Source organism: Halomonas korlensis, from assembly GCF_900116705.1.
GTDB classification, from domain to species: Bacteria; Pseudomonadota; Gammaproteobacteria; order Pseudomonadales; family Halomonadaceae; genus Halomonas; species Halomonas korlensis.
This window is the reverse complement of sequence record NZ_FPBP01000008.1, coordinates 113864-170790: the sequence shown is the minus strand read 5'-3', so window position 1 is coordinate 170790 and position 56927 is coordinate 113864. Positions and strand designations below refer to the sequence as shown.

Here is a 56927-nt window from a genome sequence, read left to right as displayed (position 1 = left end):
CCCTGGCCCTCGGGGTGGGCGATGGACTCGGCCAGAAAGCGGATCAGCGCGTGTTCGCCGTCGAGTTCCTGGCTGGCGTGCTGCAGCAGTTCGCCGAGGTGCAGCAGGTCGGTGAGCCAGCGCTCGCCTTCACTGGCCGGCCCGCCCTCGAGTAGCCGCGTGGCGATGCCGAAGTCGTTAATCAGTCGCCGCACCAATGGCAACACGCCCTGGGTCTGCCACAGGCGATGGTAGTCGCGGAACTGCATGACCCGGCCTTCCCAGACGAGCTCATCTTCGTTCAAAGCCGAGAGCGTGGCGATATCCAGCCCCAGCGCGGGCATGGCCAGCGCGGTGTGCAGCTTGCGCGCCTCGTCGGGCTCGGCGCAGGCGTGCAGCCAGGCTTCCAGCTGCGAGGCCATGGGCGAGGCGAACACCTTGTCCTTGTCAGAGAGATAGACGCTCTTGACCCCGCGCCGCGCCAGCGCCTGGCGTATCGCCTTGGCTTCGCCCAGGCCGTTGACCAGCACCGCCATGTCGGAGGGCTTGAGCGCCTTGAAGGCGTCGTCGCTACTAAACCCCGCACGGCCGCGTTGACCCTGTTCGAGCAGCTCGACCATGTACGAGGCGCAGCGCTCGGCCATCTCCTGGTGGTAGGCGGTCTTGGAGAGCGGTTCATCGACATCGAGTTGCCACAGCGTCATGGCCGGCTGGGGCTGGCCGTCCACGGTCAGCGTATCCTTACGCCCCTTGGCCTCGACGCCGACGAAGGGCACCGGGTTCTTGCCCTCGGGCTCCTTGAACAGGAAGGCGCCGGGCGGGTGCGCCTCGGCATGCGCGAAGCAGCGATTGACCGCCTCGACCATCTCGCTGCAGGAGCGGAAGTTGGTACCCAGGGTGACGTGGCGGCCCTCGGTGTCGCGGCGCGCGCGCAGATAGGTGTAGATGTCGGCGCCGCGGAAGGCGTAGATCGCCTGCTTGGGATCGCCGATCAGGAACACCCCGCACTCGCGGCGGTTCTCGCGGATGCGGTAGACGCAGTCGAAGATGCGGTACTGCACCGGGTCGGTGTCCTGGAACTCGTCGACCAGCGCCACCGGGAACTGGCGGCGGATCTGCGCGCCCAGCGCCTCGCAGTTGGCGCCGGCCAGCGCGCGGTCGAGCTGGGTCAACAGCTCGTTGGGGCCCATCTCGGCGCGGCGCTCCTGCTCGTGGTCGAGCCGCTCGCGGCACCAGTGCACGGCGTGGGTGAGCAGGTCGGCATGCGGGTCGGGCAGGGCGTTGAGTTCGTCTTGCAGGCGTTCCAGCGCGGCCAGCGCGGGGTGAGTCGGTGGCTCGCCCTTGAGCCAGATCTCGGCCATGCCCTGCGGCGTCAGGCGCTTCCAGGCGGCGGGCGTCAGGCCGGGCCAGGTGGCGACGCTTTGGCACCACTCGCGCAGCGCGCCCAGCCAGTTGGCGCGGCTCCTGGCGTTGAAGCTCTGACCCTTGAAGGCTTTCAGTTTGGCGGCGTCCTCGAATAGCGCCTCGCACTCGTCGACCCATTTCGCCCAGGGCGCCTTGAGTTCGGTCAGGCGCTGGGCGGTTTCCTGCTGGGCCCAGGCCACGGTCTCGCCAGGGGGTGAGGCGCCCTTGTCGAGTGCCGCACATTCGGGCATCAGGTCGCGCACCGCCTGATGCAGCGCTTCGGGCGAATCCCAGTGGCGCACCACGCCGGCCAGCGCGTCGTCGCCGAGCGGGTAGTAGAAGCTGCGCCAGTAGTCGCGTACCACCTCGAGTTCCAGCTCGGTCTGGTCGTTCTCCAGATTCAGCGAGAACAGGCTGCCGCTGTCGAAGGCGTGCTCGCGCAGCATGCGGTAGCACCAGCTGTGAATGGTCGACACCGCGGCCTCGTCCATCCATTCGGCAGCGAGCTGCAGGCGCCGCGCGCAGGCCGGCCAACTGGCCTCGGGGTAGTCGTCGCGTAGTTGAACGAGTAAAGGGTCTCCGGCTGGGTTCGGCGCGGCTTCGGGCGACTGATTGAGCGCGGCTTCGGGCGCTTGTAGAAAGACCTCGGCGGCCTCGACCAGCCGCGTGCGGATACGCTCGCGCAGTTCCTGGGTGGCGGCGTTGGTAAAGGTCACCACCAGAATTTCCGGCGGGGTCAGCGGACGCTCGAAGGCGGCCGCGTCACTCTCCGAGCGTGCGCCCAGTACCAGACGCACGTAGAGCAGGGCGATGGTGAAGGTCTTGCCGGTGCCGGCGCTGGCCTCGATCAATCGGCTACCGTAAAGCGGAAACTCGAGGGGGGCTAGCTGCGTGATGTCGCTCATGTTTTGTTCCCTCTCGGTGTTTCCCGGCGCCCGGCCAATGGTGCCGTAAAACACAGGGGGGATAAACGTATTCCCTCAATCCTTTCTACTTGGGTTCGCCGGAAACAGCGCCAAGGGGCGCACTCTGGATTACCATGGAGGCAGGGCTGGCAAACATTGACGAGGGTGAGTCGATGAAAGCTTTGAGCACCTTGCTTCTGCTTCTGCCGCTGCTCACCGTGGTCATCGTGCTGATCGCGCTGGGCACGGCAGGTCGGTAACCGTTGCAGTGGATCGGGGCAGGCATGACCGCTTACGGTTTTCTCTATTTTGTCGCCCACGACGCCTTGGTGCATCAGCGCTGGCCGTTTCGCTATGTGCCGCGCCGTGGTTATCTCAAGCGACTCTACCAGGCGCACCTGATGCATCACGCCGTGCATGGCCGCGATGGCTGCGTGTCGTTCGGTTTCCTGTTTGCGCCGCCTGTCGCCAAGCTCAAGTGACAGCTACGCAAGCGGCACGGCGGGCCATTGGCTAAAGAGGGCGCCGCCACAGCGATGCCGGGCGCGGTGCGGGCGTCTCGCCGCGAGAACTAAGCGTCATCCACGCGCCGCGGGTCAGTAGGCGTAGCTTGTCCGCCTTGCTGGTCGAGATCCGTTCCTCCCAGGCGTGGGGGCCGCGTGCCTTCACTTTGATTCCGATTTCCCGATAGACGCCGTGCGCCGTGGCGATGGCCCAGGCCGAGCGCAGCGGCAGCGCTCCGAGCCCGCCGCGGGCGGAGTGGTAATAGGGCTCGGCGGTTTCGACCAGGCGTGCCGCGAGTCCCGCCAGGGCCGGACGATACTCGGGGGCGACTAGCTTGTCTGCAGGAATACCCGCTTCGTGCAGCCACTCCGTGGGCAGATAGCATCGGTTCATGCCGGCGTCCTCGACGATGTCGCGCGCAATATTGGTCAGCTGGAAGGCCAGGCCCAGGTCGCAGGCCCTATCCAGGGTGGTCTCCTCCTTCACTCCCATGATCCGGGCCATCATGATCCCCACGACGCCGGCCACGCCGTAGCAGTAGCGCAGGGTGTCGTGGAGAGTTTCATAGCGCTCTCCCTGAACGTCCATGGCGAAGCCATCCAGGTGCTGCTGAGGGTAGCGCTCGGCGATGGCGTGGCGTTGCACCACTTCCTGAAAGGCGGCGAAGGCCGGCAGCGTCATCGGCTCGCCGGCGTAGGCGCGGCGAGTCAGGTCGCGCAGCTCGGCCAGGCGCTGTCGGCCATCGGGACTCTGCCTCTCGGCGTCTGGCTGGTCCGCAAATCCCAGCGTCTGCCCATCCACCACGTCGTCGCAGTAGCGGCACCAGGCGTAGAGCATCACCGCGCTGCGGCGGGTGGCAGGGTCGAACAGCCGTGCGGCGGTAGCGAAGCTCTTGGAGCCGGCCTCGATGGTCTGGTTGGCGTGGGTCACCAGTGCTTCGCTCATGGCTGCTCCAGCATCAGGCCGGCCGTGGCCTTGGCCGAACCGATCACGCCCGGCACACCCGCGCCGGGGTGGGTACCGGCGCCTACCAGGTAGAGATTAGGGATTCGGGCATCGCGATTATGCGGGCGGAACCAGGCGCTCTGGGTGAGGATCGGTTCCAGCGAGAAGGCCGAGCCGAGGTGGGCGTTGAGCTCGTCGCGAAAGCCCTCGGGCGTGAAGTGGCGACAGGTCACCAGATGCTCACGCAGCCCGGGAATGTAGTGCGCTTCCAGATAGGCGAGGATACGGTCGCGATAGCGCGGCCCCTCGCGCTGCCAGTCGATGGGCGCGTTGCCCAAGTGCGGCACCGGCGCGAGCACATAGTGGGCGCTAGCGCCGGGCGGGGCGAGCGAGGGGTCGGTGACGCAGGGAGCATGCAGGTAGAGCGAGAAGTCGTCGGCCAGCGTTTCGGCCTTGAAAATCTCGTCGATCAGCTCCCGATAGCGCGGGCCGAAGCAGACGGTATGGTGCGCAAGCCCTGCTGGTGGCGGCACGTCGAGGCCGAAGTAGATCACGAACAGCGACATGCTGAAGCGCTTGCTGCCAAGCCGTTTGGCTTCGCGGGCGCCGCGTGGATGGTCGCGAAGCAGCTGACCATAGGTGTGCATCACATCGGCATTGGAAGCCACGGCGTCGGCGTCGAAGCGCCTACCGTCGTCAAGCTGCACGGCCGTGACACGATCCTGCTCGACGTCGATGCTCGCAACGGCTGCATTGAGTTCGAGCTTGCCGCCAAGCTCCTCGAACAGCCTCACCAGCCCCTGCACCAGTGCGCCTGTGCCGCCGCGGGGGAACCACACGCCCCACTCCCGCTCCAGGGCATGGATCAGGGTGTAGATCGACGAGGTGGCGAAGGGGTTGCCGCCCACCAGCAGCGAATGGAACGAGAGCACCTGGCGCAGGTGCTCGTCCTCGATGAAGCTCGCCACCTTGCTGTAGACGCTGCGCCATGCCTGCAGCCGGGCCAGCTGCGGTCCGGCGCGGGCCATGTCGCGAAAGTTCAGGAAGGGCACCGCCCCGAGCTTGAGATAGCCCTCCTCGAAGACTGCGCGGGAATAGACCAAGAAGCGGCGGTAGCCCTCCACATCGGCGGGATGGCGCTGGGCAATCTGCCGCTCGAGTTCGGCCTGGTCGTTGCCATAATCGAAGGCGGGGGCATTTTCCCAGCACAGACGATAGAAGGGCGCGACCGGCAGCAGCTCGACGTAGTCAGCCATGCGGCGGCCAGCCAGAGTGAACAGCTCCTCGAGTGCCGTGGGGTCGGTGATCACCGTGGGGCCGGCATCGAAGATGAAGCCCTTGTCCTCGTAGACGTAGGCGCGCCCGCCGGGCTTGTCGCGCTTTTCGAGCAGGGTGGTCTGCATGCCGCCCGCTTGCAGGCGGATGGCCAATGCCAGGCCACCGAAGCCGGCGCCGATTACCACGGCACGTTGGGGTTCTCTCATCGCGGTGTCCTGATCTGGTGGGGGGAGCCGAGTCGTGCGGCATGCAGCGCCTCGCCCATGGGCACCGGGGGTTTGCCGGTGACGATACGAAGCTTGTCCAGAGCGGTGAGCTGTCCTGCATAGAAGCGCTGGATAAGCGGCTCTGGCAGGCCGTAGAAGCGTTGCATGACTTGCCAGCGCTGCTCAGGGGGGCCGGCCAGGAACAGCATGCGGTTTAGCAGGCGAAAATAGCCCTGGCGACGCCACTCCTTTATTGCCACTCGTTGAATGACATCGAACAGGGCCGAAGCGCTCAGGTCATCGCGGCAAGCGATGAGCTCGGCCAGCCGCACGGCGTGGGGCAATGAGTAACCGGTGGTGGGGTGGAACAGCCCGGCGCGCAGGCCGCTGCGCGGCTGATGCTGCGCCTCGCGCCAGAAGGCCTCAATGTCGCCGGCCAGGGTGATCGGCAGCACGCCGTGCTCTTCGCGTATCACTGCCTCGACAGACCAATCGTTGGCACGGGCATAGGCGGCGATATTGTGTCTCAGGCAGCCCGCGTCGAGTTCGCCGTTGCCGACATGGTGTTTATCGATATAGTGCGTGTCTTCAATCAGCAGGGTGTCGGGAGAGAAGGGCAGCACATAGACGAAGCGGTAGCCGTCGCCTTGAGGGACCGTGGCGTCCATCAGGATAGGGCCGCCGAGTCCGTGAGGGCGTGTAAGCTTGAGCACCTGACCGAGAAAGGCCTGATAGCCCAGCGCCAGATGGGGGCTTGATGCCACGCCACGACCGTCGATGACCGCACCGGCGTACAGGATTTGACCGTCGCTCAGACATACCTGACGCGGGCCGAGCTTGGTCACGCGGGTCTTGACCCGAAGTGCATCGCCGAGCGTGGCACGCAGCAGCGTGGCGAAATCCTCCGAGAAAATACTGGCATAGCCGCTTGCCAAGGTGCGCCGCCGCTGAGGGAAATGCACCTCGTGATATGCCCAGCGACAGCCTACCAACGGCGCGACCCAGGCCCATTGAGCGGTCGTGAGGTCACTGTCGTGAAATGACCAGGTATGGTTGCCACCGGGCGAGTCCGCTTGTTCCAGCATGAGCACATCGAGTTCGGGGCGTGCCTTCTTGAGCAGCAGGGCGATCAAGCCGTTGGCAAGGCCGCCCCCGACCAGGATCAGATCATGGTCTGCATTCATTCCTTCATTCCTTGAAAGCCTCCAAACTGATATCTGCTGCCCGCGAGACGCCGCCGGCCGCTTTGATCTCTTCACCAAGGCGCGCCAAGGGGGCGGCGAAGGTGGTATCCGTGAGTAACCTTTCCAGTATTGCGCTCAACGTACGATGGCCGTCGAGGCGCGGCGAGGCGCGCAGCCCCACGCCTGCATGCTGGACTCGCACGGCCACACCGGGTTGGTCGAAAGCGATGGGCAGTACGAGCAAGGGGGTGCGGGCGACCAGGGCGTCCATCACCGTATTGAGCCCACCATGAGTTATCACGACATCGGCGCGCGATACCACGGCGGCCTGAGGGAAGGCGTCGGCCACCTGGCTTGCCCCCTCGTTCAGCAGGATCTCTTCCTGTCGGTGATCAAGCCCACCGCAATGTGCCAGCAGCAGCTGTGCGTCGAGACGTCGGCAGGCCCGGGCGATGCGACGGAACAGCCCGAAGCGGTGGCCTTGTAGCGTCCCCAGCGAGGCGAACACCACGGGCTTGTCGTATGCCAGCGAGGGCGTCGGCTGCCATGCTTCCTGCCGAGCCGGGCGCAGCGGACCGACGTGATAAAAATGCGCGGGCAGGTGCTGGCGGGGCAGTTCGAAGCCCGGCACCGTCTGGCTGATCTGTGCATGAGGGGAGAGACACCCGTGCAGGCCTTCACGCGGGGCGAGGCCGAACGCCCTGGCATGGTGGGCTACGGTCCGCCGATGCCTTGCCATCAAGAAGTCGTAGATTCCTTCACTGGCGGCATAGCGCTGCAAGAAATGTTGGCTTCGGCCATAAGCGAAGGGCATGACCGGCAGCGGCAGGCCGGGTTCGCGATTGACTGGCAGGGCGCACGCTACCGAAACGAAGGGCCGCCCGCTCGCTTCGGCCACCAGACCGCCGGCGGCTTCCATCTGGTCACACAGCAGGGCGTCGATGTGGAGCGCGTCAAGCGCGCGAGGCAGCTCTCGGCACAGCATGTCGGTGGTGAAGCTCATGTCGGCAATCAGACGGCGGAGCCCCAGTGGTCCACCGGGCTGAGCCGCCAATCGCAGCGTACGTGCCAGGGAGCCTGGCGGATGGCTATCGTGACCCACTGCATGGAAGCCAATGCTGTCGGTGTCGAGCCAGCGGGCAGCATCTCGTTGATGGATGAAGGTGGTCCGGTGGCCGCGGGCAACCAGTGCTTCCGCCAGTGTCTGCAGGGCACGGAAATGGCTGGGTAAGGGCGGCGCGATGATGCCAATATGGCGCGGCATGTCAGGTATGTCCTGGGAAAATTACGACCAGCTGCTATGTTTCAGGGGAGGCAAGATGCCGCGTAACCCTTGTACAAGAATCTAGCCCAATGGAATGGCGCGTCAACGTGTGATTTGTTAGTACGGCACCTATGCCGGGCATTGCCTGGCAGATGAATGAGTACAACATACATGGACTTTCCCCTGCCACGTATCGAAGGCGTCGTTCACGACCCAGGCGAATATATCGAGATTCGCGAGCTTATCGGCACACGGCTGGCGGCACTGCTTCCGCCAGCAGACAGCGAGCAGGATCGAGTCGGGCTGGCAATGCGGACAAGCCTGCTCTCGGGCGGCAAACGTATCAGGCCCACGCTGCTGGTGCTTGCCGGACGGGGGCTGGGGAATAACTCACCGGCACTGCTCGACCTGGGGTGCGCGGTGGAGATGGTGCACGGCGCCTCGCTGATCCTCGACGACCTACCCTGCATGGACGATGCTCTGTTGCGCCGAGGCCAGCCGACGATTCACCGCCAGTTCGGTGAAGATGTGGCGATGCTCGCCGCCGTGGCGCTATTGACTGACGCCTTTCGACTGGTGGCATCGATCCCGGGAGTACCGGCTGAGGCTCGCGTGCAGCTTATTGCCAGGCTGGCGGAGGCTTCAGGCATGCAAGGGTTGGTCAAGGGGCAATATCGCGACCTGCACGATAACGCCCACTTGTGTTCGGCGCATGCCGCGTTGACTACCAATGAGTTGAAGACGGGCGCGCTGTTCGAGGCAGCGATGGCCATGGCTGCCATTGCCAGTGAAGCGGGCGCTTTTGCCACCGCTTCGCTGAGCCGCTTCGCCCAGGCACTGGGTCAAGCCTTTCAGCTCCACGACGACCTTACTGACGATCACGGTGGGTATGGCAAGGATGCCGGACAGGATCGTGGCAGGACGACGCTTGTCGCTCTGCTCGGGACGGAGGCGGTGCGATGCCGCCTTGGCGTGCACCTTGAGGAGGCCGAAGGGCACCTGGCGCAGATATTCGGGCCCGACCAGTCGATTCGTCGCTATGTTCATGTGCTGTTTACCCAGCTTGCCCGAAACCTCTGAGCTGCCCCTTCACTCTTTCCCCTTAACTGCCAGATGCACCGGGGCAAGCAGCCGTTCGGCCAGCTCGGCGAAGCTGTCGGGCTGGTGGCGGTTGGCCTCGACCAGGTCGCGGAAGCTCGGCCAGCGGTGGGCCAGGTAGGGGTTGCGGCTGACCTCGCCGGGGGTGAAGTCGTCGCCCTCGTAGTGCTTGCGCGCGGCCTGCCAGGCGTCGTGGTCGGGGGTGATGTCGGCCGGGGTGTCGTTGGGCCCGCGCTTGCTCAGCCAGACAAAGGCGCTGCCGATGGCCAGCGGCAGCGGGGCGCCCATGCCGGCCTGCCAGGCGGCGGTGAGCGTGTGCAGGTGGGCGCGGGCCTGTTCGGGGTCAAGCGAAGGCAGCGTGACGTGGCCGGCCTTGGAAAGCAGCCGGGTGGTCATGCGCTCGCCCTCTAGATGCCCGGCCAGGTGCGTGACCCAAGGCCGCAGCAGGTGGTGCCAGTGATACTTGCCTTTCTTGATCAGACTGCTGGTCGAAAGCAACAGCCGGCAGCGGTTGCCGTCGGCGTCCCGGCGCAGCTCGTCCAGCCAGTCCTCGATGAGTAAATTCGGCGCCAGGTCCAGGCGGACCGGCTCCGGCTCGTCGATAGCCTGCGGCCAGTCCTGAAGCGCTGCTTCGTAGGCCTCGAAGAGCGCATCCATCGGCTCGATGAGCTGCTCGCGCATGCGGCTGCCGAACGCGCCCATCGCCAGCACGCCCTGTCCCTCCAGGCGGTCCAGCGTGGCGAGCATGGCCGGCTCGCGGGGCTCGCCGTCATCGATGGCGCGGCGCTGCGCCTGGATCAGCAGGTCCTGCAGCTGCCAGTTGCCCAGGCCGTCGAGGGCGAAGGGTTCCTGATCCAGGCTGGTGACGTCTTCCCGGTCGAGGAACACCTTGAGCCGGGTCGTGAAAAAGGCCTTGGCGGGGTCACGCAGAAAGTTACCGAGTTGGATCAGTGTGAGCGGGTTTTCTTGCGTGAACTCGCCGAGGTCGCCGGTCGCGGCCACAGGAGCCGATTCGCCATGCGCCTCGTGCCACTCGTGGGCATAGGTGAACAGCCGCTTGTCGGCGATGCGGCGCGCGGCCTGATGACGGACGTCGGGAAAGTAGGCGCGGCTGAACGGCTGCAGCGGATGCACGGTGGTCAAGGCGTCGAGCAGGGCGCTGTCGTCCTGCGCCTGCCAGCCGGCCGTGAGGTGGTCGCGCAGCTGGCCGACCAGCACCGAGGGCGGCTTTTCCGTGTTGTCGACGATGCTGCGGCCGACCCAACTGACGTAGAACTGGTCGCGGGCCGAGAGCAGCGCTTCGAGAAACAGGTAGCGGTCGTCCTCACGCCGCGAGCGGTCGCCGGGGCGGTAGCCGCCGTTCATCAGGTCGAAATCCATCGGTGGATGGCTGCGCGGGTAGTCGCCGTCGTTCATGCCCAGCAGGCAGACGCGCTTGAAGGGGATCGCGCGCATCGGCATCAGCGTGGCGAAGTTGACCGCGCCGGCCATGAAGCGCTGCGACAGGCTCGCCTCGTCGATCTGCGCAAGCCAGTGCTCGCGCACCACCGATAGCGGAAGCTCGCGGGTCAATTCGGCTTCCTCGGCGCTCTCCTGCCAGTCCTGCAGGGCCTGTTCGAGCTGCGCCAGCATCAGGCTGTCGTGGGCGTCATCGCCGCTGAAGCTCTCCTCGAGCAGTTGGCGCAGGCGCTGCACCCAGCCGTTGACGTCGGTGGGCTCGCGCAGCGCGTGCCACTGGCGCTCGAGGGTCTCGAGCAGGCTAGCGAGCGGCCCGGCGAGCTGCGCTTCCAGGCCACCGATGTCGTCGAACGGCTCGATGGTCTGCCAGGGGCCGGCGGCGGCCTCGCCCACGGTATAGCCGAGCAGCAGCCGGCGCAGGCCGAAGGCCCAGGTGTTCTGCTCCATGTCCTCGGGTAGGTCGAGGCTCGCGCGTTGGCGGGCATGCAGGCCCCAGCGGATGCCGGCGCCCTCGATCCAGCGACGCAGGGTCGGCAGGTCGTCCGCGTCGATGCCGAAGCGCTCACGCAGCGCCGGCACATCGATCAAGTCGAGCAGCTCGCTCACCGACAGGCGCAGTTCCGGCAGGCGCAGCAGTTTCTCGAGTGCGATCAGCAGCGGCAGGCGGTGTCGGCGGCCCTGGTCGGAGAGGGTGTAGGGAATGAAGCGTGGGTCGTCGCGCGCGTGCTGGTTCCTCGCATACTGGCCGAAAACGGCGAGGATATGCGGCGCGTACTGGTCGATGTCCGGCACCATCACGATAATGTCGCGCGGGCGCAGTCCGGGATCGGCGCTGAAGGCGGCGAGCAGCTGGTCGTGGAGGATCTCGACCTCGCGCTGCGGGCCGTGGGCGATATGGAAGACGATCGAGTCGTCGTGGCGGGTATCCACCGCCGGCCAGGTCTCGCGGGTCTCATGGGGCGGGCGCAGCTCGCGGATGTCATCCTGCAACTGGTTGAGCAGACGCTGCTCGCCGTGGCTATCGACGCATGGCTCGAACAGGTCGATGCGCAGCGAGTCGGCGGCGAACAGCCCCTCGTATTGCTGGGCATCGTCGTGCTCGTCGAGCAGGCGCAGGTAGTCGCGGCCCTGCTTGCCCCAGGCAGCGAGCAGCGGCTGGGCGTGCAGATGCAGGCCGGCCTCGCCGTCGCCATCGCCGAGCACGTCGAGGCGTGCCGGCATGCCCGCCTTGCGGTATTGCCGGTAGCGCTCGGCGCGCAGCAGGTCCTTGTGCTCGATGATGTCCGCCCAGTAGTGCTGGCAGGGGTTGTGCACGCACAGCACCACCTGGCTGCAACGGGCGATAGCGGCCAGCGCCTCGAGGGTTTGCTGGGGCAGCGACGAGATGCCGAACACCATCACCCGGCGCGGCAGGCCGGGCGGACATTCGTCGGGCGTCAGGGCGTTGGCGGCGGCGAGAAAGCGCCGGTGGACCATGGCGCGGCTGGAATCGACGCCGTCGTCGCCGACGTCCTCAATCAGGGCACGCCAAAGGGCCGGCTGCCAGCGCTGGGCGTCGTCGATCGGGCGGGACTCGCCGCGAGCGCCGATCAGTACGTCCTCGCCACGGCCCCAGGCGTCGAGCCAGTCGGCGCGGTAGACCTGGTACTGGTCGAACAGGTCGGCCAGGCGCTCGGCGAGCTGGTGGTGCTTGCGCAGGTCGCCGTCGCCGTCGAGAAACTGGCGCAGCGGGGCGAATTCATCATGCCCTATCAGCTCCGGCAGCAGGCGCAGCAGGCGCCACAGCAGCCGCGACTTGTCGAACGGCGAGGTGGCCGGCACAGCATTGGGGTCGTTCTCGACGTGGGTCAGCACCGCGCGGTAGGCCTGCCACAGGAAGCGCGCCGGCAGGGTGATGTTGAGTGCCGCGGCGATGCCCGAACCGCCGGTGCCATCGTCGCGCTCATCGGCCGCCAGCGCCAGCTTCATCCACTGGCTGATGCCGTTGCTCTGCACCAGGATGACCTCGTTCTCCAGCGGCGAGAGCGGATGGCGCTTCATCCACTCGACGGCCAGGCCGCGCAGGTCTTCCAGGCGATTGCCGTGGACCACCATGAAGCCGGGGGGAAGGGCAGACGACGACGCGAGGGGCATGGCGATCCTGCATGACTGGATAAATGAGCAGAGGTTATGGTGCCCCAGCGAGCGGCGTGAGCATAGGATAGAAATGTATTGCCGTGTATTGAGCGGAGGTATCGACGCTGAATCGATCCGAGACGCTATGGATCGCCTCGACCTTCAGGGTAGGAAAGAAGCTCTCGGTGCACGCGTTGTCGTAACAACTGCGCTTGGCACTCATGCTGCACACCAGGTCGCGACGAATCACCGGTGGCTGGTACAGGGTCGAGCGCACTCGGTTTCAGCGGCCAAGGATGCTTATCGTTATAACGAATAAAGCGAAAACATACCGGCGACAGTTCTCATGGATGAGTTTTGCCACCGGATGTATGTGATGCAGTCTTTTCAGCTTGCAGTTAAGCCGATCAAGAGTCGTAGCGGTTCCATTGGTTGCTTCCCTTGGGAACTGCTCTTTTGACCTCCTCGCTGCGTTGTTGACTGACTTCCATGCTCTTTTTGTCAGCTTCTTCAACACTCATGATCGCGTCGTTAGGTTTCTGCTCGCGAAGTCCATCGGTAGATGTAACGTGTGCCTGGGGGTCGTCTATATATTGCCAGGGTTCACCTAGGATGGGGCTGCTCCCTTCATTCCATGGACCTCTGGCTTCCTGGCCCTTGGACAAGTTGAAATAAAGGTTGCTGTAGCGAGGATCGCCTTGAGTAACCCCGGGCGGGAAATTCGGCTTCAAGGTTGATAGTGCCGCCTCGAACATTTGATGGTGGGCGACTTCGCGTGTCATTAGAAACTTCAAGGTTTCTTTTACTTCAGGGTCACCGGTAAACTGCATCAAGTATTCGTAAGTGATCTTGGCACGCGTTTCTGCAGCGATATCCGAACGAAGATCGACGGTCAAATCGCCATTGGCATCCACATAATAGCCTGACCAAGGAACGCCTTGACTATTGGTTACGGTTGGCCCTCCTCCGCTTACGACCATAAACATCGGGTTAACCATTGCCTCATGAATGATGTTTTCCTTTTCCGACTTTCCTACGACCATTTGCATGATTTCGGATTGCTCGGAAATATCTTTTAGTTCACCATTGACTCCATTCATCAGCATTTGAATTGTTGCGCCAACTATTTCAAGATGGCTGAACTCCTCGGTCGCGATGTCCATCAACATGTCATATATTTCTGGATATGGCTGGCGAGCGGCAAAAGCTTGAGTGAAATACTGCATTGCCGCTTTAAGCTCGCCATTCATTCCCCCGAATTGTTCCAAGAGCAGGCTCGCGAATTTGGGGTCGGGTTTCGAAACACGAGCGTTAAACTGCAACTCCTTCGCATGATAAAACATGGTCTCTCCTTGACGGTTATTTACACACCATAAATGGAGTGTATTTAACAAAGTTAGGCAAGCCGAGGAAGGGTGGCAAGTTGAGCCTCTTAATTCTTTTTTGTTAAAATTCAATAATAATATGGAAAAAAGCTAATTGTATATCTTTTATATTAAATCTCCCTTTGTTAGTAGCGAGCCAGGATTTTGCTAAATCAGCGGTACGTGATCCGACATCAGAGGGTTTCGATCAGGTCAGCTCCGGCGAGAAGGCCGACAAGTGGTTGAGATGAACGCGATGAATCAGCCACTCCCGCTGCTTTCGCGCAAAGGGACGGAAGCCATGGTTGCTGGCGTTATCCAGAATGATAACTGAGCCTTGTGAACCGAAGACCCACCGCTTCACCGGTCAGACGTTACGCCGACATGGGGGGTAGAGCAGACCGCCTGGCGTTTGGCCACGTTAACGGGCGCACTGATACACACCAGGCAAGCCAGTATCAGCCCGATCCCAACCCAGCCCATTGCCGGCAGGCGTTCGCCAACAATAACGACCGCCAGGCCGGCAGCGACCACGGGTTCGAAGAGAGTGATCGTCGTCGCAGTGCTGGCAGGTATCCGCGCCAGGCCGTACCCAAAGCAGAGATATCCGAGCAGCATCGGCACCAATGCCATGTACAGGCCCACGGTGGCGTTCCCCCACGATGCCAGCAGCGGTGCCCCGGTGATGAAAAGTACCGGCATCAGCATCAGGCCACCAATACCGAAGGTGGCGCCCATGGCCGCCCGAGAGGCGATGCCACACTGCATCAGACGACGTGCCGTCCACGAATACAGGGCATAGCTCAGGCCGGCCAGTAACCCCAGCAGTACCCCAGGGATGACACCTGAATCGGTCCCCGTTGGCACATGGCCGCTTCCCTCGGCCAGGCAGAGCAGCAACATGCCGGTTAGCCCGAGCCCCGCACCGCTCATCCAGCGCTTGGTGAGCCGTAGCCCGTCCAGGCGATACTCGATCAGTGCCGAGAGCAGCGGTGCCGAACCGATGGAGACCGCTGTGCCAATGGTCACGCCGGCCAGGCGCATGGAGGCATAGAATGCCAGCGGATAGATCGCCACGGCGATAGCTCCCAGCAAAAGGCAGCGCCATTGCGCTCGCAGCAGGCTGGCATGGCGACGGATCCGCCGCGCGGCGAGCAGGGCCTGCAACAGGCCACCACCGCCCATGGCCACGGCGCCGATCGCCACGGCGCTGACCTCGGGAGCGAAGGTCGCTGCGGTGCCGGTGGTTCCCCAGAGAATGGCGGCAATGAGGACGGTCGCGATGCCCAGCAGACGTTCGTTGCCCGCCCGGTTCATGATGCATCCAGCGGGGCTGCCCGCTTCACGATGGTTGCGATGCCCGTTGACGTGTTGCCGTGGCTGTCGAGCAGCATGGAAGCCGCATGGATGAGGCGGTCATGGGGGCTCTTGGGCGCCTGGGTGGGTGAAGAGAGCATGCTGGCGCCTCAGTTAATCGCAAGGGTAGGTAGCCCAATCTACCTACCCTTGCCGCAGCGTCAAGCATCACTCTTGGCCTTGCCGATGCCATGCAGTAACTTACCTGGCGACCGGTGGCGGCACTATCGCCGCCCCATCGCCCAACTAACGGGTAATGACGATCTCCAGGTACTCCGAGGGCACCACCATGGTGCCGTCCGTGGCGCGGTTGTGCGCGTCGATCAGGGCGAGGATGTCCGCGCGCAGCGCCTGTCCGGCCTCGGCATCCAGCGCTTCAAGGGCCTTCAGTGTCGGCCCGTAATAGGTGCTGAACACGTCCAGCCAATGTTGCGGTGACAGGTAGCGGAAGATGAATTGCCGCGGCTGGGCCTCGATTGCCTGCACGTGCGGACCGAACTGCGCGACGAGAAAGTCTTGCGTGCCCCAGGCGGCCGGGGAGTTCACGCCCGCCGGCGGCGCTATATAGCGACCAACGGTCTTGAACAACTGGCCGATGAAGCCCGTTGGGGTCCAGTTGGCCAGCCCGATCTTGCCGCCGGGCTTGCAGACGCGGCGCAGTTCCGCGGCGGCCTGATCCTGGTTGGGTGTGAACATCACCCCGTAGGTAGATATGACGTTGTCGAAGGTGGCGTCTGCGAACGACAGGTTCTCGGCATCCGCCGTCTGGTAGTCGATCGCCAGGCCTTCCGCTTCAGCACGCCTGGCAGACTTGGCCAGCAGCGCCTCGACGTAGTCGGTGGAGACGACCTTGCAGAAGCGCCGGGCCGCGGCCAGCGAGGCGTTGCCGTTGCCGCCGGCAACGTCGAGCACGGACTGGCCGGCACGCAGGTCCATGGCTTCGCAGAGCTGCTCACCGACGATCTGCAGGGTGACGCCGATGCGCGCATAGTCACCGGCGCCCCAGACCGCTTGTTGCTTGGCCTTGATCGCCGTGTAATCGGGCGTAGCGGACTGCGGCTTGAGTGAGGATGTCAGGGTCATGGCAGGACTCCTTGAGGTGGGTTGTAAAGGTGCCGTCGGAAGACTGCCTTGGTGGATGCCACCCGAACGGTAAGCTCAGCTTAAGCAGCACCACTGCGGCCGGCTTGCGGGCCGCGTGGGAATTTGCGGGGGATTTGCGGGGGGATCGGATGGCAAGCGTGTGGCGATTACGTGGCAGCGGCGACGACGACTACAGCTACTACAGCGCCATCAGCCGAGCGCCATGCTTCTGCCCGACCAGTGCGACCACCTGCTCATGCGACAGGTCGGGCTTGATGCGGTAGGCATCGCCCATCGCCTGGCGCGCGAGGTCATGCTTGCCGTCGAGCCGATGGATGGCAGCCAGCACGATGCGCGGCATGTAGCAGCGATCGCCGCGCTGGCAGGCCAGTTCGGCCTGTTCGCGGGCGGCGACGCGGTCGCCGAGGAGCAGATGAGCCGTGGCGAGCACTGCGCCCCAGATAGCGAGGCGACTATCGAGCGGACTGATGCGAATGCCGTGGCGTAGATGAACGATCGCTTCGTCCGGGCGGTTGCCGGCCAGATACGCTGAGCCCAATGCCGCCCAGGCTTGGGCATTGGCCGGGTTGAGTTCCACGGCATTGCGCAGAATCGGCAGGCCACGGTCGGGATAGCCGGTATCGGCAAGTGCGCAGCCGGCAAAGCCGAGCACGGTCGAGTCCATGCTGTCGAGCTGTAACGCGCGCTCCGCGGCATCGAGCGCCTCCGTCCGGGCCGACTCGCGGTCGCCCATGAGCTCGAAGCGATGTCCCAGGCCGCGCACCAGTGAGAGATACGCCGCCGCCAGTGCGAACCCCGGCTCCCGTTGCCAACTGCGCCGCAGGAGATCCGCCGCTATTGCAAAGGACTCGTGATGCCAGCCCTGGAGCACCAGAATACCGCTGGCCTCGAGATAGAGCTGACGTGCGCTATGTTCGCCATCGATGCTGCGCACCGTGTGATAGATAGCGCGGTGCAGTTGCGGTTCCAGCTTGGCGATGATGGCGAGCACACCGGCGTCAAGAGCTTCGCGCAACGGCCCGACCAGCGTGAAGGTTTCAGCCCAGAGGCGAAAACCGGACTTGGCATCGGCCAGATGCACGGTAACGCGCACCCGCTCCGCGCCCGCGTCGGGCCAGGCCTGCACGACGCTACCTTCCAGTACGTAGTCGACCCCCAGCGTTTCGTGAATCTCGCGTGGAGTCGGCGTCACCGGGCGGTCGAGGTAATATCCGCTCCGGGCGCTCAGGCGCAGCAACGGTATCCGCGTGAGGATGGAACTCAACTCGCCGGTCAGCGCGTCGACGAACCGGACGAGCTCGGGCGTGTCGGCAAGCGCACGCAGCGGGAGGATGAGCAGGGAAGGGTCGTCACTGCCGGCGGTCCAGGAAGCGTCGGTCGCGGAGCGTACCGGCGAGGCACGGTCGGACTCGGTGACGTTCGCGGTAAAGCGGAAGCCACGGCCACGCACCGTCTTGATGTAGGTCTGAGCATCGCCGCTGTCGTCCAGCGCGCGGCGTGCCTGCTTGATGCAGGAAGCCACTGTGGCATCGGAGACGACTCGCCCTGCCCACACGGCGTCGATCAGTTCGTCGCGACGGAAGACACGATCTGGATGGAGGGCAAAATGCACGAGCAGATCGAACACCATCGGCTCCACGCGACGCAACTCGCCGTGTCGACGCAGTTCGTAGCGCGCCGTATCGAGTTCGAAGTCGTCAAACCGCAGGGTCATGGCGTGGGCCTTCGGCGTGCAGGCGCCGCCAGCGCTGCGGGGCCATGCCCAGGGCTCGGTGGAAATGCCGGGTGAAGTGCGACTGGTCGCAGAACCCGCAGTCCTGAGCGATCCGCGACAGTGGCTCGTCGCCGTTGAGCATCCGCTCGCATGCCCGTGCCAGTCGGCGGCGGGTAACATGAGCCAATGGAGGGATGCCGTAGGTCTGCTTGAAGGCGTGGGCGAAATGGCCAAGACTGAGCCGAGTCACGGCCGCCAGGTCGCGGACGTGAATCGTCTCGTCCAGATGCGCGTCGATATGGGCTTCGATCCGCCGAATCTGCCAGTCGGCGAGTCCGCCATGGGGCACGGAAGCCTCCCCTCGGGCAGGAGACGCAGCGTCGGCACTGCCTGACAGCGCCATCACCGCGGCGTGCAGGGCCTGCTGCACATGACAATTGTCCCGGCCGGGCGACAGGATAATGACGATGGGGGTGTCGGCCAGATCGCTGAGCAATTTCTCGAACTCGTCAGGCTGGAAGTCCTGGCGGTCCAGCAGGAGGACATCGGGGTGCCGAATGCGGACGCGTGCAGCGGCACGTCGAGCGCTGCTTGTCGCCTCGACGCCTGGCAAGCTCGGCTGATCTTCGACGATCATGGTGCCTCGCTGCATGACCTGCTCTCCGCATGACTTATCGGCTTCCCGAAACAGGATTAACACCAGACACGGGTATTGATTATAGTGCTACCGGCACGAGGCGTCGTCAGCTCCCGTTGCGCTCGTATCAGGACAGAGGCAGGCGTCAGAACCCCCGCCTCTGTGTGTGCTGCCGATGGCTCAGATCGAACGAGCCCGAAACTCATGGGGTGTCAGGTAGCCGTCATGGTTCCTGTCCATCACCCGGAAGGGTTCCGGCAGGACCCGTTGAGTGACCTCGTCGGCTGAGATCCTGCCATTGCCGTCCGTATCCAGGTATTCGAATTGGCCGCGACCCTGGGATGCCACGGATTCAGCGCGAGCCTGCTCCATGCGATGCTGCTTGAAGGGTTCCCCATCGGCCCAGACGAACCCCGGTACCAGCAGCGATCCCAGCAATGCCACGATGGCGAGTCTGTGAATGACCATGTTCATCATCCTCCTGAATGGACCTGATGGTGCATCGGGTCACAGGAAAAGCATGGTCCTGAGCCGCGAAAAATGCTTGAGCGTCTCTGTGAGACTGGAATATTCCTGCGGTAAGATCATCATCCCAGCTTGAAGCGTCACGGTTATTGCTTCTTGAACTATTGCCCCATGAACCATTGCCCCATGAACTATGCTGGGAGGCAGGCTGTGCTATGGCCTCGGGCGTACACTAAAAACATACAGGAGGTAAGTTATGACGCGCGTTATCACCCTCGGCAAGGAAGCTTCATGCCAGTTGGCCGTCGTGCTGCTGCTCGCGGCGTCGCCTGCCTTGGCCAGTAATGGCCATGATCTCACCTTTACCGGTGACGGCACCTTCAATTTGCCGCATGGAGACCAGGCCATCCAAGTGGCGCTCTATGACGTGGCGGCCGGGGAAGTGGTGGCTACAGAATCCGGCCACGTGGCGCCAGACGAAGATCCGGCCTTTTCCTTCACCTTCCCCGGTGCGCTTGAGGAGGGCAAGCTCTACGACGTTCATTACTGGATCGACTCCAACTTCGGCGGGGGCGATGAAGGTAGCTGCGACCCGGTGAACATCGACCACCAGTGGCGCGTTGCCCTCACGGACATCACCGAGCCGGTGAGTCTCGAGGTAAACCACGAACCCGCCGATCAGGCACCGGTCTGCACCAGCTTCGAATAAGCGCGTTGGTTCATCTGACTCCTTTGGCTCTGCGCGGCTCCCTTGAACAATCGAGCCCAGCGGGGGGACACTCTCGGTCCCGATCCATCAAGCGAGCCCACATTTATGAGCGACTACCTGCTGGAGGAACACGGGCTGAGCCCCGGCAAGATCTACCGTCTGTTCTCGGGGTCGATCTGCCCCCGTCCGATCGCCTGGGTCTCGACCCGGGCCGCCAACGGCAACGCCAATCTGGCGCCATTCTCGTTCTTCAACGTGGTTAGCGTGGCGCCGCCGGTGCTGGGCTTCTCGCCGCTGCTGGACGGCGAGAGCCAGCCCAAGGACACGATCCGCAACCTTGAGGTAGTGCCGGAGTGTGTGGTGCATATCGGTGGCGAGGCGCTGGTCGAGGCGCTTAATACTACCAGCACGAGCCTGCCCCACGGCGAGGATGAGTTCACGCTGGCGGGGCTGGAAAAGGCAGCGATGCCGGGTATCTCGGTGCCGCGGGTGGCGGCGGCGCCGGTGGCCTTCGGCTGCCGGCTGCGCGAGATCATCCGCTTCGGCGACCAGCCGCTGGCCGGTAATCTGGTGCTTGCCGAGGTGGTGTCGATTCATGTCGATGAGGCGGTCTGGAACGGGCGCCATGTCGACCTGGAGGCCTTGCGTCCCATCGGCCGCATGGCCGGCAGCGACTATGCGCGAACGAGCGACCTCTTTGCGCTGGAGCGCCCGGCCTGATCCTGGCGATAAAAGCCTACCACCGCGTCACGTTACCTCACGCCACCTCCCGACAAGGACTTGCCATGCCACGCCCGCTGACGCTGCACAACCGTCCGCAGAAGGTCCTTGACGCCATCGCCACGGCCAACGCGGCCCTCAGCGATGACGACCGCCAGGCCAAATATGCCAAGCTCGCGGAGTCGCCCTACCGGTTCTTTCGTGGCACCAACCACCTCTACTGGGATGATGTCTGGCACGACTGGCGGTTCGCGCTGTTCGGCGGCCTGCCAGAGACCCAGACCTGGCTGCAGGGCGATGCCCATGCCTACAATTTCGGGGCCTACGGGCATCATGACGACGCCGTGCGCTACGGCATGGACGACTTCGACGATGCCCTGATCAGTGACTACCAGTACGATCTTTGGCGCCTGGCCATCAGCCTCGTGCTCGATGCCCGCGAGAACGTCGAGCTCTCGCGCAAGGGGACGCGCAAGGCGCTGAAGGCGCTGGTCGAGAGCTATCACGACGAACTGGCCGGCCATGCACGCGGCGAGGTGCCGGAGGCGGTTACCCTGGAGACCGCCAAGGGAACGCTGGCACCTTTCCTCGAGAAGGTGAGCCGCAAGCAGAGCCGCGCCAAGATGCTCGAGAAGTGGACGCAGCTGACCGACGAGGGACGCAATTTCGCCGAGCGACCGGGCAAGCTCGCCCGGCTGCCCGCCCCTCTGGCCAGCCAGCTGCGCAAGGCCATCGAGGAAGAGTATCGCCACACGCTGGTGAAGGCGCATACCCCGACCGATGAGGCTCATTTTCGCGTAAAGGACATGGCGCGCCGGCTGGATGCCGGGACCGGCTCGCTGGGCCTCGAGCGTTTCTATGTGCTGATCGAGGGCGGGCGCGACCATGAGCACGACGACGTGATCCTCGACGTCAAGCAGCAGACCCCGCCGGAGGGCTGGCGGCTGATGAACGCCGCCGAGAAACGCGCCTGGCGCGCTGCCTTCCCTCACGAGGGGGCCCGGCATGCCGCGGCGTTGTGCGCCATCGCCGAACATCCCGATCCCTACCTGGGCTGGCTACACCTGGATAAAGCGGTCTTCTCGGTGCGCGAGCGCTCGCCTTTCAAGGAAGATTTTCCGACCTACAAGCTGGACGGCGCCAAGCCCTATCGCAAGCTGGTCAAGCAGTGGGGGCGGATACTGGCGCGTGAGCATCTGCGTGGGGCTCGTGCCTTGCACCCGGACGACCCGGCGCGCTTCGCCAGGTGTGTCTGCGAGCGGGTCGATGGCCGGCTCGATCACTTCGTCGAGGTGATATCCCTGCTGGCGGTCAGTTATGCCGATTGCGTGAGCCAGGACTATCGCACCTTCGTCGAGTCCCTGGATGACCTTGCTAAGCCCCCCGCATCGTAATCGGACTCACCCGGCAAGGTTGGTGATCGGCTTTCCCGTGTCGAACGCCAAGAGGTTGTCGAAGGCGTCGCCGAAGTAGAGCTCGTAGCTGTCCTTCTCGACATATCCCAGGTGCGGGGTGGCCAGCAGGTTGGGCAGCTCGAGCAGGGGGTGGGTGATCACCGGTTCCTGCTCGAAGACGTCCACCGCCGCCTGGCCGGGCCGGCCATGGCGCAGCGCCGCCTCCAGGGCGCCGGCGGCGATCAAGGGCGCGCGGCTGGTATTGACCAGCAAGGCCGTGGGCTTCATGGCGGCAAGATCCCGGGCGGTGACGATGCCCTGCGTCTCGTCGTTGAGGCGAAGATGCAGGCTCAGCACGTCGGCGCGCTCGAACAGCGCCTGCTGGCTCTCGGCGACCTCCAGGCCGGCCTCGGCGGCGCGCTGACGAGTGCTGTCGCGACCCCATACCAGCACCTCCATGCCGAAGGCCTGGCCGTAGCCGGCCACCAGCTTGCCGATCTTGCCATAACCGAAGATGCCCAGCGTGCGCCCCTTCAGGCCGGTGCCCAGGGTGCGCTGCCAGCGGCCGGCCTTGAGATTGGCGACCTCTTCGGGGATGTGGCGCATGGCGGCCAGCACCAGTCCCCAGGTGAGCTCGGCCGCCGCATGGGGCGAGCCGGTGCCGGCCAGCACGGTGACGCCGTGACGCTGGCAGGCCGCCTGGTCGATATGGGCGATGCCCCCGCCGGTCTGGCTGATGACCTTCAGCTCGGGCAGGCGGGCGAGCAGCGCTTCGGTAATCGAGGTGCGTTCGCGGATCAGCACCAGGGCCTCGGCAGCGGCGAAACGCTCGGCCAGGGTGTCGAGGTCGCTGACGGTGTCATGGAAGACCCTGACCTCATGACCCTCGAGCTTGGCGAAGGCCGCGAGTGTTGGGACAGCGTTCTGATAATCGTCGGGGATCACGATCTGCATTCAGCACTCCAGTTGGTCGGCCAGGTGGTGGAAGTCGCTGGCGACCAGGTCGAAACACGGATCGGCGCTCAGGTCCGGTTCGGCGTCCGGGCCGTGTTCGAGCGGGCGCATCACGAAGGCGGTACGAAAGCCCTCGCGATGGGCCGCCTGAAGATCGTCCTGATGGGCGGCAACCATCATGATCTGCCCCGGTTCGAGGTCGAGCAGGCCCGCGGCCATGCGATAGACCTCGGGGTCGCGCTTGTAGTGGCCGGCAAGCTCCGCCGAAAGTACGCAGTCCCAGGGCAGGTCGGCATGCTTGGCCATGTTGACCAGCAGCGACATGTTGCCGTTGGAGAGCGAGGCCAGGATGAAGCGCTGGCGCAGGCGCTGCATACCGGCCACCGAGTCCGGCCAGGGCGTCAGCCGATGCCAGACGCGATTGAAGTGTTCCTTATCGGCCTCATCGAGTCGCTCGGCGATGCCGACGTCATCGAGCAGCCGGTCGAGGGTCATTCGATGCAGCTGATCCAGGCGCGTCCAGGGCAGCTCACCCCGGCGCACCCGGTCCATGGCCGGGGCGTAGCCTCCTCGCCAGGCATCGGCGAAGGCGGCCCAGTCTACCGCCAACTGATAGCGACGGCCGAGCGCCTCGCCCTCGTGGATCACGCTGCTGCGCCAATCAACTACGGTGCCGAAGACATCGAAGGTCAAGGCCCTGACATCAGCCAGGCCGGAGGGAAGTGGGGACATCACGGGCTCTCCATGAAAGGTACAGGCCTTGATTGTGGCCGCAAACCGGCCAACCCAACAACGCCGGCGACGTAGTGGCGTCAGAGTTCGCCAGCCAGGCTCTTCTCCAGCAGGTCGAGGCGGTCCTGGCCCCAGAAGGGTTCGCCGTCCAGGTCGTACCACGGCGAGCCGAAGCAGCCTAGCGCGAGGGCCTGGTCGCAGGCCGCCTCGAGGCGCTGCTGGCCCTGATCTGTTTCCGAGGCAGCGAGCAGGGCCGCGCCGTCGAGGCTATTGGCATCGGCGATCGCGCTCAGGGTGTCGAGGTCGGCAATGTCGCGCTCCTCGGCCCAGGTGGCGTGCAGCATGGCCAGAGTGAGCGCGGCGATGTCATGCCCCTGCGCCTTGGCGGTCAGCGCCAGACGGGCCGCCGGGCGGTCGTCGGTGGGGAAGTGCTTGGGTTCCACGTTGAGGGGGATGCCGAGCAGACGCGGCCAGCGCTTGAGCTCGGCCATTCGGTAGGCCTGGCGCTCGGGGGCGCGCTTGGGCAATGGCAGGCCGCCGGTCCTGGGGAAGATGGCGCTCAAGGTGATCGGCACATAGTCGATCGTGGCGCCATGGCGGGCGGCGATTTCGCCGAGCCGGGCGTGGCCGAGGTAGGTCCAGGGCGAGACGGGAGTGAAGCAATAGGTGATGCGCTTGGCCATGGGGTGGCTCCGGCAGGGAGGCCATCTCTCCTGCATCGGGAGAGATGGCGAGGGAAGCTTGTCGCTCAGCGATAGATGTCCTTGAACTGTTCGCGCAGCTGGTTCTTCTGGACCTTGCCCATGGTGTTGCGCGGCAGGGTGTCGGTGAAGAGGACCCGCTTGGGCTGCTTGTACCGGGCCAGCTTGCCGTCGAGAAAGCCCAGCACCTTGGCCTCGTCGAGATCCGCGCCTTCCTTGGGGACCACCACGGCGGTGACGCCCTCGCCGAAGTCGGGATGCGTCACGCCGATCACTGCGGACTCGAAGACACCATCGAGTTCGTCGATGACCTGCTCGATCTCCTTGGGGTAGACGTTGTAGCCGCCGGAAATCACCAGGTCCTTGTCGCGCCCGACGATGTGCACATAGCCACGCTCGTCGACCATCGCCAGGTCGCCGGTGACGAAGAAGCCGTCTTCCAGCAGTTCCTCGCGGGTCTTTTCCGGCATGCGCCAGTATCCGATGAAGACGTTGGGGCCGCGCACCTCGAGCATGCCGATCTCGCCCTGGGGGACGGGCTCGTGGGTCTCGCGGTCGGTGATGCGAAACTCGACGCCGGGTAGCGGCACGCCCACGGTGCCCGCGCGGCGCTCGCCGTCGTAGGGGTTGGAGGTGTTCATGTTGGTTTCGGTCATGCCGTAACGCTCGAGAATCGCATGGCCGGTCTTGTGCTCGAAGGCCTGGTGGGTCTCGGCAGTGAGCGGCGCCGAGCCGGAGACGAACAGCCGCATGTTGGCGGTCACCTCGGGCGTCAGGCGATCGTCTTGGAGCAGACGCGTATAGAAGGTCGGCACGCCCATCATCACGGTGCCACGGGGCAGCTCTTCGAAGATCACGTCGGCGTCGAACCTGGGCAGGAAGAGCATGCTCGAGCCGGCCATCAGGGTGACGTTGCAGGCGACGAAGAGGCCGTGCGTATGGAAGATCGGCAGCGCGTGGATCAGCCGGTCGTCCTCGCTGAAGTGCCAGAATGCCACCAGCGCCTCGGCATTGGAGCCCAGGTTGCGGTGCGTGAGCATCGCGCCCTTGGAGCGCCCGGTGGTGCCTGAGGTGTAGAGGATGGCCGCCAGGTCGTCGGGCTCGCGCGGGGCAATGTCGTCGTGGGGCGCGGCCTGCTCGGTGACCTCCATCAGGCTGCCGTCGGCGGCCTTGCCGAGCGTTTCCACTGCCGGGCAGCCGCTCTCGGTGGCAATCTTGCGCGCTTCCTCGACATTGCCGGGCCGACAGACGAACAGCGCCGGTTCGGCGTCGCCGAGGAAGTAGCGAATCTCGTCCCCGGTGTAGCCGGTATTGAGCGGCAGGTAGACGCCCCCCACGCGCAGCGTGGCGAGGTAGAGCAGGATCGCCTCGGGGCTCTTGTCGGTCTGGACCGCGACCCGGTCGCCCGGCGTCACACCCAGCTCGGTCAAGGCGCCGGCCAGGCGCGCCGTGGCGGCCAGGGCCTCGGCGTGGGAGTAAGCGTGGCCCTCGCGCGTGGTGATGAAATCGGCATCGCCGCGCGCTTGCATGCGCCGGGCGAAGGTGGCGAAGAGGTTGTGATTCATTTTGTGTTCTCTCCCTTGGCCAGCTTCCTGGCCTTGCGGGCGAGGTCCTTGACCTCGCTTGAACGGGCCACGGTGGCGTTGGCGGTATAATTCTCATGATTGCGCTCGATGTCGTCGAGCACGTAGAGGTAGTTGACCATCAGGCCGGCGGCCTGCTTCAGGCCCTTCTTCGACACATCGCCCAGCCAGTTGATGCGGTGCAGCTCGGCACCGTTGCCGAGGTGGAAACGGGCGACCGGGTTGAGCGGCTGGCCACGGGCGTTCTTCTCGTCGACCAGGTAGCGCGCGGCCAGCGGCTTGATCACCGACTTGAGCTTGTCGGCGCGTTCGGGGTCGCGGTGCCAGTCGGGATCTTCCAGCTCGGCGAGGCTCTTGCGCACCGAGTCGGGCAGGCTGTCGTCGTCGCGTCGCTCGGCAAGCCAAGGGCCGAAGCCCGGGACCGGTGAAAGCGTGACGAAGTACTTGAGCAGAGGCAGTTCCTGCTTGAGCTCCTGCACCACTTGCTTGATCAGGAAATTACCGAAGGAGATGCCACGCAGGCCGGTCTGGCAGTTGCTGATGCCGAAGAAGGCCGCGGTGTCCGCGGATTCGGGGTCCTCGATCTCGTGGCGCTCACCGGAGAGGATCGGCTGGATCTTGTTGGGCAGCCCCTTGTGCAGGGCCACCTCGACGAAGATCAGCGGCTCGTCGCCAATCGCCGGGTGGAAGAAGCCGAAGCAGCGGCGATCACGGGCGTCCAGGCGCCGGCGCAGGTCGTTCCAGTCCTGGATCTCGTGAACCGCCTCGTAGCGGATGATCTTCTCGAGGATCGAGGCCGGGGTGTTCCAGTCGATGCGCTTGAGCATCAAAAAGCCGCGATTGAACCAGGAGCCGAACAGGTGGGCGAAGTCGGCATCGATGCCGGCAAGCTCGCTCTTGTCAGGGCCTGGCTTCTCCCGCATCAGCCTGAGCAGGTCCTCGCGCATGCGCACCAGCTCATAGGTGCCGTCGGGGGCCAGGTTGAGCCGCCGGAACAGCTCCTGGCGGCGCGGCTCGCAGGCCTCGAACAGCGCCTGCAGGCTGGCATTGTCACGGTGGTGCTGATAGGCCTTGTAGGCCGCGTCGATCGCGGCCGGGTCGGCGGCGAAATCCGTCGCCAGCCGCTCGAAGAAGCGCACCTCCTGGGTCTCGTCGAGGCGGTTGAACATGGCCAACACCCGGCTGGCCAGGGCAATGCTGGAGGCCTCGCCGTCGCTTTCCAGCAGCGCCCGGCAGGCCTTCAACAGCTGGGTGTGGTCCGTCGTCTCCGCGTCACCCTGGCGGCGACGCCGCAGGGCGTCGCGCTGGGTGATGGAGTTGAACATCTCTTGCAGGAAGGTCATGTTCATGGTGTCAGTGACTCCTTCAGCCCATGATGAGGTTGGGAAGCCAGGTCACAATCCCCGGGAAGAAACACAGCAGCAAGATACCCAGCACCATGCACAGGGCATAGGGCAGGCTGCCCATCAGCACGTCACGCAGCGAGATGTCGGGTGCGATGCTGTTGATGATGAAGAGATTCAGTCCCACCGGTGGTGTGATCAGGCCGATCTCCAGGTTGATGGTCAGGATGACGGCGAACCAGTACGGGTCAAAGTTCGCGGCCAGGATGATCGGCAGCAGGATCGGCGCGGTCATCACGATCACCGCCACCGGGGGCAGGAAGAAGCCCGCCACCAGCAGGAAGACATTGATGATGCCCATCAGCACCCAGCGGTTGACCTCCAGGTCGGCGATGCCGCCGGCCACGGTCTGGGTGATGTACAGCGACGACAGCGCATAGGCGAAGACCTCGGCCGCGGCGATAATCAGCATGATCATCACGCTCTCGCGCAAGGCGTCGCGCATGATCAGCTTGAGCGGCTTCAACTGCCACATGCGGTAGACGAGGATGGCCAGCGCCACACAGAAGAAGGCGCCGACACCGGCGGCCTCGGACGGCGTGGCGACCCCGCCGTAGAGCGCGAAAAGAATGCCTGCGACCACGGCGAGGAAGGGCAGCACACGGACCAGGGCGCGCAGGTTGCCCTCCACGTTGGCCTTCATTTTCGCGGCGGCCTCGGCGACCGGATTGGGGCTGTTGTAGCCGCCAGCCATCTTGCAGGCGATCAGCGTCCAGATCATGAACAGCCCGGCGAGCATGAAACCCGGGACCACGCCGGCGATGAACAGGCGCCCGATCGAGGTTTCGGTGGCGATGCCGTAGATGATCATGGTCACCGAGGGCGGAATCAGGATGCCCAGGGTGCCGCCCGCAGCGATACAGCCTGCGGCCACGCCATCGGGATAGCCACGACTGCGCATCTCGGGGATACCCATCTTGCCGATGGCCGCACAGGTCGCCGGCGAGGAGCCGGAGAGCGCCGAGAATACGGTGCAGGCGCCGATGTTGGAGATCGCCAGGCCGCCGGGCAGCTTGCCCAGCCACAGGTCCAGCGAGCGGTAGAGGTCACGCCCGGTAGGCGATGAGGCCACCGCGGCGCCCATCAGGATGAACATGGGGATGGCGACGAAGCCAAATTCCGCGATGCGATCGAAGAAGGTTTCGCCGAAATAGGTCAGTTCGGATACGCCGCGGTCGGAGACCAGGGCAATCAGCGAGATGCCGCCGAGTGCGAAGGCGATCGGCGTGCCGATGGCCATCAGCACGACCAGCCCGACGGCGACGAAAATGCCGGCTGTAACAGGATCCATGATCAGTTCCCCCCGCGCAGGATTTCGGCGACGTATTGCAGTGTCAGAAGAGTGGCCCCCACGGCCATGGGAAGCAGCGCCGGCCACAGGACCGGATTCCAGACGGTGCCGGTGGTCCAGCCGCCATGCCAGGCCTCGAGAACGTAGATCCACGAGGCATAGGCCAGGGCGAGACAGAAGCCCAGCCCGAACAGAGCCGCGACGAGCCGCATCACGGTTCCGATCACGCCGCCGATGGCGTCCGGCAGCAGGGTGATGGAGACGTGCCCGCCGGTCATCAGCACATAGGGGCTACCGAGCAGCATGGCGCCGGTCACGGAAAAGATCGTGAATTCGGTCTGCCAGCTCGAACTCATGCCGAGCACGTAACGCACGAAGACCATCTGGCACACGACGATCACCCCGGCGATGAACAGTGCCGCGGCGAGATAGGCGGTGAGGCGGGAGAGTTTATCCATCAGGCGAATGTAGCCACCAACGAGCCCACCGGGCGTCGTGGCATCAGTGCGGGAGTGTTCCATGAGGCCCTCCGATAAGACGGGATGGCCGCCCCGGTGAAGGGGCGGCCAGTGTCGGTTACTGCCTTATTGACACGTGATCATTCCACCGCGAGGGCGGCGTCGATCAGGGCCTGGCCGTTCTCGACGTTCTCGGCGAAGGTCTTGTAGGAGCTTTCCTTGGCCACTTCGAGCCAGGCGTCGTAGTCCTCCTGGGACATGCTGACCACCTCGACGCCGTTCTCCTTGAACACCTCGACCATGGTGTCATCGAGACCCGCGGCTTCGGCGGCGAAGTACTCTTCCGCGGCCTGGCCGGCTTCGGTCAGCGCCTGCTGCTGCTCCTCGGTGAGGTCCTGCCAGACCTGCTCGGAGATCAGGATCGGTTCGTACATGAACCACAGGGCGTTCTCGCCGGGCTCGGTCAGGCAGGTGACCTGCTCGTAGATGCGGTAGGAGACGAAGGAGCCCGAGGAAGTGTTGGCACCGTCGAGCACGCCGGTCTGCATGGCGGTGTAGATCTCGGAGGAGGGCATGGAGGCGATCGAAGCCCCGGCGGTCTCAAGCATCTCGTCGAAGGCCGGGCCGGCGGCACGCATGCTTTGCCCTTCAACGGTATCCGGCGAGGTGATGCAGCGCTCGCTGGAGGCGAAGCCGCCGGCAAGCCAAGCGTCGGCCAGCACGCGGGCGCCGCCTTCGTTGATGACCTCCTTGATCATGTCCATGAACTCGGAGTCGTTCAGGCGCTGGGCGTGCTCGTGGTTGCGCACCAGACCGGGCATCAGGGTCGCGGAGAATTCCGGGTGACGTCCGCTGGCGTAATCGAGCGGCAGGGCGGTGATGTCGAGACGGCCACGTACCAGCGCGCCCCACTGCTCGTCGGCCTTGAACAGCGACTGGCCGGGGTAGACCTCGATTTTCAGATCGGCGCCGGAATCCTCGACGTGCTTGGCCATCATCTGCACCATCTCGTCGCGGACGTCACCCTGGCCGCCGGGAAACTGGTGGGACGCGCGCAGGACGGTCTCGGCCGAGGCGGCACTGCTGAACGCAATGGCAGCGAGGGTCAAGGTAGCGATGGCGGGCGTAAGTGTGCGTTTCGGCGTGAGTGTACGATTCATAGTATCTCCAAATACGTTGTTCTTGTGACGCGAAATCTGTTCTTGTGGGGACAAATGTCTATCAGCGATGCTGATGTATACATCATTAGACCCCTGGCTATACTAGTGTCAATGTTGCGGGGCTAGACATAAGTCGCAACTTCGTCGCCGACAATAAAGAAAAATTCAGGGAAAAAAGAGGGTTATGGCATGAAACGATCCAATGCCCAGCGACTCCGCGATGCCTTGGAAGACGACATCATCAATGGTCGTCGGGTCCCCGGCGAACGTCTCGAGCCACTCGCCCTGTGCCGCGACTTCGAGGTGTCGCGGACCCCGGTGCGCGAGGCGATCCAGCAGCTGGTGGCCAGCGGCCTGGTCACGGTGATGCCGAAGCGGGGTACCTTCGTGGCCCGCGTCGGGCTCGACCAGTTGATCGAGATGTTCGAGGTGATGGCCGAGCTCGAGGGCATGTGCGCCCGGCTGGCGGCCAGGCGCGCCACCAGGGAAGAGCTCGGCGAGCTGAGGCAGGCGATGGCGCGCTGCGAGGCGGCGGCCGAGGCCGGCGATACCGACGAGTACTACTACGAGAACGAGAGCTTCCATCTGGCCATCTATGCCGCGAGCCACAATGGTTTCCTGGCCAGCGAAGCCAACCAGCTCAAGCAGCGGCTCAAGCCCTACCGTCGCCTGCAGCTGCAGGTCCGCCACCGGATGCGCAACTCGCTGGCCGAGCATCGCGAGATCCTGGCGGCCATCGAGGCCGGCGATGACGAGGCGGCGGAGCGGCGGATACGCGAGCACGTGCTGATCCAGGGCGAGCGCTTCAGCGACTTCGTGTCCAGCGTTCGAAAGCTCGATGGTGCCCTGACCCTGTCCGGTTGAAGGCTGCCATCAACGCGTCGCCTGCGGTACTCTCTTGTCCCGGATAACGACAACGGCCGCAGACCGGCCCGCCAATGCTGGATCGACAAGGGGCACCCATGAACCGCATCAAGACGCTCACCCTCGCCGTGGCGACTGCCGCCCTGGCCGCTTCGACGCTCTCTGCCCAGGCACGCGACTTTCGCCTGGGGCTGATCACCCCGCCGCAGCATCTCTGGTCCACTGAGGCCGAGGCCTTCGCCGCGACCCTGGCCGAGCGCTCGGATGGCGAGCACAACGTCAGCGTGTTCCCGGCCCAGCAACTGGGCAACGAGGCGCAGATGGTCCAGCAGCTGCAGACCGGCGCGCTGGATATGGCCTTCCTGACCATCGCTGAAATCTCCAACCGCATTCCCGACTTCGGTGCCCTCTACGCGCCCTATCTGGTGGACGACGTCGACCACGCCGCGCGGCTGTTGCGCTCCGAGACGGCGGCTGAGTTGCTCGAACTGATGCCGGCGGGCGTAGGCATGGTGGGGCTGGGTTACGGGATGGTCGGCATGCGTCAGGTGCTCAGCCGCGAGCCCATCGAAACCGCTGAGGATCTCGAGGGGCTGCGCCTGCGTATCACCCCGTTCGAGCCGATCCGTGACTTCTACACCGCCACCGGGGCGGCGCCGGCGCCGATGCCGCTGCTCGAGGTCTACGACTCGCTGGCCAACGGCCAGGTCGACGCCATCGACATGGACTTCGATTCGATCCTGATCCTCAAATTCTACGAGCAAGCCGACCACCTGCTGATCTCCAACCACATGATGTTCCCGATGGTCGGGGTAGTATCCGGTCGGGTGTGGAGTGAGCTCTCCGAGCAGGACCGCGAGATGATCGAGACCGCGATGTCGGAGCATCTGGAGAACGTGCTCACCGGTTTCCAGCAGAAGGACGCCGACCAGGAAGCCGAGATCCGCGAGCTCGACCTTACGATCGTCGAAGCCGACGCCGAGTTCTTCTCCGAGGCCATCGCAGAATGGGAAAGCGTATGGGCCGACAAGGCGCCGATGCTCGAGGACCTGCGCGAACAGGCCGACCAGTTGCGCGAGTAGGGGTGCGGTGAGCCGATGCTGTCCCGTCTATCCGACCGGCTCGCCCGGCTCGAGGAGTTAAGCGCCGCCACACTGGCGGCGCTGATTACCCTGCTGATCCTGACCAATATCGCCTTTCGGGCCGCCGGCAGCCCGCTCTACTGGATCAGCGAGTTGTCGATCTACGCGATGGTCTGGATGACCTTCCTGATCGCCTCGGTGGTGCTCAAGCGCCGCCAGGGAGTCGCCGTGACGCTGCTCAGCGATGTACTGCCGCGGCCGGCGCGTCGCGTCTTGACGGCAGGAGTCGACGCCGCGGTGCTGGCCTTCGCGCTGCTGCTGCTTTGGTTCTGCTGGCGCTGGTACCAGCCGCTGGCGCTGGCGCGCGCCGGCTTCGACGTGCAGGCCTTCCAGGCCGAGACGTTCAACTTCATCTACGCCGAGACCACCTCGACGCTGGGTATCGCCAAGTTCTGGGTGTGGCTGGTGGTGCCGTGGTTCGCGCTCTCGCTGAGCGTCCACGGCCTGGTCAACCTGGTGGGCGCACTGCGCGGGTTGCCCGGTTCGCGTGACGGTGCGACCCCGCCGGATGCCTCGTCATGACGGCGGTGGTGTTTGCGGTGCTACTGCTCGGCGCGGTGCCGATCGCGCTGGTGCTGGCGCTGACCGCCATGTTCTATATCCAGAGCTCGGGCAATAGCGTGCTCTTCGCCTCCTACCCCCAGCAGCTGTTCGGGGCGATCGAGAGCTACGGGCTGCTGGCGATCCCGTTGTTCATGCTCGCCGGCGAGCTGATGAACGAGGGTGGAGTGACCCGTCGATTGATCGACCTGGCGCGGCTGCTGGTCGGTGGGTTCCGCGGCGGGCTCGCCTACATCAATCTCGTGGCCAACATGATGATGGCGGCGATTATCGGCTCGGCCGCCTCGCAGATCGCCATCATGTCGCGGGCCATGGTGCCGGCCATGGAGGCCGAAGGTTACGACCGGCCGTTCAGCGCCGCGGTTACCGCCGCTGGTGGGCTGCTTTCGCCGATCCTGCCGCCCTCGATGCTGTTCGTGCTGTTCGGCGTGATGGCCCAGGTGCCCATCGCCGAGATGTTCCTCGCCGGCATCCTGCCCGGGCTGTTGTTGGGCGTCGCGTTCTTCCTGACTATCGCCGTGGTCGGGCTGGTGCAGCAGTATCCCAAGGGGCGCTGGCCGACCCGCGAAGAAGGGCGGCGAGCGTTGCGGATGGGCCTGCCGGCGATGGCGATTCCGCTGATCATCATCGGCGGTATCCTGCTGGGGCTGGCCACGCCGACCGAGTCGGCGGCGCTGGCCTCGCTGGCGGCGCTGCTGCTGGGGCGCTTTCTCTACGGCGACCTGAAATGGACGATGCTGCCCACCGTGCTCAGGCGCACCGCGGTCAATGCGGGGCTGGTGATCATGCTGATCGCCGCCGCCGGCGTCTTCGGCTGGGTGGTGACCTACGAGCGGCTGCCGCAACTGGCCGCGGCCTGGATCGCCGCGCTGACCACCGACCCCTTCGCCTTTCTGCTGTTGCTGATCGGGGTGCTGCTGCTGGTGGGGATGATCATCGATGGCATCGCCGCGCTGATCCTGGTGGTACCGATCCTGCTGCCGATCGCCCAGGGCCAGTTCGGCATCAGCCCCTACCAGTTCGGGGTGGTCGTCTGCTTGACGCTGGTGCTGGGCCTGCTCACGCCACCGGTGGGGGCGGGGTTGTTCATCGCCTCGTCGATGACCGGCACGCCGCCGCTGCGTATCTTTCGCGCGCTCCTGCCGTTCTTGGTGGCGAGTCTTGCCACCCTGGTGCTGCTGGCCTGGCAGCCCTGGTTGACCACAGCCTTCATCGGTCGATAAACCTAAAGTTGAGTCATATACTTGGTTTTTGACGAGTACTTGGTTTTTGACGAGTGCATGCTGCGCCCGCGCAGCCTCGACTGGAGGAGCCATGTTTCCTGATTTCATCTTGCGCTACGCTCGCCTGCCGGAGCACCTCTTCAAGCGCTTCGACCCCGTGCCGGTCGCGGCCCCAAGGCTGGTCGCCTTCAACCGGCCCCTCGCGGAGGAACTGGGTTTCGATCTCGATGCCTACGACGAGGCCGAGGCGACCCAGTGGTTTTCCGGCAACCAGGTACCGCCCGGGGCCGAGCCGCTGGCTCAGGCCTATGCGGGGCATCAATTCGGCAATTTCGTGCCGCAGCTGGGCGATGGGCGTGCGGTGCTGCTTGGCGAGGTCATCGACCGCAACGGGCAACTGCGCGATATCCAGCTCAAGGGGGCCGGGCGTACGCCATTTTCCCGGGGTGGCGATGGCCGCTCCCCGCTGGGGCCGGTGCTGCGCGAATATCTGGTCAGCGAGGCGATGCATGTCATGGGCGTACCGGCGACCCGCGCGCTTGCCGCCGTGACCACCGGCGAACGGGTCTTCCGGCGGATGGCCGAACCGGGTGGAGTGCTGACCCGCGTAGCGAAGAGTCATCTGCGCGTGGGGACCTTCCAGTACTTCGCCGCCCGTGGCGATACCGAGGCGGTGCGGATTCTCGCCGATGAGGCCATCGAACGGCATTACCCTGAGCTCTCGCCCCTCGTCGGTGGCGAGCGCTATCTGGCGCTCATTGAGGCCGTGCTGGCGCGCCAGGCGGCACTGGTGGCCAAGTGGATGGGCCTGGGTTTCATTCACGGTGTGATGAATACCGACAATACGTCGATCTCCGGCGAGACGCTCGACTTCGGCCCCTGCGCCTTCATGGAGGCCTACGATCCGCGCACCGTGTTGAGCTCCGTCGACGAAGGCGGGCGCTACGCCTACGCCAACCAGCCGTGGATAATCCAGTGGAATCTTGCGCGTCTCGCCGAGACCCTGCTGCCGTTGATCGAGGAAGACCCCGAGCGCGCCATCGCGCCCGCTACGGCGCTGCTCGAGGCCTATCCCGATGTCTACGAGGCCGAATGGCTGGCGATCATGCGCGCCAAGCTGGGGCTCGAGCGTGAGGAGGCCGGCGATCGTGCCCTGGTCGATGATCTGCTCGAGGCCATGCATCACGGCCATGCCGATTTCACCCTGACGTTCCGCCAGCTCGCCGATGTGGCGGAAGCCGATAACGATGCGTCGCTCGTCGCGCTGTTCGACAACCCCGGCGAGATTCACGACTGGCTGTCGCGCTGGCGCGAGCGCTCGACGCTGGAGCTGTCGGGCGGGGCGGTGATCGCCTCGCGCATGCGCACGGTGAGCCCACTCTATATACCGCGCAACCACAAGGTCGAGGAGGCGCTCGTCGCAGCGTCGGAGGCGGATGACTTCGCGCCCTTCGAGACGCTACGCGAGGTGCTCGCCGATCCCTTCGAACCGCAAACCGGACGCGAGGCCTATGCCCGGCCGGCGGCGCCTGACGAGCGGGTGTTTCGGACCTTTTGCGGGACTTGAAGCCGTCTCGAATGTCGTGTCAGCCAAAAGGAGCAAGCCCGCTCCTTTTGGCCTTGACTGCCATGCTCAATCAGTTCGTTTCAGTTTCCGTTTCGTCTTCCTCTTCAAGGTCCTCCTGTGGGGTGATGTTCGCCTCGTCCTCTTCGATATCGTCGGTATCCTGATTCTCTCTCAGTAACCCCGCCGGATCTTGCGTGCCGGGCCTTTGGTTCTGGCTTGTGCCACCCTGCTGGTTGCGATCTTGTCGGCTTTCCTGGCCATTGTTCTGGTCACGCTCTGCCTCCCGAAGACCTTCAGCAAAGCCTTGGCGATAGCCTCTTATGGCACCTTCCTGCAAGCCTTCCTCTCTGCCTTCCATGTAGCCTTGAAGGAAAACGCTTTGCGGTGTCAGGTCGCGTTGTTGGCCACGCTCGTCCGAACCGCGCTGTTGCGAGCCACCTCGCGACTGGTCATGCCAGCGATCGTCCTGCTGGCCCTGGTTGTACTGGTCGCGATCTTGCTGCCAGCGGTCGTCTTGCCGGCCCTGGTTGTACCGGCCACGATCCTGGTTCTGCCTGCGATCGTCCTGCCGGCCCTGGTTGTACTGGCCGCGATCCTGGTCCTGCCAGCGGTCGTCCTGCCGGCCCTGGTTGTACCGGCTACGATCCTGGTCCTGCCAGTGGTCGTCTTGGCGGCCCTGACCGGACTGGCCGCGGTCCTGGTCGCGCCAATGCTGATCCTGGTGCTGCTGTTGGTACCGCTGATTGTCATCCCACTGCTGACCTTGTTGCGCCAAGGCTGAGCCAGTCGATGCAGTAGCGAGAGCAGCTGATATTGCCGATGTGATTAGCAGCTTTTTAAACATTTCTAACTCCTTTAGAAGTTGTTTAATCAAGCGCATTGATCGATGAAGGGGCATACCCAGTTTGGTGTAAACCAAAACAAGGCATGTTCCCGTTAAGTTAGTCGCTATCTTTGTAAGAGGAAAAGTGTTAATGGCGTTTTTTGTATTTTTTGTTTGGTTATTTAAAGGTGAAATACCGATATTCGTAAGAAATAGTAAATATCCCATATTCCTGTCTTGGGTACTTAGGGCAAGACTATCTCAGCTACCGCCCAGGTAGGTCATACTCGTGACGATTCTCGCCTGGGTGTCTTGCTGGTGCTGCATCTGCTGATCGCCGGTCGTGAGCCTGACCATCTTCGCTGCCAACCCTCGAGTGCTGATCGTCTGGCTATCCTACGCTTAGATAAACTCGATACCATCTGACCTTCTGCCGGCGGTCATTTACAATCGAATACCGCTGGACGATGTCCAATGGCATCAAGACAGGCGAGAAAGCCCTAGATGTGCTTCCGCCAGTACCTGACAAGATCACGAGAGAGGAGCACGCCACTATGTCCGTTCGCGAAATCCCTATGGTTATCGACGGCCAGTCCGTCCCGTCGCAGAGCCAGGACTGGCGCGACGTGATCAACCCGGCCACCCAGGAAGTCGTCGCCCGGGTGCCGTTCTGCACCGCCGAGGAGGTCGACCGCGCCGTGGCCAGTGCCAAGGAGGCATTCAAGACCTGGCGCAAGGTGCCGCTCGGCAAGCGCATGCGCATCATGCTCAAGCTGCAGGCGCTGATCCGCGACAACACCGCCGAGCTTGCCGCGCTGATCACCGAGGAACACGGCAAGACTCTGCCCGACGCCGAAGGCGAAGTAGGTCGTGGCCTGGAGGTGGTAGAGCATGCCTGCTCGATCACCTCGCTGCAGCTGGGCGAGCTGGCCGAGAATGCCGGCACCGAGATCGATGTCTATACCCTCAACCAGCCGCTGGGCGTGGGGGCGGGGATTACCGCCTTCAACTTCCCGATCATGCTGCCCTGCTTCATGTTCCCGCTGGCCATCGCCACCGGCAATACCTTCCTGCTCAAGCCTTCCGAGCAGGACCCGAGCTCGACCATGCGCCTGGTCGAACTGGCCCATGAGGCCGGCATTCCGCCGGGCGTGCTCAACGTGGTGCACGGCGGGCCGGAGGTGGCCAACCAGATCGCCGATCACCCGGACATCAAGGCGCTGTCATTCATCGGCTCGACCCATGTCGGCACGCTGCTCTACAACCGCGCCGCCGCCGCGGGCAAGCGCATGCAGTCGATGATGGGCGCCAAGAATCATTGCGTGGTGATGCCGGATGCCAACCGCAGCCAGGCGATCAACAATCTGCTGGGGTCGGCTTTCGGCGCCGCCGGCCAGCGTTGCATGGCCAACTCGGTGGTGGTGCTGGTCGGCGAGGCCCGCCAGTGGCTTGACGAGCTCGTCGAGGGCGCGCGCCAGATGACGGTCGGCCCCGGCACCCAGCGCGATGCCGACCTCGGCCCACTGGTCTCGCCGCAGGCCAGGGAGCGCGTCGAGCACCTGATCGATGTCGGCGAGAAGGAGGGGGCCCGCCTGATGCTCGATGGCCGCGGCTGTCAGGTCGACGGCTACCCGGACGGCAACTTCGTCGGACCCACCGTGTTCGCCGACGTGACGGCCGAGATGACGATCTACCGCGAGGAGATCTTCGGTCCGGTGCTCTGCGTGGCCGGCGTCGATACCCTCAGTGATGCGATCGCCTTCGTGAACGCCAACCCCAACGGCAATGGCACCTCGATCTTCACCAATTCCGGCTGGGTGGCGAAGCGCTTCGAGCGCGATATCGATGTCGGCCAGGTGGGCATCAACGTGCCGATCCCGGTGCCGGTGGCCTACTTCAGCTTCACCGGTTCGCGCGGCTCCAAGCTTGGCGACCTGGGGCCCAATGGCAAGCAGGCCATTGCCTTCTGGACCCAGACCAAGACCGTCACCGCCCGCTGGTTCGAGCCCGAGAACGTCTCCAGCGGCATCAACAGCACCATCTCGATGCACTGACGTCGAGGCACTGGCGTTGAGCCAATCGCAGGAAACGCGGCCCCGCCTCGGAAGAGGCGGGGCCGTTGCGCGTGAGCATCGCGTTACTGGTCGATGGCTGGCATCAGGGCTTTCAGGGCTCTGATCACTCGGTGTCGATCGTCCTGCTCAAGTCGACCAGCCTGGCGGATGATCAGACGTGCATCTAGGGTAAAGAGCTTCATGCGCACGATGGAAGAAGCGGGTAGGCCTGCGGCATCGAGATCCTGGATCTCGGTATCCAGTGGCCAGGTGGAGTTCCTGGCGCTGGTGATCATCGCCAGCACGACGTGATCGGTTGGCCGATTGAAGTTGTCGAGCGAGGAGAGGACCAGCGCCGGTCGGCGTTTGGTAGTCGATCGGTCGGTGAAGGGAAAAGGGACGACGACGACATCGAAAGCCTCAAAGCTCACGGAAGGCTTCCTCGTCGACGTCTGACTCCCACTCGCTCAGGGTTCCCTCGACGGCGTTTGTAAAGGCCAGGTCGATGGGGCGGGCCTTGCGCAGGCGAATCTCACCATCCTCGATTTCGAAGCTGATCGCATCGCCGGCGTGCAGACCCAGTGCCTTGCGCACGATGCCGGGAATGGTGGCCTGGTATTTGCTGGTAAGCCGACTGGTTGCCGTGGGCATGGTGATAGCCCTCCTTATCAAGGAGTAATACGGTAATACTAGCTGGCGCTGCGGCGCAGCACAATGAGACGCTCTTCCTCGGTGCGAATCCTCCAACTGCACCAGCTTGCTGCGTGTTTCGCTTCAGGGAGCTACGACGCCCCTTGTCTCTGCCGAGGCGGGGGGCGTTCTATGTCAATGAACGATGGCCTCTTTCGCCGCCGAGTCAGGCCGGCACTATTTGCTAGTGCAGGTGAAAGAGGTTCTGCGGGTCGAACCGTGCCTTGATCCTGGCGAGCCGTTCGTAGCCCTCCCACCCGGAAAACAGTGGCGAGGGCTGCGCCACAGGTGCTATGGACAGTGGCATGACGTTAACGTTAACTGGAAGTCGAGTCGCTATTTGTCCATGACGCCCAGGAGCCACCATGACTACCCCGATCAGCCGTTTTCCCCTTCCCGAATCGATCCAGGACCTGCCCGAGGATCTTCGCGACGCCATGCTGGCGGTGCAGGAGAAGGCCGGCTTCGTGCCCAACGTCTTCCTGATGCTGGCCCACCGACCGGATGAGTTTCGCGCTTTCTTCGCCTACCACGACGCCTTGATGGAGCGCGAGTCCGACACCCTGACCAAGGCGGAGAAGGAGATGATCGTGGTAGCCACCAGCGCCCGGAATCACTGCCTGTATTGTGTGGTTGCCCACGGCGCGCTGGTGCGCATCTACAGCAAGGACCCTTTGTTGGCGGATCAGGTGGCGGTCAACCACCGCGTGGCGGGTCTCAGTGAGCGCCACCGAGTGATGCTCGACTTCGCCTTCTACAGCGGCCTGGAAGTTGGAGAGCTCACCAATGAGTGGCAGACCCGCCTGCTCGAGGTCGGCTTCACCCAGGAGGATATCTGGGACATCGGCGCCATCGCCGCCTTCTTCGGCATGTCCAACCGCCTGGTTACTCTGGCCGGCACACCGCCGAATGAAGAGTTCTATCTGATGGGGCGAGTGCCGCGAGACAGTTAGCGACCCTGTCTTGCCGCCGGTTAAGACCATCACCTCCTGCTGGCTCGAGCCCCACAACGTCTCCAGTGGCATTACAGCCTTATCGCGATGGACTGACGACAGAACAAGTCGTAAAAAAGCGGTCCCGCCTCGCAAGAGGCGAGGCCGCTTGCGTATGTCGTTGTACCTGCTTAGTGGGCGTTATTGAGGTGCGTTGTAGGCTGACTGACCCGACATTAGAAAAAGCTGCTAAAGTCCGGTAATCGTAGGGTTGCGGCCGTGGAGGGTGCTTGACCTGTTACTTGTCATTCTTCCGTCAGCGGCTGGATAGCCTGCTGCGCGACGGCTGTCTCGCGATGCTTTGTCTTGTCGCCTTGCCGGCGTCGGCCGCCATCGATGTCATAGAGGTGCCCGGCGAGTTCAATCTCGGGCCGTGAGTTGCGTTGCTGGAGGACCCCGCTCGGGAGCTCGACATCGACACGCTGCTGGCGAGAGGCGACGCCTTGCCCTGGCAGCCATCCGAGCAGCAGGCCATCAACTTCAGCTTTTCCTCATCCGCCTGGTGGCTGCAGTTCGAGCTGACAAATACTACGTCGGAACCGGTGAGGCGGCTGCTGGAGCTGGCCATGCCGCTGCATGACTATCTGGATGCCTGGTTGGTCGACGCCAATGGTGAGTTCGTCCGCGAGTGGCAGACCGGCGATCGGCGCGCCTTCGATTCCCGTCCGATCGTCCACCGCACCTTTGTGATGTCGATACCGTTGCCGCCGGGCGAGACTCGCCGCGTCGTTTTACGGCTGGACACGCACGACGGACTTTTCGACGCTACGCCGCTCTACCTGATGGACGATGCCAGCTTTCTCGCCAAGTCCCAGCGCGAGCTGATGGCCTTCAGCCTCTACTTCGGGGCGCTGCTGGCGCTGTTGGTCTTCAACCTGCTGCTCTATGTTGTCACCCGGGAGCGTCCGCTGCTGCTATACGTGCTCTACCTCAGCGTCTTCTTCGTGCTGATGTTTTCCTCTCGCGGCTTCGCTTTCCAGTATTGGTGGCCGCGCTGGCCGACCTTCAACAATCAACTGATACCACTCAACATTGGGTTGTTCGCCGTCACCCTCGCCATCTTCAGTAACAGTTATCTGGACCTGGGGCGTCATGCTCCCCGGTTGGCTCGGGTGCTGGTGGGTCTGGCGGGATTATGCCTCGTGAGCGCCTTGCCGGCCTTGCAGGGGCACTACGCCCCGGTATTCCGGTTGATGATTCCCGCCGCCATCATGCTGAGCGGCATGCTGCTGGGTGTGGCGGTATGGCGAAGCTGGCACCGCGACATCCTGGCCAGGGTATATCTGGTGGCCTGGAGCGTGCTGCTGGTCGGCATTACGCTGTATTTCTTGCGGGTGGCAGGCGTACTGCCTTACAACCTTGTCACCGAGTACGCCGTCCAGGCGGGGTCGGGCATCGAGTTTCTGTTGTTGGCCCTGGGCCTGGCCTGGAAGATCAATCAGCTCAAGAACGACAAGCTGGCGGCCGAACGGGTCACCCACGAGATGCAGCGCTCCCACAATCAGCAACTCGAGGCCCAGGTACACGCGCGCACCCGAGAATTGGAGCAAGCCAATCGGCAGTTGGAGATCGTGTCGCACACCGACCCGCTCACCGGGTTGCTCAATCGCCGACAGTTCGAGGCACTTGTCGATGAGGAACTCAACCGGCGGCGTCGCCACGGTCGGGCACTACTGTTCGCGGTCATGGATATCGATACTTTCAAGGCCTACAACGACACCTATGGCCATCGGGCCGGCGATGTCGTGCTCGAGAAGGTCGCTGCGCTACTCAACATCCACTTCCGCCGCGCCGGCGACCGGCTCTTTCGCCTCGGCGGTGAGGAATTCGCGTTGATGCTGGAAAGCGATGCTCGCGTGGAAGGCCAGGCCGCTCTGGAGCGCTTCCGTCGTGCCCTGGAAGGGCTGGGCATCGAACATCGCGGCTCGCAGCATGGCGTCGTGACGGCCTCCTTCGGCCTTGTCGCCTGCGAGAACTTTACCCAAGTCACCGATGCCCAGACGCTCTACCAGCAAGCCGACCAGGCCATGTACGAAGCCAAGGAGCGCCACCGCAATCGGGTGGTGACGCGCTCAATTATTTCCGAGTCGTGAGGTGACTCACGATACATGGCATTAAATGCTTGGTGTTGTTAAGGGTTGGCCGAGTAGACCAAACGAGTGGTACGTTGCTCTAAGAAAGTATTATCTTCCAGATGACCAGGAAAGCATTGAATGGATCAGCTACCTGCAGGTGTTTATGAGCGGTTGCTTGATGAAGAGCTCAATCGACAATTGCAGGCCTACCCCGAGCTTAAGCCTGTGCTGCGTGCGATCGACGATGAGGCAGTGCCGCATGCCTACTCACAGTTCATTGGTCAGCTTCTGCATCGTGCGCTGAGAATCGTAGACCCTCAGCAGCGGCTTCCCCTTTTGAATCGCATCATTGATCTGCTCTCGGCCACCGACGGGCTCGATTATCTAATCCGCAATAGACTGCTCAGCACAGACAAGCCAGTTCTGACTGAACTCAGCGGTACCGGCGAGCCATTACCGCGACCCGATACTCCGCTCACTACTAGCGCGTTATTGACGGGGTTAGGGCATGACCCGCCGCTAGAACATGAGTTGCGTGCGGAGATGGCAACGGCGGATAGCGTCGATATTCTGATTTCATTCATCAAATGGTCAGGCCTGCGCCTGTTAATGCCGGCCTTTGAGCGGCTGGCCGAGCGGAACATACCCGTACGCCTTATCTCTACCAGCTACATGGGCGCCAGCGACCCGACGGCGCTGGAATGGCTGTCCCAGCAGCCCAACGTCACCGTGCGTGTCTCCTATGACACCGGTGGCACCCGCCTACATGCCAAGGCCTATCATTTTAAGCGTAACAGTGGTTATTCCACCGCCTATATTGGCTCAGCGAACATGTCCCACTCGGCGATGACCCAGGGGCTAGAGTGGACAGTCAAGGTCACTGCACAGGATATGGGACATATTCTAGACTGCTTTACGGCTGAGTTTTCTGCTTACTGGGAGAACGACGAGTTCGAACCCTATGCCCAGGAGGATTTCACGCGGTTTCGAAAGGCGATCGCCGCGCACAAGGAGCGCGACCAGCGAGGGGCAACGTTCTTTGCCGAGATTACGCCGCGGCCTTTTCAGTTGCGAATTTTGGAAGCTTTGGAAGCAGCACGTCAGCGCGGCTCATTTCGAAACCTGGTCGTGGCGGCCACCGGCACCGGCAAAACCGTGATATCGGCGCTGGACTATCGAGATGTCTGCGAGCGTGAAGGGCGTCGGGTGTCGCTTTTATTTGTGGCCCACCGCAAGGAGATTCTGGAACAGGCTCAGGCCTGTTTCCGCACCGTGTTGCGCGACCAGAATTTCGGTGAACTCTGGGTGGGTGATCAAACACCCACCGAGCACTGCCACCTGTTCGCCTCGGTGCAGACGCTGAATCGGCAGTGTCCCTGGGAATGGCTAGGAGCAGAGCACTTTCACTATGTGGTAATTGATGAGGCTCACCATGAGGCCGCCAGTAGCTATCGGGTGCTGCTCGAGGACTTAAAACCGATGGTGTTGCTGGGGCTGACGGCGACGCCTGAACGGATGGACGGCAGCAGCATTCTTCCGGACTTCGATGGTGACTTTGCCGCCGAGATTCGCTTGCCTGAGGCGCTGGAAGAGAAGCTGCTATGTCCCTTCCACTACTTCGGGGTGAGCGATAGCATCGATCTCAGCGACGACAGCCTGTGGCGTAATGGGCGCTATGACGCTCGTCAGTTGGAGAACCTGCTGACCGGAGACGACTTTCGTGCCCGCCAGCGGGTCGACACCGTCTTGCAAGCGCTTCAGCGTTATCAGCCGGACTTGACCGGCGTACGTGCGATCGGCTTCTGTGTTGGTGTTCGGCACGCCGAGTATATGGCGCGGTGTTTCAATAGTATTGGCGGAGTTTACTCTGCGGCGGTGTTGCTGGGTAGCACGCCAATTGATGTCCGAAATGAGCGGTTGCGCGACTTTCGCGAAGGCCGGTTGCCCTTTCTGTTTGCCGTCGATGTGCTTAGTGAGGGAGTGGATGTTCCTGATATTAATTTGGTGATGTTTTTAAGGCCCACCGAGAGCCTCACGGTATTCTTGCAGCAACTTGGGCGTGGTCTTCGCCACGCGCCGGGTAAAGACTGTCTAACCGTGCTCGATTTTGTGGGGCAGACCCATCGCCGTTACCGCCTTGATACCAAGTTCACCGCACTGTTGTCGAGACAGCGCCAGCGGCTGGATCGGGAAGTCGAAGCCGACTTCCCGAGTCTGCCACCGGGTTGCAACATTCAGCTTGAGCGTGTGGCACGAGAGCGTGTGCTGGCTAAAATTCGGTCGGTGCTTGCCGATCTCAATCACTTTATTCCCGAAGCGATCCGGACATGGCAGCAAGAAGTTGGTCAGCCTCTGACCTTCGGGCGCTTTATCGAAGTCACTGGGCTGCCTCCCTTGCAACTCCTGGCCAGGCGTAGTTGGTCAGAATGGAAGGCAATGGCCTACCGAGAAGCTTCCCCCAACGACCCGGACCTCACGCAAGCCAGAAAGGCGCTACCGCGTATCGCTTTGCGGAGCGATCCTGAGCTGCTCTCGGCCGTCGAAACTCTCGGCCGCCTGGATAGCAGCGTTCAGGAAACCATGGAGCGCTACGACGTCGCGCAGCAGACGGCGCTGCACTATCTCTTGTGGGGCCGGAAGGGCGGTCTGGTTGGCGTCGATAGCCTCCAGCAATCTCTGCAGAAGTGGCGTGCCAACCCCAGTGTGGCGGCCGATGCTGCAGAGATTGCCGTCTGGCGGCGAGCCCATCAGCGGGTGCCGCTACATTCTCTCGACGATCTACCGTTCGACTGCGGGCTTCAGCTACATGCTGACTACGGCACCGCCGAGATCAAGGCGGCTTTAGGCCTGGCCAGCCTGGAGAAGCCAGGGTCGACCGGGCTGGGTGTGATTCACGCTAGCGAACTTCGCACCTACATTCACTTGGTAACCTTCCAGAAGGACGAGCGTGATTTTTCTCCCACCACGCGCTATCGCGACTACCCCATTAGCCGAACGCTGCTGCACTGGGAGAGCCAGTCGAATACCACTCAGTTCAGCGGTACCGGCCAAAACTATCTCCATTTCGAAGAGCGCGGCTATACCATCTTGTTCTTCGCTCGGCTCACCAAGCGTATCGATGGAGAGACGGCGCCTTTTATTTTCTTGGGACCGGCCAAGGCGCTGAAGAGCTATCAGGGAGACCGCCCCATCGCCATGACCTGGGAGCTCGAGTATCCAATACCTGCAGAGCTTTTCGAGGAGGCGAGGCCGGCATAGTTCAGGTGCGGTCCAAATGATCACAACGGCATGAACCATGCTCACCAGCCCTCTTTTTAACGAGAATTCCTTTCTGACGGACTGGTTGCCCAAGGCATATTCCTTGGCTTAGGTATAGGGCGGCGAGAGTTTTCCGGCGCCGGTGGTCGTTCATGGGCGGGCGTTGGTATATCATCCTCATGGATTGAACGTTATGTCGGCCCCGCTGGCCGCAACGTGAGCTTCAATCCCACAATCCATTCATTGTCGCCAGGGGAGTCCCGCCTCGTCGCATGACGAGGGGGGCTGAGAGGGTGCCGCAAGGCGCCGACCCTGGAACCTGATCCGGTTCATACCGGCGGAGGAAGTGCGACATGCCTTACCTGACGTCTGCCGTGCTCGGCGCGGCGCTGCTGTGCTTTGCTTTCCTGGGCCTCAAGGCCCGCCGGGCCGATGGCCCCCTCGACGATTACATCACCGCCCGCAACTCCCAGAGCGCCTCGACCCTGGGGCTATCGTTCCTGGCCTCCGGCATGGGGGCCTGGATCCTCTTCGCGCCGCCCGAGATCGGTGCCTTCGTCGGCCCGCTGGCGCTGGCCGGCTACGCCATCGGCTCGGCGTTGCCACTGCTGGTGCTGGCCCGCTACGGTCCCGCCATCCGCCGTCATCTGCCCGAAGGACGCAGCATCGGTGAGTTTTCCGAGGCGTGCTACGGCGCCGGGGTGCGCCGCTGGGTGTCGCTGGTCTCGGTCCTCTACATGGCGTGCTTTTTAACCGCGGAGCTCACCGCCATCGGCTCGATTACCGCGCTGCTCTCTGATGTACCGCCGTCGCTGGTGGTCATTGGGGTCGCCTTGACCACGCTGGTCTATACGGCAATCGGCGGTCTGCGCGCGAGTCTGGCGACCGACCGTTGGCAGGCCTGGCTGTTGCTGGCCCTGCTGGCGCTGGTCGGCGGCGTGGCGCTGACCCGGCTGCCGGCGATGCCGGCGGACGTCACCATGCCGTCGATCCCCGTGGGCAGCGCGCTAAGTGTGGCGTTGACGCTGGTGATCGCCGTCACCGCGGCCAACCTCTTTCACCAGGGCTACTGGCAGCGCGTCTGGGCGGCGCGCGACGACCGTGCGCTGGCGCACGGGGCCTGGCTGGGCAGCGGCATTACCGTGGTGGTGGTGGCAGTGGTCGGGGGCCTCGGCATGCTCGCCGCGATGAGCGGCCTGGCCTTGGGCGAGCCACCGATTCCCTTCTTCGCCCTGCTGGCCGCGGCGCCCGAGTGGCTGGCCTTGCCGGCGCTGGTGCTGGCGGTCTCGCTGGTGGTCTCGAGCGTCGACAGCTTGCAGAGCGGCATCGCCTCGCTGGTGGTGGCGAGCTCCGGCAAGCGGGGTCTGTCGATCACCGCAGCCCGCCTGGCCACGGTGGTGCTGATGATCCCGGTGGTGATCGTGGCGCTGCAGGGCCACTCGGTGCTGCGACTCTTCCTGATCGCCGATCTGCTCTGTGCCGCCATCATCGTGCCGGTATTGCTGGGGCTCTGGCCGCGCATGAGCCCGCTGGCCGCGGTGGCGGGCGGCGTGGCGGGTATGCTGGGCGCCATCCTGCCCGGTTGGATCGCCCAGGGCAGTCTTGGCGCCGGCGTGCTGGCGGCGAGCTTTCCGGCCGGCGTGCCGACGCTCGCGCCGTTTCTGGGCGCCTTGCTGGCCTCGACCCTGGTCAGCCTGCTGATCGCCTGGTGGCGACCCGCCCCTCAATCCGTCGTTCTTCATTCCAGCACCCCTAATTCCACCACAGAGCGGAGCTGACGCCATGTCGATGCCCCGAACCGACTACGCGGCCTGGGCCGCCGAACGCAGCGCGCCACGCCTCACCGACTGGCTGCGCGAGACCAGCGAGCCCGACTGGTCGGCGGTGGTGAACCATCCGCTGTTCGATGCGCTGGCGGAGGGCAGCCTCCCCGGTGAGGCCTTCGCCGACTACATGGTGCAGGACTACGGCTTCGTCGACCCCTTCACCGCCTTGCTCGGCCATGCCATCGGTCATGCGCCGGGAATGGCGGACCGCGTGGTGTTGGGTCAGTTTGTGGGGATGCTGACCAGCGACGAGAACAGCGTCTTCCAGCGCACCTTCGAGACCTTCGGCGTGCCGGAGACCGACCGCAACGCTCCGGAATATCTGCCGGCCACCGCGTCCTTCCAGCAACTGCTGCGCGAGACGGGGGCCAGCGAGAGCTACGCGCAGATGCTCGCGGTGCTGGTGGTCACCGAGTGGCTCTACCTTGGCTGGGCCACGCGCATCACCCGGGGCGAGATATTGCATCCGTTGTACGACGAGTGGGTCGGCCTGCACGACAGTCAGGCCTTTCAGACCTTCGTTGCCTGGCTGCGTCGCCGTCTCGAGGAGATCGCCGAGACGCTCGATGAAACCGAGTTCGCCCGCATGGTCGAGCGTTTTCACGAGACGGTAGCGCGGGAGCGGGCGTTTCACGACGCCGTCTATTCGGGCTGAACTTTTCAGGCTGAACATTGGCGAGGGCCAGGCTGCTCATCGGCGCCTCGCCTCGCCTTTTTGAACCACTGACACGCCACCGAGTCACCCAAAGCGTTCCGTCAGGCACCGACAGCGGGTACTCTATGGCGAGACTATTCCAGCAAGACCCTTACAGCAAAACCATTTCAGCAAAACGATAACGTTCGATGACCGTGTCTTTGTAAAAAACACATTGTCATTACAAGAAACCGTGTCATTGCAAGTTGCAGGACAAGAAGAGGAGAGCGCCCCATGTCCGATACCCCCCAGGATTCCCGTCGTCGTCATTCGTCCCAGGTAGTGGATGGCCCCGGCAAGGCCGCCAGCCGCTCCATGCTGCGGGCGGTGGGCTTTACCGACGAGGATTTCACCAAGCCGCAGGTCGGCATTGCCTCGACCTGGAGCAACCTCACGCCCTGCAACAGCCACATCGATGAGCTGGCGCGGCGTGCGAGCGACGGCGCCGATGCCGCCGGCGGCAAGGGGGTCATCTTCAACACCATCACCATTTCCGACGGCATCGCCAACGGCACCGAGGGCATGAAGTACTCGCTGGTGTCGCGGGAAGTGATCGCCGACTCCATCGAGACGGTGACCGCGTGCGAAGGCTTCGACGGGGTGGTCGCGATCGGCGGCTGCGACAAGAACATGCCGGGCTGCATGATGGGGCTGGCGCGCCTGAACCGTCCCAGCGTCTTCGTTTACGGCGGCACCATCCTGCCGGGCAAGGGCCACACCGACATCGTCTCGGTGTTCGAGGCCATGGGCGCCCACAGCCGCGGCGATCTCGACCTCATTCAGGTCAAGCAGATCGAGGAGACGGCGATTCCCGGCCCCGGCTCCTGCGGCGGCATGTACACCGCCAACACCATGGCCTCGGCCATTGAGGCGCTGGGCATGAGCCTGCCCGGCAGTTCGGCGCAGAACGCCGTCTCCCAGGCCAAGAGCGATGACTGTCATGCGGCGGGCGAGGCCGTACTCGAGTTGCTGGCGCGCGACATCAAGCCCTCGGACATCATGACCCGCGAGGCCTTCGAGAATGCCATCACCGTAGTGATTGCGCTCGGCGGCTCGACCAATGCGGTGCTGCATCTGATCGCCATGGCCAGCACCATCGACGTGGAGCTCTCGCTCGATGACTTTACTCGCCTTGGCAAGCGGGTGCCGGTGCTCGCCGACCTGCGGCCCAGCGGCCACTACATGATGAGTGAGCTGGTCGAGATCGGCGGCATCCAGCCGATGATGAAGATGCTGCTTGATGCCGGCATGCTGCATGGAGACTGCCTGACGGTGACCGGCAAGACCCTGGCCGACAACCTCGCCGAGGTGGCCCCGTATCCCGACGGGCAGAAGATCATCTCGCCGCTGGACGCGCCGGTGAAGGCCGAAAGCCACCTGCGCATGCTCTACGGCAACCTGGCGCCCGAGGGCGCGGTGGCCAAGATCACCGGCAAGGAAGGTACCCACTTCACCGGCAGCGCCCGGGTGTTCGGCTCCGAGGAGGAGGCTCAGGCGCGCATCAACGACGGCACCGTGGTGGCCGGCGACGTGGTGGTGATCCGCTACGAAGGCCCCAAGGGCGGCCCGGGCATGCGCGAGATGCTCACGCCGACCTCGGCGATCATGGGGCGCGGACTCGGCAGCGAGGTGGCGCTGATCACCGACGGGCGCTTCTCGGGGGGCAGCCACGGCTTCGTGGTCGGCCATGTGACCCCCGAAGCCTTCGACGGCGGGCCCCTGGCGCTGGTCGAGGACGGAGACATCATTACCATCGATGCCGAGGCGGATATCATCGAGGTCAACATCGACAACGACACCCTGATGCGTCGCCGGGCGGCCTGGCAGCAGCCGGCGCCGCGCTATGCCCGCGGCGTGCTGGCCAAGTACGCCAGAACCGTCAGTTCCGCCTCCCTGGGGGCGGTGACCGACCTGCCGGAGTAACGCCGGCCCCGTGCGGCAATGGCTGACATTCAGCCGCAAGACAACGTCCCGTCGGTTCCCGGCGGGACGTTTTTCATGGCGAGCTTTTCAGTCACACCGAGGAGAGGCCGGCGAGGGGAGGTGAAAACACATTATTCGATGCCGAACTTTGTCTAGGCGAAATCGGTATAGCGGGGTGTTGACTCGTTGTTCCTACACTGATATGGCCAATCACCATCTGCGTGCTTGGAACTAACGGCAGGGCCGGTAAAGATCGCCGGCCCGTTCGACCTTATTGCCCGCCTCGCTGGCCGGCGGCTTCCCTGCTTCGGCCTGGCGAACGGGGGCACGAGCCACGGAGGCAACCATGAAAACACTTCCCCCAACCGCCATCGACGCGTTCAGAGCGCACTTCGCAGGTGAGGTGCTGACGCCCGACGATGACAACTACGACGACATCCGCCAGATCTGGAACGCCATGATCGACCGCCGGCCCGCGCTCATCGCCCGCTGTAGCTCGGCCGACGATGTGATGCGCGCCGTTGATTTCACGCGCGAGCACGACCTGATCGCGTCTGTTCGCGGCGGCGGCCATAACATCGCCGGCAATGCGGTCTGCAATGATGGGCTGTTGATCGACCTTTCGTTGATGAAGCAGGTGCGTATTGACCCCGAGACCCGGCGTGCCAGCGTCGAGCCGGGCTGTACCCTGGCCGACTTCGATGTGGCCGCGCAGGAGCACGGCCTGGCCACGCCCCTGGGGATCAACTCGACCACTGGTGTGGCCGGCCTGACGCTCGGCGGCGGCTTCGGCTGGTTGAGCCGCAAGTACGGCATGACCATCGACAACCTGCTGGGCGCGGATGTCGTCACGGCGGACAGCCGGCAGATACACGCCAGCGAGTCGGAAAACCCCGATCTCTTCTGGGGACTGCGCGGCGGCGGCGGAAACTTCGGTATCGTCACCCGCTTCGAGTTCCAGCTGCACCCCGTCGGGCCGGAGGTGCTCAGCGGGCTTATCGTCTTCCCGTTCGAGCAGGCCGGCGCGGTGATCCAGAAATTTGCCGATTTCACCCAGACCATGCCCGAGGAGCTCAACGTCTGGATGGTGACGCGCCAGGCGCCGCCGTTGTCCTTCTTGCCCGACCAGGTGCACGGCACGCCGATCGTCGCTCTCGCCCTGTGTTATGCCGGCGACCCCGACACCGGCGCGCAGCTGATCGAGCCGCTGCGTCGTTTCGGCACGGTGCTCGGCGAGCATGTCGGCGTGCAGCCTTACGTTGCCTGGCAACAGGCCTTCGACCCGCTGCTGGCGCCGGGTGCACGCAACTACTGGAAGTCGCATAACTTCACGCAGCTCGAAGCCGGCGCCATCGATGCCATCATCGAATACGTCGACACGCTGCCCTCGCCGCACTGCGAGATCTTCGTCGGCACCATCGGGGGCCAGACGACCCGGCCGTCACCCGAGGCGATGGCCTATTCGAGCCGTGATGCCAACTACGTGATGAACGTGCATGCCCGTTGGGAAACCCCGGAGGGAGATGAAAAGTGCATCGGCTGGGCGCGGGACTTCTTCGCCAGGACACAGCCGTTTGCCAGTGGCGGGGCCTATATCAATTTTCTCACCGAGGAAGAGGCCGACCGCATCGAGTTCGCCTATGGGGCTACCTATCAGCGGCTGGTAGAGCTCAAGGGCCGCTACGACCCGACCAACCTGTTCAGGATGAACCAGAACATCCAGCCGGCCCACGAACCGTCCCTGGCATCCGGTCTGTAACGAAGTCAGCAAGAGAAGGGTCCAATGCCGCCCGTCAATACGGGTGGCATTGGCTTGCTCGAGAGTCACCTGGAATGCTCGGCTCACCTGACCAGAATTCCAGATAGAAGCCGAGTTGGGTTTCGCTAGAACGTGCCGGGATAGCTGCCGCCATCGAGCAGCAGGTTCTGTCCCGTCATATAGCCGGCCTGCTCGCTGCAAAGAAAGGCGCAAAAGGCACCGAACTCATCTGCTGTGCCGAATCTGCGCGAGGGTATCCCCTGGACACGTTGTTCGCGTAATAGGTTCAGGTCCTGGTTGGTTTTCTGCGCTGTGGTGGAGAGATTATTTCGCAGTCGCTCAGTGTCGAAGGCGCCTGGCAACAAGTTGTTGATTGTGACGTTGTTCGCCGCCAGGCTCGGCTGGCGGGCCAGGCCGGCGATGAAACCGGTCAGGCCACTTCGAGCGCCGTTGGAGAGTCCCAGGATATCGATGGGCGCCTTCACTGCCCCCGAGGTGATGTTCACGACGCGCCCGAAGCCGTTGTCGGCCATGCTATCCACGGTGGCCTTGATCAGCTCGATCGGGGTGACCATGTTGGCGTCCACCGCCTTGAGCCAGTCGTCACGACTCCAGTCGCGAAAATCCCCCGGGGGTGGCCCGCCGTTGTTGTTGACCAGAATATCCACGCGCGGGCAGGCCAACAGCATGGCCGAGCGTACGGCCTCGGTGCCGATGTCGCCCGCGACGACATGCACCTCGATGTTCGGGTTACAGGCGCGAAACTCCTGCGCTGCGTCTTCCAGGTCGGCCTTCCCACGGGCATTGATGACCAGATTGGCGCCTTCCACTGCCAATGCCTTGGCGCAACCCTTACCTAATCCCTTGCTGGCGGCGCATACCACGGCCCAGCGTCCTGCGATTCCTAGATCCATACGATTTCTCCTCTTGGTATAAAGACATTGTCACTGTGGAAAGGCATCGCCACGCTCGCCTTGTCTTTAGGTCAATGATTGTTGCAATGAACCGACGATGCGCCAGCTTGTGTATCGGCACACTCGGCCATCATGGTTCGCTCTGAGCGGTATGTCGCAGGCGCAGGCGGTTGCGCAGACGGCGAGCGAGGATGTCCACACCAATATTGAGAAGGGCGGTGATCACGATCAAGACCATGGCCCGGTCGAAGCGGATCTCCTGGATCGCGCTGTCGACGTAGAACCCCAGGGTGGCGATGCCGAGAATGCCGAGGATGGCGGTCTCGCGCATGATGATTTCCCAGCGGTAGAACAGGAAGGCCAGGAAGGGACCGTAGAGACGCGGGGTGAGCTCGAAGGCGTAGCGCTCGATGCCGCGTGGCGCATCGGGGCGAAGCGACACCTCGTTGCTGCGCCGCCCGATCAGATGGCCGATGATGCCGCCGTTGTGGATCGCCAGCGCCACCACCGCCGGCAGCATCGATGGCCCCCAGAGCTGCAGCAGAATGAAGGCCAGCAGGTACTCCGGGGTCGAGCGCATCACCACCAGTACGCCGTGGCCCAGCGCACCGCGCACCCGGCCGGTGAAGTGGCGCCCCGTGAAATGATGAGAAACCAGCGGATACAGCGCGAGCGTCAGAAGGCCAGTCGCCACCAGCGCGATCTGGGTCAGTACCAGGGTGTTCCAGATGCCCGGCAGCGCCTCGTTGGCGAGCAGGTCGCCCAGCCAGGGCACGAGCCCCGCGAGCCCTTCGCCCTGGCGCAGCGGTTCGGGAACGATGTCTTCGGTGAAGAACCGCGAGACGTTCTGCCAGCGAATTGGCAGGCCGTCGCCGAGCAGGAAGGGTGCGGCCAGCAGGTAGAACGGCAGCAGGCGCGGGCGTGCCCAGAGTCTGAGCGTGGCGATCAGCGCATAGAACAGCAACAACAGCGCACCCACCGTGGCGTACTGGCCCTGGGCAAACGAGGATTCCAGGTAGAACCCCAGGGTGGGCATGCCCACGAAGCCCAACACGGCGCTGGAGCGCAGGCCACACTCGAGCCGGTAGGCGGTGTAGGTAACCAGGTGCGGCCAGGCCTGGCTGAAGCGGGTATAGGCGAGTGCCGAGACCAGGCCGGTGCCGTGGGGAATCACCTTCGATGGGCTTGGGTCGCTCTCGTCGAGGATCTCGGCATACACCTTGGCGAAGATGCCGGCATAGGGAATGGCAATGGCGAGCACCCCGGTCAGCGGGTGCAGGCCGAAGAACTGCAGGAAGATCAGCGCCCAGAACAGCTCGTGTATGGCGCGCACGAAGGCACAGCTGGTGCGCACCACCAGATGGCGAAACACCAGCGCCAGCAACAGGCCCGCTGCCGCTCCCAGCCCCACGCCGACGAAGGCGAAGGCCAAGGTGCGTACGATCGCCTCACCGAGATAGTCCACCGCCTCGAAATCCGGCTGCACCAGCCCCAGGAACAGGCGACCCAGTTCCGCCCAGGGCGCGTGGGCGCTGATCTCGAAGTCGGCGACGAATACACAGGCGATGGCCAGCACCACGAAGCCGAGGCTGGTACGAACGGTCGCCGAGCGCCACATGTCAGTACAGCACCAGCAGATCCTGGACACTGAGCCGGCGGCTGGGCTCGTCCAGGGCGATCGCACCATCGGCGATGCCCACGACCCGGTCGGTGAAGCGCAGGGCCAGCTCCACGTCGTGCATGGCCAACACTGCGGTGGGGTAGGCCTCGGTCAAGGCCGCCATGACCAGTTCGGCCAGTGGCCCGTCGAGGGCCGAGACCGGCTCGTCGGCCAGCAGCAGGTCGCCTTGCTGGTAAATCGCCCGCGCCGCGGCGACGCGCTGGCTCTGGCCACCCGAGAGCTCGCCGGCCGCGGCCCAGCATTTGTCGGCGATGCCGAGCCGCTCGAGCAGCGGCGTGATGGCGTCGATATCGCGGCGGAAGGGGCGCACCAGGCTGGCCAGGTTGTACCAGCTGGGTCGCCTGGCGAGCCCGCCCATATAAACGTTGTGAAAGACGCTCAGCGAGGGCACCAGACCCAGCTCCTGGGGCATCAGGGCCGCGCCACTTGCCTGCCAGTGCTGCTGCATGATGCTCAGCAGCGTCGATTTCCCGGCCCCGCTTCTGCCCACCAGGGCCACCCGCTCGCCGTGCGCCAGCGTCAGGTTGAGCGGACCGAGCACGCGCGCGCCGCCGTAATTGGCCACCACGTCGGTGAGGGCGAGCGAGGTCATCAATCGAGGATGTCGAGCTGCTGGCCGACTTGGTGGATAATCTCGTAGTCGTCGTTATCCACCGGGATGAAGCCCGAGCGCGGGAAGCTCTCGAGCAGTGCCGGATCGTCCATGTCGAGCAGCGCCTGCTGGACTCGCTCGCTGAAGCCGTCGCCGAAGCGCGCGTCGACATCGCCGCGAATCGTCCATTGATAGTCGGGATAGGGCGGCGTCTCCCAGACGACCTGCACCGCATCGGTATCCACGTTGCCGGCGGCGACCTCGTTCTCCCAGGCCTTGTAGCTGACCACGCCGGCCTGATAGGCGCCGGAGGCGACCAGCGAGATGGTGCGGCTGTGGTTGCCGCTGAAGCCGACGCGTTCGAAGATCTCTTCCGGCGCCGCGCCGAAATCGTTGCGCAGGAAATACTCGGGCATCAGCCGGCCGGAGGTGGAGCTCTTGGAGCCGAAGCTGAACGTCAGGCCGCGCAGCGCCTCCGGCGCACTGTCGCCCTCGACCGGGGTCAGACCGCTGTCGCGATGGGCGATGACATAGCTCTTGTAGTCGGGGTCCTCCACGCCCTGGGCGATGGCCTGCGAGCCGGGCACGCGCTGGCGCGCCTGCACGCCGGAGAGACCCCCGAACCAGGCCAGTTGCACCTGATCGTTGCGAAAGGCGGTGACCGCCGCGGCGTAGGACTTTACCGGCACGAAGCGCACCTCGACCTCGAGCTCGTCCGCGAGATAATCGGCGACTTTCTGGAAGCGCTGCTGCAGGCGCGTCTCGTCCTCGTCGGGAATGGCGGTGAAGACGAAGGGGCTGGCCCCGGCGATTGAGGTGGCAAGCAGCAGTGGCAGCGCAACCGACAACACTAGAGACAAGCGTCCGAGCATGAGGCGATCCTTGCAGGGTGGGATAAAGGCGCCATGTTACCCAAAAGCCGCCGGGTTTCCGATGTCAGCGCGCACAGGTGCGAAACCCCGCCAGAACATCGCGGCGGTCGGGCATGAAGAAATTGCGATAGCCATTATGGATCAGCCGCGAGCGTGTCGCCCAGGCGCCGCCACGCTGGACGCGGCGGCCTTCCGGGAACCAGGGGGCCGAGTAGTCGCGGTAGAGATCAGGGGAAAACCCGGGGAAGGGCCCGAAGGTCGAGGCCGTCCACTCCCAGACATTGCCCAGCATCTGCCGACAGCCGAAGGCGCTGTCACCGTCGGCGAAGGCGGCGACATCGACGCGCCCCAGGCGCCAGGCGTCCAGGTTGGCCCGGCGGGCATCGGGTGGTGCCTCGCCCCAGGGATAGCGACGCTTGCCGGGTGCCAGCGATTTTCCGTCGTCCGTCGGCACGCGGCTGGCGGCGACCTCCCATTCGGCCTCCGTGGGCAGCCGTCGCCCGGCCCACTGGCACCAGGCCTGGGCCTCGTGCCAGCTGACATGCGCCACCGGCTGATGCGGCGCCAGGGGCAGCCAGCGGTCGAAGTGGCGCTCCTCCCAGCCATTGGCGCCAGGGATTCCCGCCTGGGTCTTTCGCCAGTCGCCCGGGGCGTGCAGGTCCACAGACGTGCGCCATTGCCATCCCGCCTCGCTCCACAGCTCGCGCCGTTCATACCCCTCGTCGGCGACGAAGGCGGCGAACTCGGCGTTGGTCACCGGCGCGCGGGCGATCCGGAAGGGGGCGACCTCGACGGTCATCGGCGGCTTCTCGTTATCAAAGCGAAAGGGCACGCTGTCATCGGAGCCCAGCAGGTGGCGCCCGCCGGGAATGGCGACGTCGCTGGGCAGCGGACCGGTGGCCATCTCGCCGGGACGCTGGTCCGGCGGTGGCTTGCCCAGCTCGGGCGCGGGGTCGCCGAGGGTCTGGCGGGTGTAGAGAAACGCCTCGCCGTGCATGTCCTCGTGCAGGGTGGTGAGCTGGTAGACGTAACTCTGCGCCGCGCTCGCCTGGCCCTCGGGCAGTCGCTCGAGCATGGCCTGCTCGACGCGCGACAGATAGTCCAGCGTCGTCTCGCACGCCGGCAGCGGTAGCGCCCAACGGTCGTCGTGGGCGATGCTGCTCGAATCAAACAACCGGTCGGCATCGGCAAGTTGATAGTCCGGCAGCGCGTAGAGCCCGCGCAGGGCGAAATAATCGTGGAAGAACCCAAGATGACCCAGCTCCCACAGCGGTGGATTGACGATGGCGAGCCGCGGGCCGAGCTCGCGGGCGTCCAGAGTGTCATGCATCA

The 56927-nt window shown here is 64.1% G+C and carries 51 protein-coding genes, 1 pseudogene and 1 riboswitch (2 of these 53 running past the window's edge); of the genes and pseudogenes, 20 read left to right on the top strand and 32 right to left on the bottom strand.

Going from position 1 to position 56927, the window contains the following annotated elements; all coding sequences use genetic code 11:
• Positions 1-2288, bottom strand: the 5' portion of a protein-coding gene (recB, locus tag BM341_RS12105) for an exodeoxyribonuclease V subunit beta (protein WP_089796280.1). Its footprint begins 1540 nt before the window's first position; only the first 2288 of its 3828 coding nucleotides appear in the window; the start codon lies at positions 2286-2288; its stop codon lies off the left edge, out of view.
• A 134-nt stretch (positions 2289-2422) separates the two neighbouring features.
• Between recB and BM341_RS19665 the strand changes: the two genes are divergently transcribed.
• Complete coding sequence (locus BM341_RS19665; protein ID WP_281246497.1) at positions 2423-2548, top strand: hypothetical protein; 126 nt, start codon at positions 2423-2425, stop codon at positions 2546-2548.
• 24 nt (positions 2549-2572) lie between these two features.
• Complete coding sequence (locus BM341_RS12100) at positions 2573-2770, top strand: hypothetical protein (protein WP_245784263.1); 198 nt, start codon at positions 2573-2575, stop codon at positions 2768-2770.
• A gap of 31 nt (positions 2771-2801) precedes the next feature.
• Here the strand turns inward: BM341_RS12100 and crtB are convergent, their stop codons facing one another.
• From crtB to BM341_RS12080, 4 genes are read right to left on the bottom strand one after another with little or no spacing between them, the layout of a single operon-like run.
• Positions 2802-3737, bottom strand: coding sequence for a 15-cis-phytoene synthase CrtB (gene crtB / locus BM341_RS12095; protein WP_089796278.1), 936 nt, complete (start codon positions 3735-3737; stop codon positions 2802-2804).
• Positions 3734-5221 carry a phytoene desaturase gene (locus tag BM341_RS12090; RefSeq protein ID WP_089796276.1) on the bottom strand — a complete coding sequence of 496 codons (1488 nt, stop codon included), beginning with the start codon at positions 5219-5221 and terminating at the stop codon, positions 3734-3736. The genes crtB and BM341_RS12090 overlap by 4 nt, the downstream gene beginning before the upstream one ends.
• Positions 5218-6405: a lycopene beta-cyclase CrtY gene (gene crtY, locus BM341_RS12085; RefSeq protein ID WP_089796274.1), complete on the bottom strand. Its 1188-nt coding sequence runs from the start codon at positions 6403-6405 to the stop codon at positions 5218-5220. Before crtY ends, BM341_RS12090 begins: the two co-directional genes overlap by 4 nt.
• A 4-nt stretch (positions 6406-6409) precedes the next feature.
• On the bottom strand, positions 6410-7669 hold the full coding sequence (locus BM341_RS12080; protein ID WP_089796272.1) for a glycosyltransferase: 1260 nt from the start codon (positions 7667-7669) through the stop codon (positions 6410-6412).
• A 171-nt stretch (positions 7670-7840) separates the two neighbouring features.
• Here BM341_RS12080 and BM341_RS12075 point away from each other — a divergent pair, with 171 nt between their 5' ends.
• The gene (locus BM341_RS12075; RefSeq protein ID WP_089796270.1) at positions 7841-8749 is read left to right on the top strand and encodes a polyprenyl synthetase family protein; all 909 of its coding nucleotides are present in this window, start codon (positions 7841-7843) and stop codon (positions 8747-8749) included.
• Between the two features lie 9 nt (positions 8750-8758).
• Here the strand turns inward: BM341_RS12075 and recC are convergent, their stop codons facing one another.
• The 10 genes and pseudogenes from recC to BM341_RS12035 all read right to left on the bottom strand — a co-directional run bounded on the left by recC (position 8759) and on the right by BM341_RS12035 (position 18983).
• Positions 8759-12358 (bottom strand): exodeoxyribonuclease V subunit gamma, encoded by a 3600-nt coding sequence (gene recC, locus BM341_RS12070; protein ID WP_089796269.1) that lies wholly within the window; start codon positions 12356-12358, stop codon positions 8759-8761.
• 34 nt (positions 12359-12392) lie between these two features.
• Entirely contained in the window at positions 12393-12617 is a 225-nt protein-coding gene (locus tag BM341_RS12065; RefSeq protein ID WP_089796267.1) for a hypothetical protein, read from the bottom strand.
• A gap of 130 nt (positions 12618-12747) precedes the next feature.
• Positions 12748-13683, bottom strand: coding sequence for a manganese catalase family protein (locus tag BM341_RS12060; RefSeq protein WP_089796265.1), 936 nt, complete (start codon positions 13681-13683; stop codon positions 12748-12750).
• A 235-nt stretch (positions 13684-13918) separates the two neighbouring features.
• Positions 13919-14038, bottom strand: a pseudogene (locus BM341_RS19550) (IS630-like element ISHsp2 family transposase); the annotation flags it as partial.
• 26 nt (positions 14039-14064) lie between these two features.
• Positions 14065-15021 carry a DMT family transporter gene (locus BM341_RS12055; protein ID WP_089796263.1) on the bottom strand — a complete coding sequence of 319 codons (957 nt, stop codon included), beginning with the start codon at positions 15019-15021 and terminating at the stop codon, positions 14065-14067.
• Positions 15018-15161: a hypothetical protein gene (locus BM341_RS19265; protein ID WP_175507859.1), complete on the bottom strand. Its 144-nt coding sequence runs from the start codon at positions 15159-15161 to the stop codon at positions 15018-15020. Before BM341_RS19265 ends, BM341_RS12055 begins: the two co-directional genes overlap by 4 nt.
• A gap of 145 nt (positions 15162-15306) precedes the next feature.
• Complete coding sequence (locus BM341_RS12050; protein ID WP_089796261.1) at positions 15307-16143, bottom strand: class I SAM-dependent methyltransferase; 837 nt, start codon at positions 16141-16143, stop codon at positions 15307-15309.
• A gap of 199 nt (positions 16144-16342) precedes the next feature.
• On the bottom strand, positions 16343-17878 hold the full coding sequence (locus BM341_RS12045; protein WP_089796258.1) for a winged helix-turn-helix domain-containing protein: 1536 nt from the start codon (positions 17876-17878) through the stop codon (positions 16343-16345).
• On the bottom strand, positions 17862-18530 hold the full coding sequence (locus tag BM341_RS12040; protein WP_089796257.1) for a helix-turn-helix domain-containing protein: 669 nt from the start codon (positions 18528-18530) through the stop codon (positions 17862-17864). The genes BM341_RS12045 and BM341_RS12040 overlap by 17 nt, the downstream gene beginning before the upstream one ends.
• A 165-nt stretch (positions 18531-18695) precedes the next feature.
• Positions 18696-18983 (bottom strand): EF-hand domain-containing protein, encoded by a 288-nt coding sequence (locus tag BM341_RS12035; RefSeq protein WP_175507858.1) that lies wholly within the window; start codon positions 18981-18983, stop codon positions 18696-18698.
• Positions 18984-19236: 253 nt separating this feature from the next.
• On the opposite strand from BM341_RS12035, the gene BM341_RS12030 reads away from it, so the two are divergent.
• From BM341_RS12030 to BM341_RS12020, 3 genes are all read left to right on the top strand, one after another.
• Positions 19237-19689: a hypothetical protein gene (locus BM341_RS12030; protein ID WP_089796253.1), complete on the top strand. Its 453-nt coding sequence runs from the start codon at positions 19237-19239 to the stop codon at positions 19687-19689.
• Positions 19690-19794: 105 nt separating this feature from the next.
• Positions 19795-20409: a flavin reductase family protein gene (locus tag BM341_RS12025; RefSeq protein WP_089796251.1), complete on the top strand. Its 615-nt coding sequence runs from the start codon at positions 19795-19797 to the stop codon at positions 20407-20409.
• 65 nt (positions 20410-20474) lie between these two features.
• On the top strand, positions 20475-21803 hold the full coding sequence (locus BM341_RS12020) for a DUF2252 domain-containing protein (RefSeq protein WP_089796250.1): 1329 nt from the start codon (positions 20475-20477) through the stop codon (positions 21801-21803).
• A gap of 6 nt (positions 21804-21809) precedes the next feature.
• Here the strand turns inward: BM341_RS12020 and BM341_RS12015 are convergent, their stop codons facing one another.
• From BM341_RS12015 to dctP, 8 genes are all read right to left on the bottom strand, one after another.
• Positions 21810-22757: a D-2-hydroxyacid dehydrogenase family protein gene (locus BM341_RS12015; RefSeq protein WP_089796248.1), complete on the bottom strand. Its 948-nt coding sequence runs from the start codon at positions 22755-22757 to the stop codon at positions 21810-21812.
• Positions 22758-23489: a haloacid dehalogenase type II gene (locus BM341_RS12010; RefSeq protein WP_089796246.1), complete on the bottom strand. Its 732-nt coding sequence runs from the start codon at positions 23487-23489 to the stop codon at positions 22758-22760. It lies immediately after the preceding gene.
• Between the two features lie 80 nt (positions 23490-23569).
• On the bottom strand, positions 23570-24172 hold the full coding sequence (locus BM341_RS12005) for a 2-hydroxychromene-2-carboxylate isomerase (protein WP_089796244.1): 603 nt from the start codon (positions 24170-24172) through the stop codon (positions 23570-23572).
• Between the two features lie 65 nt (positions 24173-24237).
• Positions 24238-25755: a malonate--CoA ligase gene (locus BM341_RS12000; protein ID WP_089796242.1), complete on the bottom strand. Its 1518-nt coding sequence runs from the start codon at positions 25753-25755 to the stop codon at positions 24238-24240.
• Positions 25752-27122: a malonyl-CoA decarboxylase gene (locus tag BM341_RS11995; RefSeq protein ID WP_089796240.1), complete on the bottom strand. Its 1371-nt coding sequence runs from the start codon at positions 27120-27122 to the stop codon at positions 25752-25754. Before BM341_RS11995 ends, BM341_RS12000 begins: the two co-directional genes overlap by 4 nt.
• Positions 27123-27138: 16 nt before the next feature.
• Complete coding sequence (locus tag BM341_RS11990; protein ID WP_089796238.1) at positions 27139-28467, bottom strand: TRAP transporter large permease; 1329 nt, start codon at positions 28465-28467, stop codon at positions 27139-27141.
• A 2-nt stretch (positions 28468-28469) separates the two neighbouring features.
• The gene (locus BM341_RS11985; protein ID WP_089796236.1) at positions 28470-28988 is read right to left on the bottom strand and encodes a TRAP transporter small permease subunit; all 519 of its coding nucleotides are present in this window, start codon (positions 28986-28988) and stop codon (positions 28470-28472) included.
• Between the two features lie 77 nt (positions 28989-29065).
• On the bottom strand, positions 29066-30085 hold the full coding sequence (gene dctP, locus BM341_RS11980; RefSeq protein WP_089796234.1) for a TRAP transporter substrate-binding protein DctP: 1020 nt from the start codon (positions 30083-30085) through the stop codon (positions 29066-29068).
• A gap of 189 nt (positions 30086-30274) precedes the next feature.
• Here dctP and BM341_RS11975 point away from each other — a divergent pair, with 189 nt between their 5' ends.
• From BM341_RS11975 to BM341_RS11955, 5 genes are all read left to right on the top strand, one after another.
• On the top strand, positions 30275-30949 hold the full coding sequence (locus BM341_RS11975) for a GntR family transcriptional regulator (RefSeq protein WP_089796232.1): 675 nt from the start codon (positions 30275-30277) through the stop codon (positions 30947-30949).
• Positions 30950-31047: 98 nt separating this feature from the next.
• Positions 31048-32031, top strand: a complete 984-nt coding sequence (locus BM341_RS11970) for a TRAP transporter substrate-binding protein (protein ID WP_089796230.1) — start codon at positions 31048-31050, stop codon at positions 32029-32031.
• Positions 32032-32046: 15 nt separating this feature from the next.
• Positions 32047-32613 carry a TRAP transporter small permease gene (locus BM341_RS11965; protein WP_089796228.1) on the top strand — a complete coding sequence of 189 codons (567 nt, stop codon included), beginning with the start codon at positions 32047-32049 and terminating at the stop codon, positions 32611-32613.
• A complete protein-coding gene (locus BM341_RS11960) occupies positions 32610-33875 on the top strand; it encodes a TRAP transporter large permease (protein WP_089796227.1) in 1266 nt (421 codons plus the stop codon). The genes BM341_RS11965 and BM341_RS11960 overlap by 4 nt, the downstream gene beginning before the upstream one ends.
• 91 nt (positions 33876-33966) lie before the next feature.
• Positions 33967-35442 (top strand): protein adenylyltransferase SelO, encoded by a 1476-nt coding sequence (locus tag BM341_RS11955; RefSeq protein WP_089796225.1) that lies wholly within the window; start codon positions 33967-33969, stop codon positions 35440-35442.
• Positions 35443-35512: 70 nt separating this feature from the next.
• Here BM341_RS11955 and BM341_RS19005 read toward each other — a convergent pair whose 3' ends face one another.
• Positions 35513-36493 (bottom strand): hypothetical protein, encoded by a 981-nt coding sequence (locus BM341_RS19005; protein WP_139233004.1) that lies wholly within the window; start codon positions 36491-36493, stop codon positions 35513-35515.
• Between the two features lie 326 nt (positions 36494-36819).
• On the opposite strand from BM341_RS19005, the gene BM341_RS11940 reads away from it, so the two are divergent.
• Positions 36820-38319, top strand: coding sequence for a CoA-acylating methylmalonate-semialdehyde dehydrogenase (locus tag BM341_RS11940; RefSeq protein ID WP_089796219.1), 1500 nt, complete (start codon positions 36820-36822; stop codon positions 38317-38319).
• Between the two features lie 83 nt (positions 38320-38402).
• Here BM341_RS11940 and BM341_RS11935 read toward each other — a convergent pair whose 3' ends face one another.
• From BM341_RS11935 to BM341_RS19260, 3 genes are all read right to left on the bottom strand, one after another.
• A complete protein-coding gene (locus tag BM341_RS11935; protein WP_089796217.1) occupies positions 38403-38750 on the bottom strand; it encodes a type II toxin-antitoxin system PemK/MazF family toxin in 348 nt (115 codons plus the stop codon).
• The gene (locus BM341_RS11930; protein ID WP_089796215.1) at positions 38740-38970 is read right to left on the bottom strand and encodes an AbrB/MazE/SpoVT family DNA-binding domain-containing protein; all 231 of its coding nucleotides are present in this window, start codon (positions 38968-38970) and stop codon (positions 38740-38742) included. Before BM341_RS11930 ends, BM341_RS11935 begins: the two co-directional genes overlap by 11 nt.
• Before the next feature lie 223 nt (positions 38971-39193).
• Complete coding sequence (locus BM341_RS19260; RefSeq protein ID WP_175507857.1) at positions 39194-39316, bottom strand: BBE domain-containing protein; 123 nt, start codon at positions 39314-39316, stop codon at positions 39194-39196.
• 58 nt (positions 39317-39374) lie between these two features.
• Here BM341_RS19260 and BM341_RS11920 point away from each other — a divergent pair, with 58 nt between their 5' ends.
• From BM341_RS11920 to BM341_RS11890, 8 genes are all read left to right on the top strand, one after another.
• Positions 39375-39962 carry a peroxidase-related enzyme gene (locus BM341_RS11920; RefSeq protein ID WP_089796213.1) on the top strand — a complete coding sequence of 196 codons (588 nt, stop codon included), beginning with the start codon at positions 39375-39377 and terminating at the stop codon, positions 39960-39962.
• Between the two features lie 269 nt (positions 39963-40231).
• Positions 40232-40378: a hypothetical protein gene (locus BM341_RS19255; RefSeq protein WP_175507856.1), complete on the top strand. Its 147-nt coding sequence runs from the start codon at positions 40232-40234 to the stop codon at positions 40376-40378.
• A gap of 6 nt (positions 40379-40384) precedes the next feature.
• Positions 40385-42094 carry a sensor domain-containing diguanylate cyclase gene (locus BM341_RS11915; protein ID WP_089796211.1) on the top strand — a complete coding sequence of 570 codons (1710 nt, stop codon included), beginning with the start codon at positions 40385-40387 and terminating at the stop codon, positions 42092-42094.
• A gap of 120 nt (positions 42095-42214) precedes the next feature.
• On the top strand, positions 42215-45334 hold the full coding sequence (locus tag BM341_RS11910; protein WP_089796209.1) for a DEAD/DEAH box helicase: 3120 nt from the start codon (positions 42215-42217) through the stop codon (positions 45332-45334).
• A 241-nt stretch (positions 45335-45575) separates the two neighbouring features.
• A riboswitch (TPP riboswitch) is annotated at positions 45576-45698 on the top strand.
• Positions 45688-47112, top strand: a complete 1425-nt coding sequence (locus tag BM341_RS11905; protein ID WP_089796206.1) for an SLC5/6 family protein — start codon at positions 45688-45690, stop codon at positions 47110-47112. Its footprint overlaps the riboswitch before it by 11 nt.
• Positions 47113-47116: 4 nt before the next feature.
• Positions 47117-47815 carry a TenA family protein gene (locus BM341_RS11900; protein WP_089796204.1) on the top strand — a complete coding sequence of 233 codons (699 nt, stop codon included), beginning with the start codon at positions 47117-47119 and terminating at the stop codon, positions 47813-47815.
• Positions 47816-48088: 273 nt separating this feature from the next.
• The gene (gene ilvD / locus BM341_RS11895; protein ID WP_089796202.1) at positions 48089-49777 is read left to right on the top strand and encodes a dihydroxy-acid dehydratase; all 1689 of its coding nucleotides are present in this window, start codon (positions 48089-48091) and stop codon (positions 49775-49777) included.
• Positions 49778-50123: 346 nt separating this feature from the next.
• Positions 50124-51536: an FAD-binding oxidoreductase gene (locus tag BM341_RS11890; RefSeq protein ID WP_089796200.1), complete on the top strand. Its 1413-nt coding sequence runs from the start codon at positions 50124-50126 to the stop codon at positions 51534-51536.
• Between the two features lie 125 nt (positions 51537-51661).
• On the opposite strand, the gene BM341_RS11885 is transcribed toward BM341_RS11890, so the two are convergent.
• The 5 genes from BM341_RS11885 to senA form a co-directional block, all read right to left on the bottom strand.
• Positions 51662-52450: an SDR family oxidoreductase gene (locus BM341_RS11885; RefSeq protein WP_089796198.1), complete on the bottom strand. Its 789-nt coding sequence runs from the start codon at positions 52448-52450 to the stop codon at positions 51662-51664.
• Between the two features lie 130 nt (positions 52451-52580).
• Complete coding sequence (locus BM341_RS11880; protein ID WP_089796196.1) at positions 52581-54068, bottom strand: PhnE/PtxC family ABC transporter permease; 1488 nt, start codon at positions 54066-54068, stop codon at positions 52581-52583.
• Between the two features lies 1 nt (position 54069).
• On the bottom strand, positions 54070-54723 hold the full coding sequence (locus tag BM341_RS11875; RefSeq protein ID WP_089796194.1) for an ATP-binding cassette domain-containing protein: 654 nt from the start codon (positions 54721-54723) through the stop codon (positions 54070-54072).
• On the bottom strand, positions 54723-55595 hold the full coding sequence (locus BM341_RS11870; RefSeq protein ID WP_089796192.1) for a putative selenate ABC transporter substrate-binding protein: 873 nt from the start codon (positions 55593-55595) through the stop codon (positions 54723-54725). Before BM341_RS11870 ends, BM341_RS11875 begins: the two co-directional genes overlap by 1 nt.
• Before the next feature lie 64 nt (positions 55596-55659).
• Positions 55660-56927 carry the 3' portion of a selenoneine synthase SenA gene (gene senA, locus BM341_RS11865; protein ID WP_089796190.1) on the bottom strand. 97 nt of this gene lie beyond the right edge of the window, so 1268 of the gene's 1365 nt are visible here — the last part of the coding sequence; its start codon lies off the right edge, out of view; its stop codon occupies positions 55660-55662.

Coding starts and splice junctions, on each gene's coding strand:
- BM341_RS11940 (WP_089796219.1), top strand. CDS start 36,820: ATGTCCGTTCGCGAAATCCCTATGGTTATCGACGGCCAGTCCGTCCCG.
- BM341_RS12055 (WP_089796263.1), bottom strand. CDS start 15,021: ATGAACCGGGCGGGCAACGAACGTCTGCTGGGCATCGCGACCGTCCTC.
- BM341_RS11905 (WP_089796206.1), top strand. CDS start 45,688: ATGCCTTACCTGACGTCTGCCGTGCTCGGCGCGGCGCTGCTGTGCTTT.
- BM341_RS11975 (WP_089796232.1), top strand. CDS start 30,275: ATGAAACGATCCAATGCCCAGCGACTCCGCGATGCCTTGGAAGACGAC.
- BM341_RS12030 (WP_089796253.1), top strand. CDS start 19,237: ATGACGCGCGTTATCACCCTCGGCAAGGAAGCTTCATGCCAGTTGGCC.
- dctP (WP_089796234.1), bottom strand. CDS start 30,085: ATGAATCGTACACTCACGCCGAAACGCACACTTACGCCCGCCATCGCT.
- BM341_RS12050 (WP_089796261.1), bottom strand. CDS start 16,143: ATGACCCTGACATCCTCACTCAAGCCGCAGTCCGCTACGCCCGATTAC.
- BM341_RS12090 (WP_089796276.1), bottom strand. CDS start 5,221: ATGAGAGAACCCCAACGTGCCGTGGTAATCGGCGCCGGCTTCGGTGGC.
- BM341_RS19005 (WP_139233004.1), bottom strand. CDS start 36,493: ATGGGATATTTACTATTTCTTACGAATATCGGTATTTCACCTTTAAAT.
- BM341_RS12060 (WP_089796265.1), bottom strand. CDS start 13,683: ATGTTTTATCATGCGAAGGAGTTGCAGTTTAACGCTCGTGTTTCGAAA.
- BM341_RS12040 (WP_089796257.1), bottom strand. CDS start 18,530: ATGCAGCGAGGCACCATGATCGTCGAAGATCAGCCGAGCTTGCCAGGC.
- BM341_RS11985 (WP_089796236.1), bottom strand. CDS start 28,988: ATGGAACACTCCCGCACTGATGCCACGACGCCCGGTGGGCTCGTTGGT.
- BM341_RS11870 (WP_089796192.1), bottom strand. CDS start 55,595: ATGCTCGGACGCTTGTCTCTAGTGTTGTCGGTTGCGCTGCCACTGCTG.
- BM341_RS12035 (WP_175507858.1), bottom strand. CDS start 18,983: ATGGTCATTCACAGACTCGCCATCGTGGCATTGCTGGGATCGCTGCTG.
- BM341_RS11920 (WP_089796213.1), top strand. CDS start 39,375: ATGACTACCCCGATCAGCCGTTTTCCCCTTCCCGAATCGATCCAGGAC.
- BM341_RS11880 (WP_089796196.1), bottom strand. CDS start 54,068: ATGTGGCGCTCGGCGACCGTTCGTACCAGCCTCGGCTTCGTGGTGCTG.
- BM341_RS12100 (WP_245784263.1), top strand. CDS start 2,573: ATGACCGCTTACGGTTTTCTCTATTTTGTCGCCCACGACGCCTTGGTG.
- crtB (WP_089796278.1), bottom strand. CDS start 3,737: ATGAGCGAAGCACTGGTGACCCACGCCAACCAGACCATCGAGGCCGGC.
- BM341_RS11955 (WP_089796225.1), top strand. CDS start 33,967: ATGTTTCCTGATTTCATCTTGCGCTACGCTCGCCTGCCGGAGCACCTC.
- BM341_RS11890 (WP_089796200.1), top strand. CDS start 50,124: ATGAAAACACTTCCCCCAACCGCCATCGACGCGTTCAGAGCGCACTTC.
- ilvD (WP_089796202.1), top strand. CDS start 48,089: ATGTCCGATACCCCCCAGGATTCCCGTCGTCGTCATTCGTCCCAGGTA.
- BM341_RS11930 (WP_089796215.1), bottom strand. CDS start 38,970: ATGCCCACGGCAACCAGTCGGCTTACCAGCAAATACCAGGCCACCATT.
- BM341_RS11990 (WP_089796238.1), bottom strand. CDS start 28,467: ATGGATCCTGTTACAGCCGGCATTTTCGTCGCCGTCGGGCTGGTCGTG.
- BM341_RS12000 (WP_089796242.1), bottom strand. CDS start 25,755: ATGAATCACAACCTCTTCGCCACCTTCGCCCGGCGCATGCAAGCGCGC.
- BM341_RS12025 (WP_089796251.1), top strand. CDS start 19,795: ATGAGCGACTACCTGCTGGAGGAACACGGGCTGAGCCCCGGCAAGATC.
- BM341_RS11910 (WP_089796209.1), top strand. CDS start 42,215: ATGGATCAGCTACCTGCAGGTGTTTATGAGCGGTTGCTTGATGAAGAG.
- BM341_RS11970 (WP_089796230.1), top strand. CDS start 31,048: ATGAACCGCATCAAGACGCTCACCCTCGCCGTGGCGACTGCCGCCCTG.
- BM341_RS12045 (WP_089796258.1), bottom strand. CDS start 17,878: ATGACCCTGCGGTTTGACGACTTCGAACTCGATACGGCGCGCTACGAA.
- BM341_RS12075 (WP_089796270.1), top strand. CDS start 7,841: ATGGACTTTCCCCTGCCACGTATCGAAGGCGTCGTTCACGACCCAGGC.
- BM341_RS12005 (WP_089796244.1), bottom strand. CDS start 24,172: ATGGCCAAGCGCATCACCTATTGCTTCACTCCCGTCTCGCCCTGGACC.
- BM341_RS12010 (WP_089796246.1), bottom strand. CDS start 23,489: ATGTCCCCACTTCCCTCCGGCCTGGCTGATGTCAGGGCCTTGACCTTC.
- BM341_RS12015 (WP_089796248.1), bottom strand. CDS start 22,757: ATGCAGATCGTGATCCCCGACGATTATCAGAACGCTGTCCCAACACTC.
- crtY (WP_089796274.1), bottom strand. CDS start 6,405: ATGAATGCAGACCATGATCTGATCCTGGTCGGGGGCGGCCTTGCCAAC.
- BM341_RS11900 (WP_089796204.1), top strand. CDS start 47,117: ATGTCGATGCCCCGAACCGACTACGCGGCCTGGGCCGCCGAACGCAGC.
- recC (WP_089796269.1), bottom strand. CDS start 12,358: ATGCCCCTCGCGTCGTCGTCTGCCCTTCCCCCCGGCTTCATGGTGGTC.
- BM341_RS12020 (WP_089796250.1), top strand. CDS start 20,475: ATGCCACGCCCGCTGACGCTGCACAACCGTCCGCAGAAGGTCCTTGAC.
- BM341_RS19260 (WP_175507857.1), bottom strand. CDS start 39,316: ATGCCACTGTCCATAGCACCTGTGGCGCAGCCCTCGCCACTGTTTTCC.
- BM341_RS11965 (WP_089796228.1), top strand. CDS start 32,047: ATGCTGTCCCGTCTATCCGACCGGCTCGCCCGGCTCGAGGAGTTAAGC.
- BM341_RS12080 (WP_089796272.1), bottom strand. CDS start 7,669: ATGCCGCGCCATATTGGCATCATCGCGCCGCCCTTACCCAGCCATTTC.
- BM341_RS11885 (WP_089796198.1), bottom strand. CDS start 52,450: ATGGATCTAGGAATCGCAGGACGCTGGGCCGTGGTATGCGCCGCCAGC.
- BM341_RS11960 (WP_089796227.1), top strand. CDS start 32,610: ATGACGGCGGTGGTGTTTGCGGTGCTACTGCTCGGCGCGGTGCCGATC.
- BM341_RS19665 (WP_281246497.1), top strand. CDS start 2,423: ATGGAGGCAGGGCTGGCAAACATTGACGAGGGTGAGTCGATGAAAGCT.
- BM341_RS19265 (WP_175507859.1), bottom strand. CDS start 15,161: ATGCTCTCTTCACCCACCCAGGCGCCCAAGAGCCCCCATGACCGCCTC.
- BM341_RS11875 (WP_089796194.1), bottom strand. CDS start 54,723: ATGACCTCGCTCGCCCTCACCGACGTGGTGGCCAATTACGGCGGCGCG.
- BM341_RS11995 (WP_089796240.1), bottom strand. CDS start 27,122: ATGAACATGACCTTCCTGCAAGAGATGTTCAACTCCATCACCCAGCGC.